The sequence below is a fragment of the Bradyrhizobium sp. 45 genome (genome assembly GCF_023073155.1).
GTDB lineage: Bacteria > Pseudomonadota > Alphaproteobacteria > Rhizobiales > Xanthobacteraceae > Bradyrhizobium > Bradyrhizobium canariense_D.
The window spans coordinates 1-45,158 of the sequence record NZ_JADPIX010000126.1 but is presented as its reverse complement, the minus strand read 5'-3'; the positions used below and the strand labels follow the sequence as shown (position 1 = coordinate 45,158).

The 45,158-nt window shown below is 58.6% G+C and carries 29 protein-coding genes and 2 pseudogenes; 12 read left to right on the top strand and 19 right to left on the bottom strand.

Translation table 11 applies throughout. The annotated features are described in order from the left end of the window. Positions 1–446: 446 nt before the first annotated feature. The 6 genes and pseudogenes from IVB42_RS28630 to IVB42_RS28605 form a co-directional block, all read right to left on the bottom strand. Positions 447–814: pseudogene (locus tag IVB42_RS28630) on the bottom strand (3-methyl-2-oxobutanoate hydroxymethyltransferase); the annotation flags it as partial. Positions 815–1,040: 226 nt separating this feature from the next. Beyond that, positions 1,041–2,042 carry an aminotransferase class III-fold pyridoxal phosphate-dependent enzyme gene (locus IVB42_RS28625; protein WP_247368784.1) on the bottom strand — a complete coding sequence of 334 codons (1,002 nt, stop codon included), beginning with the start codon at positions 2,040–2,042 and terminating at the stop codon, positions 1,041–1,043. 177 nt (positions 2,043–2,219) lie between these two features. Then, complete coding sequence (bioD, locus tag IVB42_RS28620) at positions 2,220–2,852, bottom strand: dethiobiotin synthase (RefSeq protein ID WP_039799456.1); 633 nt, start codon at positions 2,850–2,852, stop codon at positions 2,220–2,222. Then, a complete protein-coding gene (locus IVB42_RS28615) occupies positions 2,849–4,003 on the bottom strand; it encodes an 8-amino-7-oxononanoate synthase (protein ID WP_247363780.1) in 1,155 nt (384 codons plus the stop codon). Before IVB42_RS28615 ends, bioD begins: the two co-directional genes overlap by 4 nt. An 86-nt stretch (positions 4,004–4,089) precedes the next feature. Beyond that, positions 4,090–4,443 (bottom strand): aspartate 1-decarboxylase, encoded by a 354-nt coding sequence (panD, locus tag IVB42_RS28610; RefSeq protein ID WP_018455497.1) that lies wholly within the window; start codon positions 4,441–4,443, stop codon positions 4,090–4,092. A gap of 50 nt (positions 4,444–4,493) precedes the next feature. Beyond that, positions 4,494–5,208: pseudogene (locus IVB42_RS28605) on the bottom strand (radical SAM protein). A 2,974-nt stretch (positions 5,209–8,182) separates the two neighbouring features. On the opposite strand from IVB42_RS28605, the gene IVB42_RS28600 reads away from it, so the two are divergent. The 5 genes from IVB42_RS28600 (at position 8,183) to IVB42_RS28580 (ending at position 17,649) form a co-directional block, all read left to right on the top strand. After that, positions 8,183–8,404, top strand: a complete 222-nt coding sequence (locus IVB42_RS28600) for a hypothetical protein (RefSeq protein WP_157642944.1) — start codon at positions 8,183–8,185, stop codon at positions 8,402–8,404. A 2,832-nt stretch (positions 8,405–11,236) separates the two neighbouring features. Continuing rightward, on the top strand, positions 11,237–12,322 hold the full coding sequence (gmd, locus tag IVB42_RS28595; RefSeq protein WP_018455490.1) for a GDP-mannose 4,6-dehydratase: 1,086 nt from the start codon (positions 11,237–11,239) through the stop codon (positions 12,320–12,322). Continuing rightward, positions 12,303–13,280: a GDP-L-fucose synthase gene (locus tag IVB42_RS28590; RefSeq protein WP_276003505.1), complete on the top strand. Its 978-nt coding sequence runs from the start codon at positions 12,303–12,305 to the stop codon at positions 13,278–13,280. The genes gmd and IVB42_RS28590 overlap by 20 nt, the downstream gene beginning before the upstream one ends. A gap of 219 nt (positions 13,281–13,499) precedes the next feature. Then, positions 13,500–15,326, top strand: a complete 1,827-nt coding sequence (gene glmS, locus IVB42_RS28585; RefSeq protein WP_018455488.1) for a glutamine--fructose-6-phosphate transaminase (isomerizing) — start codon at positions 13,500–13,502, stop codon at positions 15,324–15,326. A 973-nt stretch (positions 15,327–16,299) separates the two neighbouring features. Then, on the top strand, positions 16,300–17,649 hold the full coding sequence (locus tag IVB42_RS28580) for an MFS transporter (RefSeq protein WP_018455486.1): 1,350 nt from the start codon (positions 16,300–16,302) through the stop codon (positions 17,647–17,649). A gap of 474 nt (positions 17,650–18,123) precedes the next feature. On the opposite strand, the gene IVB42_RS28575 is transcribed toward IVB42_RS28580, so the two are convergent. From IVB42_RS28575 to IVB42_RS28515, 13 genes are all read right to left on the bottom strand, one after another. Beyond that, positions 18,124–18,990: an electron transfer flavoprotein subunit beta/FixA family protein gene (locus IVB42_RS28575; RefSeq protein ID WP_018455485.1), complete on the bottom strand. Its 867-nt coding sequence runs from the start codon at positions 18,988–18,990 to the stop codon at positions 18,124–18,126. A gap of 412 nt (positions 18,991–19,402) precedes the next feature. Continuing rightward, positions 19,403–21,163, bottom strand: a complete 1,761-nt coding sequence (nifA, locus tag IVB42_RS28570) for a nif-specific transcriptional activator NifA (RefSeq protein ID WP_157642943.1) — start codon at positions 21,161–21,163, stop codon at positions 19,403–19,405. Positions 21,164–21,422: 259 nt separating this feature from the next. Continuing rightward, complete coding sequence (locus IVB42_RS28565) at positions 21,423–22,259, bottom strand: SDR family oxidoreductase (RefSeq protein WP_026232961.1); 837 nt, start codon at positions 22,257–22,259, stop codon at positions 21,423–21,425. A 917-nt stretch (positions 22,260–23,176) separates the two neighbouring features. Beyond that, a complete protein-coding gene (locus IVB42_RS28560; RefSeq protein WP_247471479.1) occupies positions 23,177–24,151 on the bottom strand; it encodes a nodulation protein NodZ in 975 nt (324 codons plus the stop codon). A 198-nt stretch (positions 24,152–24,349) separates the two neighbouring features. Beyond that, complete coding sequence (locus IVB42_RS28555) at positions 24,350–26,356, bottom strand: carbamoyltransferase (RefSeq protein WP_247363789.1); 2,007 nt, start codon at positions 26,354–26,356, stop codon at positions 24,350–24,352. Between the two features lie 189 nt (positions 26,357–26,545). Continuing rightward, positions 26,546–27,334: an ABC transporter permease gene (locus IVB42_RS28550; RefSeq protein ID WP_026232959.1), complete on the bottom strand. Its 789-nt coding sequence runs from the start codon at positions 27,332–27,334 to the stop codon at positions 26,546–26,548. A gap of 3 nt (positions 27,335–27,337) precedes the next feature. Next, positions 27,338–28,252, bottom strand: coding sequence for a nodulation factor ABC transporter ATP-binding protein NodI (gene nodI / locus IVB42_RS28545; RefSeq protein ID WP_018455479.1), 915 nt, complete (start codon positions 28,250–28,252; stop codon positions 27,338–27,340). A gap of 4 nt (positions 28,253–28,256) precedes the next feature. Further along, the gene (gene nodU, locus IVB42_RS28540; RefSeq protein ID WP_018455478.1) at positions 28,257–29,969 is read right to left on the bottom strand and encodes a nodulation protein NodU; all 1,713 of its coding nucleotides are present in this window, start codon (positions 29,967–29,969) and stop codon (positions 28,257–28,259) included. Positions 29,970–29,980: 11 nt separating this feature from the next. After that, a complete protein-coding gene (gene nodS / locus IVB42_RS28535; RefSeq protein ID WP_018455477.1) occupies positions 29,981–30,610 on the bottom strand; it encodes a nodulation methyltransferase NodS in 630 nt (209 codons plus the stop codon). Positions 30,611–30,632: 22 nt separating this feature from the next. Further along, positions 30,633–31,991 (bottom strand): chitooligosaccharide synthase NodC, encoded by a 1,359-nt coding sequence (gene nodC / locus IVB42_RS28530; protein WP_018455476.1) that lies wholly within the window; start codon positions 31,989–31,991, stop codon positions 30,633–30,635. 14 nt (positions 31,992–32,005) lie between these two features. Then, positions 32,006–32,665 carry a chitooligosaccharide deacetylase NodB gene (gene nodB, locus IVB42_RS28525; RefSeq protein WP_018455475.1) on the bottom strand — a complete coding sequence of 220 codons (660 nt, stop codon included), beginning with the start codon at positions 32,663–32,665 and terminating at the stop codon, positions 32,006–32,008. Next, positions 32,662–33,294, bottom strand: coding sequence for a NodA family N-acyltransferase (locus IVB42_RS28520; RefSeq protein ID WP_018455474.1), 633 nt, complete (start codon positions 33,292–33,294; stop codon positions 32,662–32,664). The genes nodB and IVB42_RS28520 overlap by 4 nt, the downstream gene beginning before the upstream one ends. Beyond that, the gene (locus tag IVB42_RS28515; RefSeq protein ID WP_247289263.1) at positions 33,291–33,707 is read right to left on the bottom strand and encodes a response regulator; all 417 of its coding nucleotides are present in this window, start codon (positions 33,705–33,707) and stop codon (positions 33,291–33,293) included. Before IVB42_RS28515 ends, IVB42_RS28520 begins: the two co-directional genes overlap by 4 nt. Positions 33,708–34,149: 442 nt before the next feature. On the opposite strand from IVB42_RS28515, the gene IVB42_RS28510 reads away from it, so the two are divergent. The 7 genes from IVB42_RS28510 (at position 34,150) to IVB42_RS28480 (ending at position 44,814) form a co-directional block, all read left to right on the top strand. After that, positions 34,150–35,094, top strand: coding sequence for a LysR family transcriptional regulator (locus IVB42_RS28510; protein WP_018455472.1), 945 nt, complete (start codon positions 34,150–34,152; stop codon positions 35,092–35,094). A 1,793-nt stretch (positions 35,095–36,887) separates the two neighbouring features. Further along, complete coding sequence (locus IVB42_RS28505) at positions 36,888–37,607, top strand: MerR family transcriptional regulator (protein WP_026232958.1); 720 nt, start codon at positions 36,888–36,890, stop codon at positions 37,605–37,607. A 1,340-nt stretch (positions 37,608–38,947) separates the two neighbouring features. Next, entirely contained in the window at positions 38,948–40,024 is a 1,077-nt protein-coding gene (hisC, locus tag IVB42_RS28500) for a histidinol-phosphate transaminase (protein ID WP_198293360.1), read from the top strand. A gap of 209 nt (positions 40,025–40,233) precedes the next feature. Next, positions 40,234–41,262 carry an LLM class flavin-dependent oxidoreductase gene (locus IVB42_RS28495; RefSeq protein WP_039799450.1) on the top strand — a complete coding sequence of 343 codons (1,029 nt, stop codon included), beginning with the start codon at positions 40,234–40,236 and terminating at the stop codon, positions 41,260–41,262. 330 nt (positions 41,263–41,592) lie between these two features. After that, positions 41,593–41,868, top strand: coding sequence for a hypothetical protein (locus IVB42_RS28490; RefSeq protein ID WP_026232955.1), 276 nt, complete (start codon positions 41,593–41,595; stop codon positions 41,866–41,868). Positions 41,869–42,423: 555 nt separating this feature from the next. Next, the gene (locus IVB42_RS28485; protein WP_247289248.1) at positions 42,424–42,768 is read left to right on the top strand and encodes a hypothetical protein; all 345 of its coding nucleotides are present in this window, start codon (positions 42,424–42,426) and stop codon (positions 42,766–42,768) included. 1,308 nt (positions 42,769–44,076) lie between these two features. Then, entirely contained in the window at positions 44,077–44,814 is a 738-nt protein-coding gene (locus IVB42_RS28480) for an outer membrane beta-barrel protein (protein ID WP_247471476.1), read from the top strand. Positions 44,815–45,158 lie beyond the last annotated feature (344 nt).

Below are 45,158 nucleotides of genomic sequence, written 5' to 3'. Positions count from 1 at the left end.
GATCATCGTCTGCCATCACAAGGTGTCCACCTATTTTGGTGGACACCTCATGCATCAGAGCACTCAAAAGCAAAAGGTGCAGGGAAATTCGCGCTTACGTTCAATCGAGAGTCGTGAGATGAGCTTCGCTGTACCAGTCCTCTAGCCGCCGGGTTTCGACCCAGATCTGGCGATCGAACGTAATCCAATCACACTCGGCGAAATGTTTCTTCGAGTGCCGTACTGAATCCGAGACGTCCCAGTCGTTCGAATCTCCGTCTCGGCCCGCAGTTGCCCATGCACTACCTTGACTTGGAAGGCGTCCAGTTTACGATCGAGTCGCGCAAACCGTCCGGAAGACGACATGACTCCTGCGACGCGGGGAATGCTGCGTTAAGGACATCAGCTGCCCAGCGCGAGAGGCCCTCCTGCAGCAGCTGACGGTCCTCTACATAGCCTGCGTCTGTGCCAAGCTGCAGGAAATCTCTAGCGTTGCGTATCGTGTCCTCGGGACTGATATGAAAGCTGAGAAACGGCATGTCAGCTACAAGCAGGGCGCGAGGCCTTGTTCGCGCGACCGCCTCCAAGTGGTGATTCATCATCCCATGCTGACGGGTAAAGTGTCATCACACCCAAGGCATACATTGCCGACGCTATCGCCGACAAGAATGACGTCGACGACAGGATCGGCGATACATGCCGTCACCGCATCATAACCCGTGGTCATGACGATGGTGTGCCTTTCCTCCTTGCATCATTGCAGAACTGGAATCGTGACGCGTTCAACTGACAGCTGCGAAATGTGGCTCTGTTCGATCTGATCCGGCCTCCGCATGTCTCTGGAAACGGCCTTCCTTGGAACCCACATTGCAGATGCGAGGTCACAATCGCCCATTTCGAAAGTCTATGGCAAGGCTCTCTCAAGTCGTTCGGGAAGCCGACGACAGCTCAGGATCCTTCATCTTGCGCTACCGCGCGTCTTCAGGCCAGCGCATCGGCAGCGTCACAGATGCGTGCATAAATTTCGTCCAGGTCACCTGCTGTTACATAATATGGCGGCATCACATAAATCGTATTACCGAGTGGACGCAGCAAGAGATTGCGGTCGTTAAGAAGGCGTGAAGCCTCGGGCCGACGCCTGCGAGATAGCCGGTATCTCTCGTCTTCAGGTCGAGTGCTGTGATGGTGCCGCTACGGCGAACGTTTGCAAAGCGCGGATCGGCGCGGAATCCTTCAATTGCCTGCTCTTGCATGGTTGCGACCGCAGCGATGCGCCGGTGACATTCCTGGCCTTTCCACAGATCCAGGTTAGCTTTGGCGGCGGCACAGGCCACCGGATTTGCCGTATACGAACTCGAATGAAAGAATGTGCGCGTACGGTCTTTTGAATAATGGGCATCGAAACTCTCTGCCCGGCAGAGTGTCACCGCGAGCGGCAGCGCCCCTCCCGTGAGACCCTTGGAATAGCACGCTATATCTGGCACAACATTGGCCTGCTCACAGGCGAAGATTGTTCCGGTGCGGCCCCAGCCCGTCATGACCTCATCGGCAATGAACAGAACGTCCGGCGCCTCGCAGATCCGCTTCATCTCTCTTAGCACCCAAGCTGGGTACATCAGAATTCCGCCTGCCCCTAACATCAGAGGCTCGACAATAAAGGCTGCGGGATTTTCGTTCCGACATGCTGACTCAAGCGCATCGAGCGTCGCCCGCTCACGCCGCTCGCAGGGAACGGGATTGAGGTCACGTCGAACAGGAGAGGTCCGTACGCCGCGTTGAAGACACCGCGGGCACCAACTGACATCGCGCCGAACGTGTCCCCGTGATAGGAGTGCTGCTACAATGATGCGTGTTCGCTCTTCGCCTATATTGTGCCAATAACCGAGTGCCATCTTCAAGGCGACTTCCACGCTGGCTGACCCGCTGTCCGAGTAGAACACGTGGTCCAAGCCTTGGGGTGTGAGTTTCAAAAGGAGCCGAGCGACCTCCTCAGCCGGATCATGCGTGTAGCCGGCGAAAATGACTTGGTTTAGCTTGCCGGCCTGTTCCTGAATCGCGCTCACGATCTACGGATGGCAATGGCCGTGAGTGACGACCCACCAGGGTGAGATTGCATCTATGATTCGATTATGCATCCGCAGTGTAGAGTTAAGCACCATCGCCACGCACAACCTTGGTCATCTCGTTGTGAAGAGCATGCTGCGTGAATGGATGCCAAATTGGCGACCTCTTGTTTGGCTTCATGGCGTGAAATCGCCGCGAATAAACGAGCCTTTGAAGACAGCCTGCAGGCTCTCTGCCGTCAAAGGAGAAATCCAGGGCAGCCGTCCTAACCAACGCACCCGCGCGATGTCACAAATTGCGCTCTCAGTCTCCGAATTTCTTTCTCCGATGAATGCGATCCCAAGAATGTCGATCTGGCGCTTTCGCAAGGCCTCTATCGAGAGCAGGGAGTGATTGATGGTTCCGAGTAGCGTGCGCGCGCAAAGCACGACGGGAAGTCGCCACCGCTCGAAGATGTCGATGTAGAGTGCACTAGAATTCAGCGGCACCATCAACCCGCCAGCGCCTTCGATGACGAGCGGTCGCTCCCCGGTTTGCGGCAGGACGAGCGAATCGGGGTCGATGCGAATTCCGTCTATTTCGGCGGCATGGTGCGGCAAGGCGGACGTTTTAAGGCGGTAACGCTCCGGAACGATCCGATCGGCCGGGAGACCGCTCAGTCGTGCGACCTGCTCGCTATCGGTCTCTCCTTCAACACCGGCCTGAATTGGTTTCCAATAATTCGCGCCGAGAAGATGGGCAAGGCCTGCCGAAAAGACAGATTTGCCGATCCCTGCATCTGTGCCGGTCACCACGATCCGCTGGCTCATCGAGATTCGCCCCCCGTCTCCTCAGCGAGGGCATCGAGCATCGCACGCACCTCATCCTCTCCGACGTTGACCGTCAGTGAAATTCGTAAACGGGCCGTGCCGGTCGGCACTGTTGGCGGTCTGATTCCTCGGATGTCAAATCCGCGAGCCTGTAGCGCGGACGCTAGCCTCATGGCGCGGGCATTCTCGCCAACGATATAGGGAAGGATCTGCGAGTTCGAAGGACTTCTCTCGCCTCGCGCAACCATCTCCTGATGCGTGAACGCGACAAGCTTCGCCAGCCGCTGTTGGCGCTCCGGCTCCTCCTGCAGGATCAACAGAGCCTCCCGTACGGCCACCGCCATTAACGGCGAAGGGGCGGTCGCGAAGATAAACGGGCGACAGCGATTGATCATGAAATCGCGCAGCACGCCAGAGGCGGTGACAAGCGCGCCGGCAGCTCCCAGCGCCTTGCCGCAGGTATGAACAACCAGGAGATTTTCGCGTCCTTCAAACGGCCCTGTGAGCCCTCGCCCCTGCTCGCCGTAAACGCCGGTGGCATGAGCTTCGTCCACAACCAAGAACGCATCGTGCCGGTCCGCGATCGCGAGCAGGTCTTCAAGTGGTGCGAAATCGCCATCCATGCTATAGAGGCTCTCGACTACGATCCAGACCTGCCCCGCTCCGCCCGCGGCACGCCAGTCGCAAATTGCGCTTTCGATAACCTGCGGGTCGTTATGGGCGGTGATTCGAAACGCGGCTCGGCCAGCTCGTGCTCCTTCGTGAATGCTGGCGTGAACCAGGGAATCAAGGACGAGCAGGTCATCCCGTTGCGGCAACGTTGTCAGCACCGCAACCTTTGCAACATAGCCACCGCCGAAGAAGAGCGCGGTCTGCGCGCCGAAGAACCGCGCCGCTGCTGCTTCGAGGCATTCGTGCTCCTCGCAGTTGCCGCCCAGAAGCCGTGATCCGCCGGCTCTGATCGAAGTACCGGCTTCAAGCGCGGTGACGATCGCTTTTTTCATCCGCGGCGCGCTCGCCAGGGCCAGATAATCGTTGGATGAAAAGTCAATCCCGGTGCGCGGCCTGAGACTCTGCAGGCGGTTCTCGTGTTTAAGCGCATCCAAGCCTGCCGCATAGCTGGTGACTTTACCCGCAATGATGGTATTCATTCTTCACTCGCTGAGCCAAGGATCGACGCCGCAAAACTCCTAACTGGCCACCAACGACAGGGCTCTACGCGATTAGCTTGTTGGATTCAAATCGGCACGATGCGATTTTGTCGATCAACCAGCACAATGCGCGGCCTGAAGATTCTTGCCTCCGCCTCGTCAACTGAGGCGTATGCAACGATGCTTATCCTATCGCCGGGCATCGCCAGTCGCGCCGCCGCACCGTTCACGTCTACCGTGCCGGACCCTCGCGGCGCTTCTGTCGCAAACGTTGCAAAGCGTGCCCCCGTCTCGAGGTTGTAGAGTTCGACGCGTTCGTTAATCAGGATACCGGCCGCGTCCAAAAGTGCGCGATCAATCGAGATCGAGCCTTCAAAGTGCAGGTCGGATTCAGTTACCGAGGCGCAATGAATCTTTCCCTTCATCAAGACAATCTGCATTTCTTACCTACGCTAGTGGCTTGCGCGCAGCACGCCGTTCTTCTGATGGCTTAAGCGAGTCCAGACGTAATGCCGAGCCGAGCTAACAAACTTGCATCACCGTCAAATTGCGGGTTTTTGGTAGTCAGCAACACATCGCCGACAAAGATGGAGTTCGCACCCGCCAAGAAGCATAGGGCTTGGAGTTCATCACTCATGTACTGGCGCCCGGCGGCCAACCGTACGACGCTCTTGGGCATCATGATCCGCGCGGTCGCCACCAGGCGCACCAGTGCAATCGGATCGGGACGCTCCGCCGTGACCTTCACCGGCACGCCATTCACCTCGTTCCACAGGTTGATCCTCGGGTGAAGTGTCCACGTTATGATTGTAGAAGTCGAGGCCGGCGTCGGCGAGGCGTGCGGCTTGCTTTGGCGTGAGCATGCCGAGCGTTACGCACGTCTCCATGCCAACACGTTTAACGGCGGCAATCATGTCGCAGACCTTATCGAGGTCGCGGTCCTTTGGACTGCGCCACGCCGCGGCCATGCAGAAGCGACTCGCCCCGGCCGCCTTGTCGCGCTGCGCGGCGGCGACCACATCAGCGCGATCCGTCAAGCGAGTCGCCTTCAGGCCAGTGTCGTAATGCACGCTCTGTGCGCAATAGGCGCAGTCTTCAGGACAGCCGCCGGTCTTGATCTGAGCAGGCTTGCGGTTTCGACGTGGGTCAAAATTACCGCGAGGAACGGTCTGGGCCTGAACTAGGAGCTCGGGAATTGGCTGCACGTAAACCCCCTCCGCCTCGGCACGTTCGCAGTCGCGGCGGACCGGCGCGCCGTTGCGGCCGCTATTGCCTTCGACTTCCACAGCACCCTCAAGATTTTCGCTCGATCGTACAGACGACAACGTCGTGCGTAGCTCCGCAAAGCAACACTCTTGCCCTGTATTGAACGAGAAATATCGCCGAGTTGCGCGGGCATGGCGCTGATATCAGGCTAATCGCCGCCCCCTCATGCAGGATTTCCCCGCGGGCGCGCCTCACTCAGGTAACTAAGCGGTGCGTCCGGTAGTTGCGCCCCCTAGGAGACTCTTCCGATGCAAATGTATTTGGCCGCGCGCCGTGTATAACGGAGCGACAGATCTGCTCACCTGGCTGAATCCTCAATGGTGTTGTTATGCGCGTCACATTCCGCACAACAAACGGCGGCCTCAACAAGCCGACTCTGCGAGCGTTACCTTCCGCCCCTTTCAGAAGTGCAGCGGGTTGGGCTCTGGGGCGCAGAGTAGTGGCTGACGGCCCCTTGGCGGGCCTTGGCCACCTAGGCTCGCTCGCCGCTGTGCTCGTCGTCCCTGGCTGTGGTGAGCAACTCCGCGGGACTCTCGATTATGTCGCCGCCGCCCGACTTGGCGTCGGCGGGGCGAGATCCGCTAAGGTGTCGCACTCATCTGCGCAAACAGAATTGCCGCTTCAGACGGCCCGAGCCCGACGATGCCCACGAAGGCTGCCGGAGGCATCGGAATGACCTGACGCGTCGGCCTCCAGAGATGCAGGCAATAGCGACTATTGTTCACATACTGCGAATGAGGAGGATGCAGCTGCATCACGCATTCCTCTTCATCCCAAAACATATCTTTAGCGAGGCACATCTCCTCCCAGTTTGGAGATCGCCGTGGCGTCGACACTGAGACATGCTCCCATCCCGGACGGATTAAGCCGATGATCTTGAGTTGGCAGCCACAAGGCCCCTGCACGAAGAAGAGACCAGAAGGGCCAGACCCTGGTGCAGTGGCGAATTGGCCCTCGCGAACGCGCCCCGCTTCCAGTCTTTCTACACTGTGCCTCCTCATGCGTCCTCCATTTGGCCGATAGAGTTGCATTCGGCACCACTCGTCTTGTCCGAGTCGCACATCGAACGGGCACCCGGGCATGGGCAGCCCCAGCTACCGCTGATCATCTGCACCGAACCTACTTGGATGAAGATCATCGGTTCTATCCGCACCGTTCACCGGGGAGTTCTCTTCGGTTTGTCTTTCGACATCTGATCGTCTCTTCAATTTTCTTGTCATTCGCGCCTTCGTTGCGAACCCGGCCTCATGCAGACAATCTGCGCAGAGATCTATGATGGCCCGTCTTGGCAAGCCGTGCCAGCAGGAGCTTCTGCTCGCCTCTTCGCCTGAACATGTCCGCAATGTATGGCGTTGAGTTCAGCAGTGCTTGGTGCAAGATGCCAGAATTCGACTGAAACGCCTCACGCCAAAATGGCGGCGGAAGCCAATTCGCGTGGCATGATCCGGCGAACCGGCTACTTTGTCACCCAAACAAACGTCCTGGCTTCAGCAACATGATGCAAAGCGCGACGCCAATGCCTCGCCAGTTCATCGAGCGAGAGGCTTTTGATTCGACGAGCTGACGGTGGGCTTTCATCTCATCCTTCTCATGTCTAGCGGTTAGCCGGCTTGCCGCCTGAGACACCGTCAATGCGTCATCTATGTGGCCGGCCCCGCGACTCAGAATGGATTCATGGTCAGAGGCTCGGACGCGCGGACCGCACTCGTTCAGCAGCCTAGCTCATTGGCCTTACCGCATGACGCAGTTTCGCAGTTCAGCTAACGGGCTGTGAGCTCCAACGGAGAGACACCCGCGCCGGGGTCACAAGGCGTTGACGATCGGTGCAACCGTCCGCCCGGTGGCGATCAGAACTGCCCGTCAAGCTCATTTCTTTGCCGCCCCTCCGCGAGGCGAGCCAGCTTATCATATTCTTCAGCGACCTTGAGGAGCCTGCATCTGGATGTGTCGTCCTCGAGCGACTCCGCTTTTCTTCGGGTCGCTTCAGCACGGCTTCTCCAATGTTTGGCGTCTGAGAACAGCTTTTTTTCCTTCATGCGGAAGACGATGCAATTTTTAGATCACGAAAATGCGACACATGCCCTACGTAAGATCCCGTAGGTTGGCTTTCGCAAAAGCACCTCATTTGCGGTTATCTGCCGACCACTCTGTTGATGTCTGCGATGCGACAAGCCGCTCGCAGCAAGCGCGGCAAAGGGCGCGAATGCGCGACTCTCGACATTAGGGCTTGAATCGTACGTAGCGTCAGATTGTAGGGTCTCTTACAGTTGGCAAGCGTGCTTGGCCGTACAACAGCTTCCGGGCGACACAATTTCGAGTGTATCATTTGGCGCCCAGATTGCAGAACGCCCGCCTTGTCCCGGGCGCCGCAGTGAAGTCGCCTCGGCGAATCATTGCACGTGTGGCGACTAAGCCAGGCTGCAGGGGAACCGGATTCTAAGATCGCAGCAGCATCCTCGCGTGGCGGTTGCCCGATTTGACAGATTGCTCACGCAGAAGGTCGCCGTCCGGAGATCGGGGCCTCGCAGCTCAGAGTGGAATGGAAGTTGGAGGCCATACTCATCTTACGTAGCCGTGATGCGGCCGCGGCGAACCTGCAATAGCTTGCTCACGCCAAAACAGGTAGCTCCAGGCATACACGGTTGCCAGCATTCTCGCCAGAGATGCGTCGACTGGTCGCTCATGCCGAAGCCGCCTTCGGGTGCCTGGATTGCCTCCGCCGCCGCCTCCATCACGTTTTTCGTATCCAAAGACGGGCAACACGGCCTTCGGAGTAGCAATGACTTCTACAGCTTTGGCTAGCAAGTGGCCGTTCAACTGATGGCCATGGCGAGCGCGCGAGGTCAGACCACAAGGAAATCTCGATCTATGCTCTGTCCGAAATGTCACACAGATAACTGGTGCGAGATCGCAATGCACGATCCCTGGAGCGGCCGACCAGTGATCAACTGCAATACTTGCGGTGAGTATGCCGAATACGATTGCCTCCAGCGCAAAACAGCGCACGCGATCATCGCAGCTACCTTGGCCTGTAACGTTAGCAAAGAGGACGAGCGAGATCCGCGGGCGGTTGCTGAAACGATTTTGGATGTGCTGGAGAATGCCGGCCTAACAATCGCTCGCGCCTCAAGATGAATGGGAGGACGCCGATCGGCGCCCGCTACAAGGCCCCGGCCATCCATCAGAGAGCATTGCCAACTGCGCCGCTCGTTCCAACAGCCATTTGATTGCCTGCAAAACCGCGGTCTTTCCCCCGGCCGACCTGGAGTAGTCGGCGTAGCAAGTCTTCAATACCAACACGATTGTAGCAAACGCGCCAATCTGGACTCGAGCCGCGATGCTCTCAATGGGACCAGGGCTGAGTACCGCTTAGGCCTTCCAACGTGACGCTCGGCAAATCTTCCCACAAATATCGAATCCGCGATGATCAACCCGGCGTGGCCTGCACCTGACGACGCCTTTCGAGCTCGTCCATAGTTCAAGGTTATCTAGAACGGCGAAGTCATTGTTGGGTTACCTGACGGGAGCTTGGCTCTTTGACCAGGTTAACGGGCTGCCGATTGATCTCGTTTCCAATCTTCTCAGCCGCCGCGGCACCGACAACTCCCGGGAAGCAGCCCCATTACGATGGTGACAGCGGCAGAGCTCGGCTGGATAGACAAAGCCAATTCGCACCGACTCGCCAGAGCATTCCAGCCATGGGCGATCGATTGCGTCGCCAAGGCACCTCCTATCCACACATTTAAGTAAGCTTGATTGATTCGCTTGATCACTCGTGGCCACCGACGAGCAGCCTCCCAACTGGGGGGTCGCTATGCGCGCACACTCGAGCGGACCTGAGCTGCGCCTTCCGCAGACGATTGATACCCAAAGCCAACTGCCTTGGTGAAGCGCCTCCCGCCCTGCTCGTCTTGCGGCTGGCTCCTGGCAAACGAATACGGGTTCGACATATTCACGCGATAAGCTCGGAGGGGGATTGAATCATACGTAGCGTCGGATTGTAGAGTGCACAGCTAGGGAGCACCAATGTTCGGCCGCTTCCAGCGGAGCAGGCCGACCGCTTGCGATGAGAGGTCTTCTGCCAAAGCGGCTGAGGATCGCGCTCAGCCGAAGAACGCACCTTCTGTCCTGTCCACGCAATCGCCGGCCCCATGAAGACAAGATCGCCCACATGTAAGAAGGACCAATCCAGCCTTGGAGGCTACGAAATACGTTTGCGGGCACTGAGTTCCAAACCAGCCGCCACGAGATCGATGCGGTATCCCGGAGCGGTCATGTGAGAGGACCCGATGGATCCAACAGGGTCTTGCTCGTCGATCACTGTGAGGGCCAATGCCGGGCCATTGTTGGTTTCAAGAATGGCGATCCGGGAGCCGCGTATATGTGCGGCGACCCCGTTGTGACGGGGCCTCGCCAAAAGCTGTCATCGTGGTGCGCTTATCACCATTCCCGAATGCACGTCATGCCATGGTCGGACGGACGCAGCCTCGTTGAACGAAAGTAGACTAGATGAACAACCGTAATCCGAGACGAGTCCGCGCAAGTGCTAGGCATGGGCAGGGGTCATCGCGGGAGCAAGAGAGCTGCCGATAGATCCGCGAGCTGGGTCTGCTCGAGGTGCAGGCCTGACGATTGCCCAAGAGCCGAACGCCGATCCGGCAATGAGGCCCATCAGGACCTGACGAGCGATTATGGAGAAGCTCATGTGAGCGCCTTGGAAGAGATGATGTGGAAGTTTATACCCGCGAGGGACTGAAGATTGATCTCGGCACCATGATTGAGGGAAACACCGCGTTCGAACCCGATAATCCGGCGATTCATTTCGAGACGCGCCTCTAAAGCTTACGCTGCTTTCGGCGCATTCGAGCGGGGGCACTTGGTTTAATGACCCGGCTCGACCTCTCCACTCTCGACGAGCAGCTCATCCGACTTCCTTCTGCCGAGGGGCTGCAAATCAAGTGTGATAGTTGAGGTAGAACGCAGTTGATCCGTCAGCTCAGGCTGCTATCCGCAGAATGCTTGCTCAAGAACCGGACTTTGCCGACAAGAGAAGGGGCGCTCGGGACCAGCAAACCGCCAGTTTCAATGGCAGCGGCACGTGCTCGAGGCGGCTTAATTCACCCACAAGCGGGCTTTGCCTGGTCATACTACGGCCGGCCCGAAGACATGCTTGCGAGCGCGGAAAACACCCCCCGGCGGAATGGTCGCCGAACCGAGCACTGACCTTGTGAGCCATATCGTCCGCCCGCTAAACGCACCATTGTTGTTGATTCCTTGGCCACTCGCGAGCAATGAACCGCCAGATGCCTTTCGCTACTGAATTCGCCCTTCGGGGGCGCAGGGCACACTAATCGTCGCGATAACCCCCTTGAGGTCCCATATAGCACTGGCCTCATTCATCCAGCGTTTTTCTGTGAACTCAAACAGCACGGAGGCAGTATGCGCGCCTTCACTTTTGCTTGCCAGATCACCAACTTGATTGTCCAGAAATGATCGACGATGATAAGTACTGCGCGACAGAGAACGAATTTCAATGCTTTGTTTGGCCGGCTTGCTCGCGGTTGCACTGGATGAACAGCAAGATTGGAAAACTCTTAGGCAAGGACACGAAATGAGGGAAACTCGCTGGCTCAACGTGCGAGTTGACCACGAACGGACTGTGGAACGCTTCTCGGCCAAACGGGTCTGCTTACCTCCCATCCGCGCCGCAATTTCATTGGTCGCGCCCACGCCGAGAAACGCCTGACGAAGGCGGAACGGAATCTTCCGGACTACAAACTTTCGTATAGTCCTTCAAAACCCTTTCGATGTGGAAGGTTACCTCCGTACAGTTGAGCGCTTGATGCAATGCCTATACAGAGTCCAGAACTCGGCCGTTCGAGAGCGTGACGCTTCCGCATTCGAAGAGGCCAGACGCGATTGACGTCGTCGATCGGGGACCGACATTAGCCTGCGCAGAGCAACGATTTGTCAAACCAAGAGAGCAAACGGCGGGTCGCTCTAATCACCGGCGTGACTGGACAGGACGGCGCCTATCTGGCCGAATATCTGCTGTCGCTCGGCTATGTCGTGCACGGCATCAAGCGGCGCTCGTCCTCGTTCAACACTGCGCGGGTCGACCATCTCTACCAGGACCCGCATCTCGGGGACGTGCCGTTCCTGATGCACTACGGCGACATGACGGACTCGACCAATCTGATCCAGCTGGTGCAGCAGATCCGGCCGACCGAGATCTACAATCTGGCCGCCCAAAGCCACGTCGCGGTCAGCTTCGAGAGTCCCGAATACACCGCCAATGCCGATGGGATCGGCGTGCTGCGGCTGCTGGAAGCGATTCGCATCCTCGGCATGGTGAAGGAGACGCGGTTCTACCAGGCCTCGACCTCCGAGCTCTACGGCCTCGTCCGGGAGATCCCGCAGAAGGAGACCACGCCGTTCTATCCGCGCTCGCCCTACGGCGTGGCAAAACTCTACGGCTACTGGATCACGGTGAACTACCGCGAAGCCTATGGCATGTTCGCCAGCAACGGCATCCTGTTCAACCACGAGAGCCCGATCCGCGGCGAGACATTTGTGACCCGCAAGATCACGCGCGCTGTCGCCCGTATCGAGGTCGCGCTGGAGGAGACGCTCTATCTCGGCAATCTCGAAGCCAAGCGCGACTGGGGCCACGCGCGCGATTACGTCGAGGGCATGCACAAGATCCTGCAAGCCGACAAGCCCGACGATTTCGTGCTCGCCACCGGCGAGATGCACTCGGTGCGCGAGATGGTCGAGCTATCGTTCGCCCAGCTCGGCCGCCGCATTGCATGGCGTGGAGCAGGGGTCGAGGAGACCGGCGTCGATGAGACGAGCGGCAAGACGGTGGTGAAGATCGATCCGACCTATTTCCGCCCCACCGAGGTCGATCTCCTCGTCGGCGACGCCAGCAAGGCGCATCAGGTGCTCGGCTGGAAGCCGAAGCACACGTTCGCCCAGCTCGTCGAGGAGATGATGGCAAGCGATCTGGCGGAAGCAAAACGGGAGGCGGCCCATGGCAAGCGCACCGTTTGAGCTGAAGGGCAAAAGCGTCTACGTCGCCGGCCATCGCGGTATGGTCGGCAGCGCGATTGCGCGCCGGCTCGCGCGGGAGGACGTGCAGCTCGTCACGGTCGACCGGCGCGAGGTCGATCTCTGCAACCAGACGGCCGTGTTCGAATGGTTCGCGAAAACGCGGCCGCAGGTGATCTTCCTCGCCGCCGCAAAAGTCGGCGGCATCGTCGCCAACGACACGCTGCGGGCCGAGTTCATCTACGACAACATCACGATTGCTGCGAACGTGATCCAGGCCGCGCATCAAAACGGCGCCGAAAAGCTGATGTTTTTGGGCTCGTCCTGCATCTATCCGAAGCTAGCCCCACAGCCGCTGCGCGAGGTCTCGGTGCTATCAGGCCCGCTGGAGCCGACCAACGAGCCCTATGCGATCGCCAAGATCGCCGGCATCAAGATGGCGGAAGCCTATCGCGGCCAGTATGGCAGCGACTTCATCAGCGTGATGCCCACCAATCTCTACGGCCCCGGCGACAATTATCATCCCGAATTGAGCCATGTCGTTGCCGCGCTGATCCGCCGCTTCCACGAGGCGAAGGTCGCGGGCGCAAAGAGTGTCGCCGTGTGGGGCACCGGCACGCCACGGCGCGAGTTCCTTTATGTTGACGACATGGCGGATGCCTGCGTGCACCTGATGAAGAGCTATTCGGGGCCGGAGCTGATCAATATCGGCACAGGCGAGGACATCACCATCGCCGAGTTCGCCCGTGTCGTCGCCGAGGTCGTTGGCTACAGCGGCGAGATTGCCTTCGACACGTCGCGCCCCGATGGCACTCCGCGCAAGCTGCTCGACGTCAGCCGTCTCGCAAGCCTCGGCTGGCGCGCGAGGACATGGCTTGTAGATGGAATGCGCCAGACCTACCGGGCCTTCTTGGCCGTATCGGGTACATCGGACAAAACGAGAGCCTCATGCAGCTGCTAACTGCTGACGGCGCTCATTGTGCGATTGCCAGACAGTTGCTTTAGGAATCTCCCGGCGAATTCGACAGGGCTCCACGTTTTCTTGGAGTTCGAGCACCTCCGGGTGCCGCGTGCCCGATGGAGGGCAGGCACGGCTAGACTGGCGGATAACTAAAGCGAGCGAATTGGTCAGGCGCGCCTTGCGGGACGCTCTGTTTTGAACTTGAGGTAAACTGACTAAATGTGCGGAATTGTCGGCATCTTGGGGCGCGGTCCGGTCGCGGATCGTCTGATCGATTCACTGAAGCGACTGGAATATCGTGGCTATGACTCAGCGGGCATCGGAACGCTCAAAGGAAACCATATCGAGCTTCGACGCGCCGAGGGCAAGCTGAGGAACCTTGAGACACGCGTTCGCTGCCATCCGCTCTCAGGCCATGTCGGGATTGGGCACACGCGCTGGGCTACTCACGGCAAGCCGACGGAGCACAATGCTCATCCCCATGCAACGGACAATGTTGCAGTCGTCCATAACGGCATAATTGAGAACTTCCGCGAGCTGCGAGCGGAGCTAAAACAGCATGGCGCCTGTTTCGCCTCTGAAACAGACACCGAGGTGGTGACGCATCTCATCGACTTTTATCTGAAAGATGGCTGCTCGCCGCAGGAGGCAGTAAAAGCGTCGCTGCCGCGGCTAATCGGCGCGTTTGCGCTTGCAATCCTGTTCAAGGGTCAACACGACCTCATGATCGGTGCGCGCAAGGGCTCACCACTCGCGATCGGACATGGAGAAGGCGAAATGTATCTCGGATCGGATGCTATCGCGCTCGCGCCCCTTACCGGCTTGATCACCTACCTTGAGGACGGCGATTGGGCTGTGCTCAACCGCAACTTCAGCGTGGTCTACGACGCACAAGGCACAGTTGTCCGCCGGGAGGTGATGAAATCTGGCGCGTCGTCGGTTCTCGTCGACAAAGCAAACTACCGCCACTTCATGGCGAAGGAAATCCACGAACAGCCAGAGGTGATCGGGCAGACGCTGGCGCGTTACGTCGATATCGCCACCGAGAGCGTGGCACTGCCGCAGGAGCTTCCGTTCGACTTCAACGAGATCGGACATATCTCGATCACGGCTTGCGGTACGGCAGGCTACGCCGGCCATGTCGGCAAGTACTGGTTCGAGCGGCTGGCTCGTATTCCGGTCGAGCTCGATGTCGCCTCCGAATTTCGGTATCGTGAGGCGCCGATGCGCAAGGGAGATCTTGCTATCTTCATCTCGCAGTCCGGCGAGACGGCCGATACGCTGGCCGCGCTCCGCTATGCCAAATCGCAAGGCCTGCATACCCTCTCTGTCGTGAACGTACTGAGTTCGACCATTGCGCGCGAAAGCGGGACAGTGTTGCAGACGCTCGCCGGACCTGAGATCGGCGTTGCCTCGACCAAGGCGTTCACATGCCAGCTGGTCGTCCTTGCGGCGCTTGCGGTCGCTGCTGGCAAGGCGCGCGGTGAATTGCCGGATAGCGACGAGGTCGATCTCGTGCGAGCGCTGATCGAAATCCCACGGCTTGTTACCGCGGCGCTTGCCAGCGAGCCGCAGATCGAGAAGCTCGCACGCGACATCGCCAAATCGCGTGACGTGCTATATCTTGGTCGCGGCACGTCGTTTCCATTGGCCCTGGAGGGGGCACTGAAGCTGAAGGAGATCTCCTATATTCACGCGGAGGGCTATGCGGCCGGAGAGCTCAAGCACGGCCCGATCGCCTTGATCGACGAGAGCGTTCCCGTAATCGTCATTGCTCCCTGCGACCGGGTGTTCGAAAAGACCATCTCGAACATGCAGGAGGTCGCCGCACGCGGCGGCAAGATTACCTTGATAACGGACGCTCGGGGAGCCGCAGAGGTATCCATGGATTCACTCGCGACGATTGTGATGCCGGAGATGGATACGACGTTCACGTCCATTGTTTATGCGATTCCGGTGCAGCTTCTGGCCTACCACACGGCCATCCTGATGGGCACGGACGTCGACCAACCCCGAAATCTCGCGAAATCGGTAACTGTCGAGTAAGGCAAGGTGATGCGACCTGGACATCGTGGTCAGATTCCGAATGCGCACAAGCCTCGGTCACATCGAATTACGATGTGCCGCCCAGCTCCTGGCCCGATGCCACCGCATGGTTTCGCGGCGGTTCATAGCCCTCGCTTACGGAGGCGAGCCTCATGTGCAAAATTTACGGCCAATCAGGTTGCGAGGCTGGCGTGGCCTTGCCTCCGGCAAGCAAGCAGTCGCGCAGGGCTTATCACGACATTCCGATTGCTTGGACCTGGTCATAATTCGTGACAAACATCCAGGTTTCTAATACGACGTGGAAGCCAGATGAAGCTGTTCGATTAAGCCCATTATCGCTGAGGAGGCCCGCTGTGATCCTCCCCCTCAGCGCGGGTTTTGGACCGCATTAGGACCGCAGCGCCCCTCGAAGTACGAGGCGCGCCTCGCTTCGAAGGACAACGTGGCACTTGCCCGAGCATGGCGATCGGCGCTATCGGACGGGCTCGATCACCAGCACGCTCACCAAATCTTTTCCGTAAACCTCAGGTTAACTTGAGCAACTCGAGGCCAAATCGCTGGACATCGGGTGAGATGCTAACGCACCTCGGCTCCAATCGCAGGCTCGCGAGCTGTTCTAGCAGACATCTCACGGCAGCTCTTCCCTGCCGCTCTATCCCATGCATCTCGTCCTTGCTTTTCATTGCATGTCGGTGCGCTCAATGAGGAATTCGGCCACGCCACAGACAACAACCTTTCCACCGAGAATTGCCCGAGGTTTCAATAGGTTGAGAGTCACTCCTGCGACGCGAGCGGAATAACGCCCGAAAAACTGTGCGAGTTTGCGGCAATTGCCGAAAATATGCCGGAAACGTCAGGCGCTTACGGGTTGGTCGATAGTGCCCTTATGGCAGATTCGCGGCCATGAAACTGCACTCGGCTGGCGTGAGATTTTCTCCAGAACCGGCCATTTCAAACCGAGAGGAAACTCGCCATGTCACCAGCGTCCATCGCGCAAGCGTCAAAGGCCAAACAGCGCATTGGCGCCATCTTACGTGCGACGAGCGGCAACTTCCTCGAGCAGTTCGACTTCTTCTTGTTCGGGTTCTACGCCAGTGCCATCGGAAACGCGTTCTTTCCATCAGGAAGCGAAACCGCTTCACTGCTTAACACCTTCGGTGTGTTCTGGCTGGGGGCGTTGATGCGACCTGTTGGCGCGATTGTGCTTGGAGCCTATATTGACCAGATTGGCCGTCGGCAAGGCCTGATCATCACGCTTTCGATTATGGCTATTGGCACCGTCATCATCGCCTTTTGTCCCGGCTATGCAACGATCGGCATTGCCGCACCCGCGATCGTGCTGTTCGGACGGCTGTTGCAGGGCTTTTCTGCGGGCGTTGAGGTTGGCGGCGTTTCCGTCTACCTCTCCGAGATTGCCACCCCGGGTAACCGCGGCTTTTACACATCGTTTCAGTCTTCGAGCCAGCAGGTTGCGATCTTTGTCGCGGCTCTTATCGGATATTTTTTGAGCGAAGCACTTCCGGCCGAAATGGTTGCCGCCTGGGGCTGGCGGATCCCATTCTTCCTTGGCTGCTTGATCGTTCCGCTTATCTTCTTCCTGCGCCGGACGCTGGAGGAAACTCCGGAGTTTCTGGTCATGAAGACCCACCCAACGGCCCGCGAGGTCTTTGCCTCCACAGTTGCGAACTGGCGCATTGTCATTCTTGGCATGATGATCGCAATGCTGACGACCACGACCTTCTATTTCGTCACAGTGTACACGCCTACGTTCGGCAAGCACGTATTGCAGCTGTCCTCGCAGAACACGCTCTTGGTGACGCTTTTGGTCGCCGTGACGAACTTCATCTGGAACCCAATTGGCGGCGCGATCTCTGATAGAATCGGTCGGAAGCCGGTCTTGCTGACCATTGCCGGCCTTGCCTTGGTGACTGTATATCCGGCGTTGTCCTGGCTTGTGACCGACCCAAGCTTTGGCAAGATGGTGGCAGTGGAGATGATGTTCTCGTTCTATTTTGGCACCTACAGCGGCGCCATGTTGGGCGCTTTGGTCGAAATCGTGCCGAAGCACGTTCGCACAACCTGCTTTTCTTTAGCCTTCGCACTCGCCGCAGCTCTCTTTGGTACCTTTACGCCGCTGGCATCGACTTGGCTGATCGATCGGACCGACGACAAGGCTTCGCCGGGTTTCTGGTTGATGTTTGCAGCTTTGCTCGGCATTATCGCCGCGCTCAGGATTTATCCAGGAAACACCAACAGAGTTGCGAAGCTGTCGCGACCCGAGGGGTCTAACGGGGCCGTAAGCGCGCAATTTACCACACGTTAGCAGCGCGCCCACGGGGGACCTTCACGTCCAAGACTGAACTGAGCGGGGTGCGTGGCGGTCCTTGCGGTGATCTCGGTAGTCCGCGTGCCACTCGGCGGGCCGCGGGCCACTGCGGAATTCATGCAGCCTCAAGACGTGCCCGTTAAGTTTGCATGGCAGCGCACGTGGAGCTCGCGCGAGGGATGTATCTCCCTCGCGCGAGCTCTGCTCGTTTTTCACCTAACCGAAAAGTGCGAGTCGCGCCGCTCGACCACACAACGCATCGAGCGTTGCGTTAGTGCTCAGCCATTCCGACTCAGCATCAGCGACGGCTCGTCCCGATACGGCTCGTCATTGCATAGGAAGAAGGTGTATCGCAGCTCGCCAATTCTCAGCTAGCGGTCGAAAAGCTTGAATCGTGCCTGGTGCGCCGAGCGTCGGGCCAGCATGACCACGACCCGGGCCGTCGCTGGCTCCGCTAGATCAGCGGCGACTTCACGCACCGCTAGTTTGGGCGGATGAGGTACCGCGCGCAAGCTGTGCGAGCTCCGTCTCGAGCGTAGGGTTGCGCTTGAACATGGCGTCGATCAACGCTTGCGCCGGCTGCTCGGCCGCTTCCACCCACGTCGCCTTCTCCGCTCGTGCGGAGGGCGCGAAGACACGCTTGACGACCGTCGGCGACCCCCTCAGACCGCATTTGGCCATGTCATCCACGCCGGCAGTTTGAGCGCTCCATTTTACGACGGAGGCACGGGCCGCACGCAAGGCGTCGATCATTGCACCGCGGCGAATTTGATTGCTTGCCTCTAACATGCTGATGAGACAAGGAAGCTTGGAACGCAGCACCTGGACTCCTCCTTCGCAGCGCCGTTCCGCATCGATCGTGCGTGCTTTGAAGTCCAACGCTTTGATTGTTGAAACATACGTAAGCTGCTGGACCCCGAGCCTCTTTGCAATGCCAGGTCCCACCTGCGCCGTATCGCCGTCGATAGTCTGCTTGCCAGTGAATATGACGTCTGGTGGGCCATATTCCTTGCCGATATTGCGAATCGCGCACGCCAGAGCGTAACTCGTCGCCAGCGTATCAGAGCCTGCGAAACTACGATCGGTGAGCAGGACAGCACGATCGGCACCAAATGTCAGCGCCTTTCGGAGAGATTCTTCGGCCGACGGCGGCCCCATTGTCAGAACAGTGATTTCACCGCCGAACTTGTCTCGTAGCTCGAGCGCAGCTTCCAGTGCGAACAGATCATATGGGTTGATGATCGTCGGCACGCCCTGCCGCATGATCGTATTCGTGACAGGATGCACGCGGATTTGTGCGGAGTCGGGGACCTGTTTGATGCAGACGATGCTGTGCATATGCTTCTCCTAAGATGTTGAGCAGGCTCCCCACGAATAGCAACTGTCATACCACCCCAGGCACTTCGCCGATGTGCGACGAATGCAACGGCTGGCGATTGACGGCGAGACCGTTGGGACTGCGACGAGCTGCGTAAAGCGGGACGTGATCTCTCTCATCTGAGTCGCGCCATAAACGGCCCGGCCGCGATCTTGCGCTGGTTCGACACCTAATCATTTCTCATAGGGCGAATACATTGCAAGCAGACGATGACCAGCACGCGGCTGACGCGAAGATGGCTTACGCTCCCGGCATGGCCTCCCAAGCAGAGCACATCGGTTTCGTATCCGCTTCATGGACCAGAGTACCGCCTCTTGCGCACGCTCTCCTACCGCGCCCGGCGATCGAGAGAGACGCGAGCCGACTTTTTATTCAGAAGCGCTTGATCTCGATACCGTGCCTTCTCAAGGCATAGCCAATCTGGCGCGGCGTCAGTCCAAGCAAGCGCGCCGCCTTGGCCTGTACCCACCCGGACGTTTCCATCGCGGCGACTACGCGCTCGCGATCTGTGACCTTGGCGGCACCTATGTTGGGTCGGCCGGGTGGCTCTAGCGGCGTCAGTTCGCTACCGACCGGCTGAACGTGTGCCACAGCTTGTGTCGGCGGCATGCTCAGCCTCGCGGGAAGTGAGATTATCGGGCTCGGCTGTCGTGCCACTTGCTCCAGCCCGCACTTCCATAGCGTGGCCGACAGGCATTGCCCGTGGCAGCAGGCAAAATCGTCTCTTACGATCGACGATCCGTGCGCCAGGGTCGCGGTCCGCTGCACACAGTTCTCCAGCTCACGGACATTACCGGGAAATCCGCAATTCATAAGAACGTCTATCGCACTTGACTCGAAGACCAGAGCACGGCCGTTCTCATTGTTGAAGTTCTTCAAGAATCGAGCGGCGAGAAGCGGAATATCAGTGCGTCTTTCGCGCAGCGGCGGCAGTAGCAGAGGAACCACGCTAATGCGATAATAGAGATCGGCACGAAACTCCTTCCTTGCCACCGCCTCTTCAAGATTCTTGTTCGTGGCAGCAATCACGCGGACGTCGACTTTGATCGTCTGATTGCCGCCCACCCGCTCGAACTCCTGCTCCTGAAGCACGCGCAGGAGTTTCGCCTGGAACGACGCCGAGATCTCGCCAATCTCATCCAGAAACAACGTTCCCTTGTCCGCGAGTTCGAAGCGACCCTTGCGCGCGTTGAATGCGCCCGTAAACGCCCCCTTCTCGTGACCGAACAATTCGGATTCCAGCACCGTCTCGGTGAGGGCTGCGCAATTCAGCTTGATAAAGGGGCGTTTGGCGCGCGCTGAACGCTCGTGAATAGCCTTCGCGACCAGCTCTTTGCCGGTGCCCGATTCGCCACGCAACAGAACGGTGCTATTCGATTTTGCGATCAGCTCGATCTTCTCAAGCATCGCGCGCAGCGCCGGACTGTCGCCGATAATTCCCTCGACTTGGACCTTCTTACGCTCCCGGCCATGAGGCTTGAGCTCGGACGAAGGCTGCGTCTGCAGCCGGAACTCCTCGTCCATAAGCCGCCCGCGGTCGCGCACAAAGGTGCAATGCAGCTTTGCCGTCTGGCCCAGAAGGCTTGCGACCATCGTCAGCAGGCGGAGGTCGTCCTCGAGCTGCGCATGCGTCCCGTTGTCTGCGATGCGGTCGATGCTCAGCGTACCCACAACTTTCTCGTCGATCTCTATGGGAACCCCGATGAAGGCAACACACGTATTACGGGCGGCGTCTAGCATCATCTCGACTTCCGAAAAACTGAAGATCGAATGCAGCGCTACGTTCTCGACGATGAGCGGCCGCCCCGTCGCCACAATTTGATCAATTGCTCCTTGCGGCAAGCGCCCCCCGCAACGCGCGTCGCGCCCTTCGCTCCGGCCGTCGTCTACGATGATCTCGGGCAGCCCGTCATGTTCGAACAGACATACGATGCCGCGCCGCATCTGCACGAGCGATGGCAGCCGCTCGATGACGCTCGCCAGCTTGGCTTCGAGCCGGGATAGGCCAGTGAGCGTGTGCGCTATTTCAAAGATCGTGCTTAGCGATTTCTCTTGCGACGGCAGAATAGAAGCGGAAGGGTCCGCGCCGGAGGTTGAGTTTGGTGTTTCGCTCAGGGAAACGCTGTCCAGCATAGTGACTTCTCCGTTCCTTTCTTGATCCTCCCCATCACCTCGATCGGACTTGTTAGACTCGTGTTGCATGCCTGCCTCGATCTGACATCCAATTCTCAGGCCGGGGGCGAGAGATGACGGCTCTTCATGGCACGCCGGCAGCACTTACAGTGACTAGATTTTGCGCTTATTCTTTCCAACTCGCTGCGCGGATTCGCCCGGCCAACATGGCTTCGATCGATGAAGCTGAGTTAGTCGGGTTCGCCAGGAACGGATTCACTCACAAGTGTTGCCCGCCATTGATCGGCACTTCGGCACCCGTGACATAACTTGCCGCATCTGAACATAGGAAGAAAATGACCTTGGCGACCTCTTCGGGTGTACCCACCCGGCGTAGTGGGATCTTTGGCACAAGATGCGCTTCCGTATCAGGCGACAAAATGTCCGTCTTGATTTCGCCGGGCGCGATCGCATTGACGCGAATGCCATGTGAGGCGTAGTCGTGCGCCATTTCGCGCGTGAGACAAGCGAGCGCAGCTTTCGACGTGGCATATGCCGTGCCTGCAAATGGATGCACCCGCGCTCCGGCGATCGAAGTCACATTGACGATCGAGCCTGACGCCGCTTTTAGCTCATCGAACAGACCTTGAGCGAGCAGGATCGGCGCCACCAGATTGAGGTGGAACACGCTCATCCAGGTATCGACTGAGGTCGCCAGCGACGTGAGCCGGGCACCGTTTGGCGTTTTTGGTGAGTTTCCGGCATTGTTTATCAGTCCCTGCAGCGGTGCGCCGGCAAGGCGCTCCTTTATCTGGGCAAGCACGCGCGGTAGCGTCCGATGATCGCTCAGGTCGACTTCGATATAGCTATCCCCCTCTGAGTCCCATGGGCAGCGCACCGCGTCGAATGGTTGGCGCGCGCAAGAAATGATGCGCCAACCGGCTTCCGAAAACAATCTTCCCGTGGCGCGACCGATACCGCGCGATGCCCCGGTCAATACCAGCGTCTTCCGCTCACGCAGCGGACGGCCCGCTCCATCGGCGTGAATTGGACCACGAGGGTCCGTTTCCGACGATTTAGCTGCGACCGCGTTGTCATCTGGTAGACCTAGATTCACACGCGACTCCCTTCCGCTCCCCTCGCCCGTGCACCTGGTGCAGGATCCAGGCCAGAGCGAAGCAGGGCACAGGTGGCGCGCTTTTACGACGCAAATGGCAGGTTCCGAACATCTGGCCTGTTTGCTTTGCGACACCGGCAGCGCCGCAGCAATGGCTGTCGTCGAGCTCCCGGGTGCTGCCCACTGCGTGCGCTACGCTTCGAGCCAGAGGCTGGGGTTTCCATGGCGAGCTGACTGCGTCACCACTCCACGAGTGGTCTGTGGGTCATGCGCGCTAGACGAGATAGATTAGCTGCGGGCGGAGATCAGGATTTAATGGCCGGTTCGTCCAAGTTGCTCTCGGCCTGGTTACGCGCGGCCGCACATACGGCTCTTGAGCAATACCGATGGGCCGCCGGCCGCGCGGTTCATCACACCTCCGTCCGAAAGGACTCCGCGAGCGGAGCATGAACAAAGGCCGTCGTCCAGAAAACGAAAGCCCTGCCCAGCAAAGGCGATCCATCTACCGGACGCGCCTCCTTGCTGCTGGGACATTCTGTCGTGACTGTCTGTTACGTCAGATTTCCTCGGCGACCCGGACCGCCATTGCCGTGCTTTTCACCGTCTGGCCAGCCACGGCGGACTTGGCTGGAGGATGACAGAACTGTAAGCTTTCCGCGCGACTCGACTTGCACCGGAGGGCCCGAAGTGTTGCCGGGCAAGACCGCCGGCCCTCGCTGGCATCCGCCTTACGCTTCTCAGGCGTTCGCCCTCCCACCGCACCGCATCCATGGTAGTGCGCCGGTCAGCCGTCGCTTGCGGGACGGAAGTCGCCATCCAACGTTCCTGCGACACGTTACGAAACTCGACCGTGTCGAAGCCAGCAGTATCAGACCGATGATCTAGCCCGTCATTGTTCAGGCCCACATTCTGGCGCTTCAGGAAGCCGCGAAATGCTCGTATGGATTATCGATCAGGGTCAAGCGCTCCGGATTGCTCTGGTCGAATTCAATAATCCGTGGCACGAGCAGACGGGCATAGCGCGTGAAGGCGCTGGTGGGGGGAAAGCGGATCACGGTAGCGCACCGCGCAAGAAGATACATGTCGATGAGAGCCGAAGCTCCACCTTCAATTCCCATTTCCGCACTATGCAACGGCCCTGCCCGATCGGCCTGGAAACGTTTTGGTACGGCGAAGACATCGGGAAACAGACCCGATAGGCGATCGAGCACCTGTGCACTGTCAGTGCACAGGAAGACCTTTACAGGCTTTGGATATGGCAAAGCATTGGCTTTACGGATTGCCATGCAAACCTGACGAAGGGCGAGCTCCGAATCGGCCCAGTACGGCGCATGCCCCATGATATCTTCGCCATTGCCGTGCCGAACATGAACGCCAATGATGCTATGGCCGCTAAAATGTTCCTCATACAAGGCGTCGATCCGCGCTTGAATCTCAGACCTGAGCTTGATGTTCCGAAAGATCAGTCGTTCGGCTGCCTCGCCACAACGCCACATCAGGCAGGCGTCACAGACAATGGTGTTGGCTTCGTTATCTTCTCTCGCCTGGAACAGCTCGGTCAGTTCGTCACGTTCTCGGAAGATCTGCTCATCCGGACGATTGATGCAGTCGATCGACGGCCTATTCCACCACCGCGGGAAGAACGGTCCGGGAAACGAGAGCTGGTTGATCCGGTCATCGCAAATCACCGGTACCCCAGCGATGTCCTCAACCGGCTCGAAGAACACCGGAAAGGCGTTGCTGAACGGTCGGTCGATGTAGCAGGAACCGCGCCAGTCAACGACGAGCGTCCGCCCGGTCCGCTGCGCGTACGACCAGGCCGACGCCAATGACCAGAGGCAGTCACCGAAGCCGGTACGCCTCCGAGAAATAACAAAGCGTTCCTTGGTCAAGTTATCAAACCCTTCTCGTTGTGCAAGATCAGCTTTGTGTGGCGCACCTAGCATCTGCGATTCCGATCCACGCCAGTGGACGGCTGGTCACCGGGACGCAAGGCGATCAACCCGCAACCCTCCTCCACGGCACCGCGCTTGGGAGGTCATACGAGAGGCCTCCAAAGAGCCCTCTTCCGCATTGCTCACCTTTTGCAATCACGCAGTCGGTGACGGATGCAGCCGTATACGGCGGAGATCCCAGAGCCCACGCAGTTCGTTCACGAGAGCTTCTCGCCTAGTCCTGTCAGTGGTGACCCTGGCGAGAAGATCGGCAAGAACAGCTTCCTTCTCAATTTGCATCAGCATGTCGAACAGGTCATGCGAGACGCGCACGCTCTCCTGGCTGGAGTGACCCATGCGGATCTCGCAGACTGTCTCCTGGCGTTCTCGGCCCGCATGAGCGCGAACCCGGTAAAGAGATACATGGGGCGGCAGTGATACAGCGAGTGCAGTCCAGCTTTCGAGCGTTGTCGCCCGCTTTTTGACGAGGAATGAACCGATTACAAGGCCATCCAGCTCGGTTGACAAAAACGCCGTAATCGCATCGGCAACGGAATCTACGATCGGTTCGGCATTGTTGTTGAACGACGTGTTAAGCAAAATCGGGACGCCTGTCCGGCTCTTGAACGCATTGATGAGTTCCCAATAGGCGGCATTGTTCGTGCGGGAAACCGTCTGCAGCCGAGCCGTACCATCGATATGCGTGATCGCGCCCAGCAAAGCACGCTTGGATTCCCGCACGCGAACGACGAAATTCATGAAGGGGTATTCTGCGCGACCATCCGGCAACTCAAAGAACGCGCCCGCATCCTCCTCCAGAACTGATGGTGCAAATGGTCGATAACTCTCGCGCTTCTTGACCATCGCATTGATCCGGTCCTTGTTCGCCGCGGGCCTCGGGTCCGCAAGAATACTACGGTTGCCGAGCGCACGAGGGCCGAACTCCGATCGGCCCTGCACCCACCCGATCACGGCGCCATCAACCATCCACTCGGCTGCTCTGGTTGCGACGTCAGCGGTCCGTTCAAACTCGAGGTGTCCGGCCCATCCCTTCAGTTCCTTTTCGATGCTATCGTCGCTGCCGACATCTGGCCCCCAATAAACCGCCTGAAGCCGCTCGCGGGGCGCAGGCTGCCCGGCCTCGTTCGACACCATCAGCGCCGCGCCCAATGCGCATCCGGCGTCATGCGCAGCCGGCTGCACGAAGATGTCTTCGAACAGGCCTGAATACAGGAGTTTTCCGTTCAGCGTGCAGTTATGGGCCACCCCGCCAGCCAGGCACAACCGTTTCATTCCGGTCGACTCACGGTAATGCCGCAGAATGTGAAACACGATCCGCTCCAGCGCCTCCTGCAACGATGCGCTCACATCTCGATGCTGTTGGGTGAACGGCATTCCCTTTCGCCGGACCTCGATATTTTGCAGCAATGCTGGGCCGATACGTTCGAGGTGAACGCGGTAGCCACCGTTTGCGCAGAGCTCATAGAATTGGGAAAAGAGCTCGCGATAGCGTGCGGGATCTCCGTAAGGAGCCAGTCCCATAACCTTATACTCGTCGAACAGGCCGTAGCCGAGATATCGGATCGTCTCCAGATAGAACAGTCCGAGAGAGTTATTCTCTGGAAATGTCATAAGCTCGGTCATTTCGCTGCCTGACCCGACAGCCAAGAGACCCGACAGGAAGTCGCCACAACCGTCGATCGCGAGGACCAGGCTATCTTCAAAACCCGACATCGCCAGAGCGCTCACGGCGTGGGCCTGATGGTGGCCTACGAATGACACCCGGGAAGGATCAACTTGGGTACCGAACTCCGTGGCTAGAAGGTGCCGTAGCAGCAGATTCGCATCTAGGGGAATTGAGATTTCCGGTTGTGAGATGAACAACCGTTCGAGCATTGCATTGCAATAGGCTTCAGTAGCGTAGAACGCAATACGATCGACGTCGCGAAGCTCCACACCCGCGGCTGCAAGACAGTATTCGATCGCACTGCTCGGGAGCTTGTTTGAATGTTTGATCCGGTTAAGGCGCTCCTCTTCCACGGCAGCGATCACGCGCCCGTCCTTGACAAGTACCGCCGCGCCGTCGTGCAGAAACGTGCCCGGCAGCCCAAGGGGGTTTTCATAGACCCTGTCGAGGCCGCCACTCAATCCTAGACACAGCATCTTGTTCTCCGTTAATCCTGAGAGGCCTGTTGGCCTATTTCGTATCGCTTGCTTTGGGAGTAGGCCGCGCGAGGCCGATCAGGCATCGCTAGCTGACGAGACGCATATAAGCGTCGCACGCGATTGGAAATTCGCTAAGCCAGATATCTCATCTCGCACACGCGATGCTTCGCTTAGATCTTATTCCTCTCACCGCATCAGGCGCTGCCGAAGGAGCACGGCCGAGACGAGGAAGGGAACTGCTGCGTAGATGCAAAGTGCGCCCACATGCAATCCGACGCTGTCAACCGGTCGACCAAGCATTGTTGGACGAATGAGATCGACCGAATGACTCAGCGGCAATAAGGCTGCGATGCGTTGAAATGAACCGGGCAACTGGCTCATTGGGAAGATCGTCCCGCTTAAATACATCATGGGCGTAAGAATAAGCGACTGGTAGAAGATGAAATAGTCGTGGCTCGGTGCAAGTGCTGAAACGACCATTGCGAGGCTCGCGAAAGTAACGCCAGTGAGGGCGATGGCTGGTAACGCATAGGGAATGGATGACCACTCTGCGTAACCCAGCGCGACGGCCACAATCGTGATCGCGGTCCCGGCGAGCAAGGCCTTGCTCGCTGCCCAGGCCACTTCACCGAGGACAATGTCGCCGAGCGTAAGGGGCGTACAGAGCACTGCCTCCCAGGTGCAATTTGTCTGCATGCGAGCGTAAGCCGCATAGATCGTTTCGAAGGTTGCGGAGACCATCGCGCTTGTGGCAACCATTCCAGCCGCCAGAAACGAGATGTATGAGGTGCCCTCAACCCCACCTATGATCATTCCAAGGCCAAAACCGAGACCGAACAGAGAGCTCATCGGCTCGGCCAGATTCCCAAGAACCGATGCCAGAGCAACTTTCCGCCAAACCAGAAAATTGCGGCGCCATACCGCCATCCAGTTCCATGGATTAGCAGGGAGCGCCGGCGCAAAACGTTGCCACATCGTTCAGTCCTTTATCTCTCGCCCGGTTAGCCGCAAGAACACATCCTCCAGATTTGGAGGACGCTGCAGAAAGCGCAGATCCGTGCGGTTGACAAGCCGGAGGCGCACCTGCTCTGGATCCGTGACATAGCAGAACAGCGTCTCCCCGCTCACCTCAGCGCGCTGCACTTGGGGTCTGACCAGCGGCAGCAGTTCGTGCGGGTTACCGCCGTAAATCTCGATCACTTGGCAGCCGATCTGCTGCTCGATCAGCGCGCGAGGCTGACCTTCGGCGATCTTACGGCCGTGCTCGAGCACGCACAGGCGGTCGCACAATCGCTCCGCCTCTTCCATGAAGTGGGTGGTGAGAAGGATCGTTTTGCCGCGCCCTAATAACGAGCGCAAGCGTTCCCAAATCAGGTGACGGCCGTGCGGATCGAGGCCGGTCGTCGGCTCATCAAGGACCAAGAGCTGCGGATCGTTAATGAGGGCCCGTGCCAACGTCAGGCGTCGCTTCATGCCGCCGGACAGTTCGGCGACTCGCGCGTCCGCCTTGTTCTCCAGGCGTGCGAATTCGAGCAGTGACGGCGTGACCGCTTCCACCTCAGCCGCGCTCATGGCGAAGTAGCGCCCGAAAACGAGCAAGTTTTCGCGCACCGTGAGCTGAAGATCAAGGTTATCGAACTGTGGGACAACCCCGATCCCCCGGCGCGCCAAGCGCGCCCGCGCCGGCACTGGCTCGCCGAGCACGCATATCTTACCTGCGTCGGGCGATGCAACACCCAGGATCAAACGCGCAAGCGTGCTTTTACCCGCGCCGTTTGGTCCCAGCAGACCGAAGCACTCTCCCGGCGAGACCGTAAACGAAAGAGCGTCCACGACGACCCTGTCGTCGTAGAACTTGCTCACCTGGAAAAGGTCGACTGCCGCGGTTGACATCTGCTTACGCCATCGCGACGGACGTTGTTCCCGCCGCTTCCCCGCTTGCGCGCTTTTTTGTCCAAAGCAGGCCGTCACACCATACGTGATCGACGCGTCCCCACTGGCACGCGGCGGCAGCATCCGGGAAAAAGCCGCGTCCATGCAGATTGGCGCTGGTATTGCAAAGCAGCGGAATGGCTGTGAGCTTCTCGTATTCGACGAGAAGCTCGGCCACTTTATGCTGGGAGGTTCTAGAAACGGTTTGTAGACGAGCAGATCCATCGAGATGCACGACGGCGGGAATTTTGTCCCGCCATTCTGGTCGCGTCTGGTGATCGAACAGCATGTACGGATCGGGTATTCCAGGGCTAAAAATCTCCGCGGCACGATCCTCCAGGCATATCGGCGCTACCGGCCTGAAATGCTCACGAAGTTTGACATCGTTGAGATGATCTTTCATTCCTTCCCAGCTCGCAGCCGCGAGAATGCTTCTGCCACCCAAGGCTCGCGGCCCGAGCTCGGCACGCCCGGCAAGGAAGACCACGGGCTTGTCGCAAGCGAGGATTGCCGCAAGTTGGCCCATAGTGCAGGGCGCGCCCTCCCATTCGGGCGGGACTTCGCTGGGACGCACGGCCGGTCCGCTGTAGACCGACCATTCCAGAGCTCTAAAGCCTTGCTGTGCCGCCAATGCAGAGCAAGCAGCACCAATGGCTGAGCCGCTGTCGTTCGGAAAGGGCGGCACCCACACGAAATCGAACAGGCCTGTCGCACGAAATGCACTATTCCACTTAATATTCAGGCCACAGCCGCCGGCTATGCAGAGGTTACGCGCCCCCGCAAGATTCGAATGCCGCTCCACCACATCAGCAATGGTGCGAACCAGCAGACGCTCTAGAAACACGTGAAATGACGCAAGGACGTCTTGGGCCTGTTTTTCCTTCAATCGCATTGCGCACGCATCGAAGAAGTCGTGCAGAGCTTCAAGTGGCGATTGTGAGCTGTTGATCTCTTCAAGCTCGGGACAAGCACCCTCAGCATCCGTGGCAAAGTGCGCCTCATAAAGTTCATGAAACGTCTTAATACAATCCTCGTCGGGCGATCCCAGTGCGATATAGGCCATCAGCTTGCCGGCAATACCGAGATCCCAGCTGGTCCGGTCTGCCCGCCTGTAAGGTCCAAAGTGGTGTCCTGCCGTCGCATAGGCGTGACCTATTATCGGAAACAGGCACTCGATGAACCGGATGCCGTGGGGCTCTACATAGTAGAGGCGCGGAAACATGCAGCCGTCCCACACCAAGCAGAAAGCAGATTGTCCGGATTTGGCAAACGAGCTGGCGCAGTATGCGGATGCTACGTGCCCGGTAACATGGGGATAGCTTTGATAGGGATATAGCTTCCCATCAAGCATGAGGCCGATCCGATCGCGGGACGTCAGGGGGCTATCGCCTTGCCGTTCGACATACGGCGCGCCCTTGAGCTTGATGGTCGTCGTCCCACTAAGGACTTCAAACTGTGACTCGAACTCTCCATCCCAGCCATCAATGACGAACTGATCAACATCGCTCGGATCCAGCCCGTGCTCCGCCAAGGCGTCAACAACGGCATCCAGGTTGTCGATGGTTTGATAACGCGGATTGTTGTTCAGCTTCTCCTGTTCGACACAAAACACCACCCGGCCGTCCTCGATCAGAGCGACTGCCCCGTCGTGCGTCAACTTGATACCGCAGATGCGCATAGTAGGTCCTTTCAAGCTCGGCCGTTAGAACAAATCGAAGATCGCTCCGGATTGCGAAAGCGGACCAACAAGCAGTCTTCGTCAGCCGACTGCCCCTGGCACTGCACGCGTTCGACCTCAATGAGCGCTTCAGCCAACATCGTGATGACTGTCTCGGCGCCAGCGACATGCCCCCATCGCCTGCAGGTGGCATCACGTGCAGATCCGAAGACCAGGTGCCCACCTGGAGCAAGCATCTTCACCAGCTTGTCGATTGCGGTACGCATCCGTGTCATGTCTTCGAGATAGTAGAGAACTTCGGCGACCACGATCAGATCGAACAGCTCTTCGGTCGAGAACTGCAGAATATCGGTCGCCGCCCAGCTGATATGCGACCACCTCTTGGTCCGCTGGACCGCTCGACCGATCGCTCGCGGCATAACATCGATGACCGTGAGCCGTTTGCAGTGAGGAGCAAGCTTCTCTGTGAATGCACCGGCCGCGCACCCGATCTCGAGGCCGGTTGAGACGGCGCCGTTCGACAGCGATAGTCGTAGCAATTGGGTGTGACGCTCACGTTCGAACGGATTGTCGTCAAGCCGCCACGGGTCATCGTTGGTCAGCTCCCGTTGCAACGATTGATATGTCTTGTCCACGCTCACCACTAAATCCCCTACAAAGCTGTCAGTCAGTCGCGGCGGCAATGCCATCAGACGCGATCAGCTGCGAGGAAGCGCGCGAAAGACCTGCCCCGCGAATTGAGCCTGGCGCTTCCGATCCCGGGTTAAGGCTTGGTCCATTTGTCGCGTCTTCGATCGAGGCCTTCGACTCATCGACGTCTGATGATTTCGCTACTTTGCGCGAGAGCCAGTCGCTGTTGCTCAAGGTACAGAGCGCATAGGCTTTCATCGGGAGCAGGAGGAAGATGTTGATAGGCGTGTGCAGCGAGAAGCCGATAAATCGAAGCTCGCCGGCACGAAGGGCCGCCACGCTGCATCGAACCATGGTCATCGCGACGATGGTCAGACCGGTCCACCAGGGCACGGTGCCGGTGAGCGCGAGCTGAGCGAGCGCGGCAATCGATGAGATGGCGAGCAGCAGCGGCCCGAGGTTCTGTCCGAGCACGTCGAGCGTAAGGTACCGGTCCAGGCCGGGCAACAGGTGCAAACCCAGCAGCGTATCGCGGTAAGTGCTCCGCGCCCAGCGGAGCTGTTGCCGCAGATAGGGCAAGAGCCTGTCCGGGACCACCGTGGCGGCGATGGCGTCCGGAACGTACTCGGTTCGAAACCCTGCCTTGAGCATGAGGATCGTCAGATGGCGGTCCTCACCGAAGTCGCTCGGCTTTCCTCGGAAGAACTGCGTCTCGTACTGGTCCAGCAGCAACAGCAGCGCGGAGCGGCGGTACATGGCACACGGCCCGCAGCAGCACATGACGGCACCAAAGCGCGTCTGAGCCGCGCGCTCCTCGTTGCAAGCCAACCAGTACTCCATGTCGATCAATCGGGTCAGCCAGCTGTCGTTCCGGTTGCTGGCCATCAATTGCCCCATGGCCGCGCCGACGGCTGGATCCTGCATCTTGCGTACGAGTTTGCTGACCACGTCGCTGGCGATTTCCGTATCGGAATCGACGTTGAGCACGAGATCGCCGAACGACCGGCGTATCGCTGCGATCTGCGCCTTACGCTTTCCAACGTTACTTGGCAGCAGAATGACGGTGAACCTCGGGTCATACGCGTAGCTCCCATGGACCGGGGCCACTGCAGCGACATTTGCAGAGCCGTCATCGACCACATACACCTGCAATCGCCCTGGGTAATCCTGGCTTGCGAGAGATTTCAGGCAGGCCGCCAGCGTGCGCGGATCCTCGTTGAAGCAGGGCACGATGATATCCACGCTGGGCAGAGCTGCGCTCTCGACGAGGTCGTACGGCGGCAGTGAGGCGTCGGTTCGCAGCGCATAAAGCGCCTGCGCGGTCTTATGGACGCTGGAGAGCAACGCGTAGGAGGCAACAGCAGCGGTGCTGATGGTGGCAAGCAGGCTCATGTGATTTGATCTATTCAGTGAGTTTGAGGAAGCGACCGGATTGCAAATCCAAGGTCATGCAGTGCTGGAATGAGCTGGGCGAGCGCCGTCACGGTCTGGTCGCGCCGACTAGAGTGAGGGCAGCGTTTCAACTCGTCGGGAGGGCACCCGTCGTGCAGGAGCACGATTGCTCCCGGCCGGACCGAGGCCAGCACCGCGGCAACAATCGCCTCGCCGCCAGGACGAGACCAGTCTTGCGGGTCCACTGACCAGTGCAGGGCTGCCAGTTCGGCCTTCGCCGACACGGCGAGGGCCTCCTTGGTCCAAGTCCCATACGGCGCACGCATGTGCCGCACAGAGGCTCGCGGGCAGGCCATTCCGATGACCTTGTTCGTCGTTAGGATCTCGTATTCCACCTCATCCGGCATGCATTTGGATAAATCCGGGTGCGTCATTGTGTGGTTTGCGAGTTCGTGGCCTTCTGCAATGATGCGCTGGATCAGCTCCGGCTGGCCCGCTGCATATGCACCAATCACGCAGAAAGTGGCGGGGGCCCGATGCTGCGCCAGCACATCCAGGATAGCCGGCGTGCAATGCGGGTTGGGACCATCATCAAACGTCAGATAGACACAGCGCTCTCCGCCCGAGTCGGCGCAGTCGCTCCGCGCTTCAGTCTCGTTGTCTGCGGACGTCACAGTTCTGGCCCGTTCCGTTCAATCATCTCACCGGCCGGCCATTCGCTCATTGGCCTCGCAATCGGCAGAACGAGGCCGACCACGTCCTCCACGCGCGTCGGAGGCACAGTGAGATAGATATCCGGACGAGCGGACCGGACACGGAGCCCTGGCAGAACAGTCGCTAATCCCTGTCGCCCGAGCAGCCTGGTAATATGTTTCTGCAGGGCAGATCGGACCGTGCCAAAACCGAACGGCACCCCAAGATCTCGCAATACGGGATACATCACGCGGATGGAGTGGCTGATGCCGAGCCCCTCGAGATCCGGGCGCACCCCGTACAATCCGAGTTCAGCCACAAGCAGATCGACCTCACCCACTTTTATGAAGCGGCGCAGTGCGCCGATGTGAATCGCAACACCACGATCATCGTAGCCGATTGCGCGAATCTCAGGCCTTGCGCCGGCCCAGCTTCGATGACCTTCAAAGGGCTTTGCATTGAATGCCCCGGTCGGACCATAGGTCTTCCGGAAGAAGTCGGACAACTCAATATGGTCAGCAAGTTGAAGCTCATTCTCCCAGCACAGCCTCCAACGAACTGGAGGGCGCGCCGAAGCACCTCGTGTGGATCCGGGCGCGATCATTTTCATAGAGAGTAATTCCTATTCATTATCTGGCTCCTGACGCACGCCAGCAGTTCGCTACGCTCGAAAGGCTTGCTCAAAAACTGGAGTCCAGTTTGCAGGACTCGCCTCATATCGTTTTCGAAGCTGTCTGTGAGCAGAACGGTGGGAATCGCGCGTCCGGATGCAGCCAGATGATGGAAAAGCTCAAAGCCACTCATCACGCTCGACTGCATGTCCGCGATCAAGCACGACGTGATCAAACGGCGGCCCGATTTCAAGAACTCGTCTGCGCTCTCGAAGGGTTCGGGTACGTAACCCGCCGAAAAAACCATATCTGTCAGATCTTCACGCACTGACCGATCTGCATTCACAATGGATACGACGTCGAGCGTGTGCGCAACTCGCATCAGATTCACGAAGGACGGCTTCGCTTGCATGTTCGGCACGATTTCTCCGCAGCAAGGACGCAATCGGATGCGACCAAAACACATTTGGCACCCGCAACCGAAGGGGTCCAACTGGAGGGAAATCTACGGTCAGGTTAAGCGTTCGCTCAATTCTACAGCGGTACACGGCCGGTATAGAATGGGTTGGCGAAGCCATACGATGGTTTGCTCGTCCTATACGCCCACGCACATTTGCGGATCCCCACCGTGCTAGCTCGCCGAGATAGGACTTGCGCAACACGCGCGAAACTGCGACCGCACGGTCCAGATGTCTTGATCGATCCCTGGCGCTGGGCTGAGACGCGCTACGATTTGTAACCATTCTGATAGATCTGGCATCTCGCTAAACTATCCTTTGCTATCCTCAGTCGGTACAAATGGTAAAATCGATTGTATCGATAGAACACATTCACACGGTGGATCACTCAAGATTATGCGTTTCAAGGGCCTCGATCTGAATCTCCTCGTCGCGTTCGACGCCCTGGTGACGCAAGGCAATCTCACGGCGGCGGCAAGAAGCATCAACCTCAGTCAACCTGCCATGAGTGCTGCCGTCGCGCGGCTTCGCACTTACTTTCGCGATGAGCTATTCACGATGAGGGGTCGGAAGCTTGTCCCAACGCCGCGGGCTCAAGCGCTCGCAGCCCCAATTCGCGAGGCTCTCGCTCACATTCAGCTCTCCATCATTTCTCCGGAGGGCTTCACTCCGTCTCAATCGAATCGGCGATTCAGGATCATCCTGTCCGACTTCATGACTGTCGTGTTTCTTCGAAGAATCGTGGACCGCGTCGCGCGGGAAGCTCCGACGATCAATTTCGAGTTGCTGCCGCCCTTAGAAGAACCCGATGAACTTCTCCGGCGCGGTGAAGTCGATTTTCTCATGTATCCGGAGATGTTCATGTCGAGTGCGCATCCCAAGGCGGCACTGTTCGAGGACACGTTCGTTTGCGTGGGCTGCCCCATGAACAAGCAGCTGGCGCCGCGACTTACGTTCGAGAAGTACATGTCGATCGGGCACGTGGAAGCCCGGTTCGGGGGCTCCCTGAGGCCCTCCTTTCACGAATGGCTCTTGCTCGAGCATGGTTTCAAGATACGCACCGAGGTCGCAGTGCAGGGTTTTGGTATGATTCCGCCTATGTTATTGGGCACCAACCGTATAGCGAGTATGCCCTCAAGACTGGTCAGCCATTTCGCAGACACGATGCCCCTGCGGGTCATCGAACCTCCGCTGCGACTTCTCACATTCACCGAGGCCGTCCAGTGGCCGGCCATTCATAATACTGATCCTGCAAGCATTTGGATGCGCAACATGTTCTTGCAAGAGGCATCCATGATGGTCTCTCCGTCCGAGACCAACCAATGTCACGGCCCGTTCTAGCATTGTTCGGCCGTTTGCGATCTAATCTCGGTTAACCAGATCTACGCCAGGCTCGAGGCTCCGGTCCTCGCTGGTGTTCGGATTGGCGCGTTTGAGCGTAGTTTGATCGGGTCGGCCGCGCTCTTGATCTCGCGCTGGCGTGACGATCTTGCGCTTCATACAGCTCGTTCGGCGGCGCTCCGCCTGACTTGCCTGACACGACGGCTGCATCGCACTGTTCTACATGAGCTGAGGCTCAGAGCTCGCGAAATGATCCGGCCAGTCAGATGAACGAAATCAGGCCTTGGCACTAAAATCCCTCGAATCGTACACCGCGTCAGGTTGTAGACTAAGACCTGCGATCGAGGCTGCAAACGTGGACACTGGCAGGCACCCACACCGCTCTTAACCTGCCGGTGGGCATTCTCCTTGCCGTCTACTCTCCCGGTGAACGCAGCAGCAATGCCAAAGCACCACATCGGATCGGTGGGTGCAGGTCATCCTTTCGGATCGCGACAGTGGTGTTATTCGAGAGTGTCGTGGCGCGTCGCGCGCGGGATGCCGCCGCCGTTGGTCCCGAGTTGCGGCCACTCACCGCTGACCTCGAAGAGCTACTTCGGTGCGGTAACATGATTTGCCAATCTTACCCAAAGCATCTATGTCCAGCGCTCGCACACCAAAGCGATACTGTTCGAGAATGAAAGTGAGTGAGCTTCTGGACGAGCAAGGGACTGTGCTGCGCAACACTGATCCGGCTCACGTCTGGATATGCGAGTTATTGCTGTAGGAGCTATGGCACGTCGTTGTTTCCCGGCGCGCCCGCGCGGCGCCGGGGGCGTGTTGCCCGTTTTGAGTGTGCCTCCACGTCCGACGGATATCGGAGCGATCCTTCGAGGCTCCGTCCTCAATCGCGAGTAACGCTTCGCCAACCGCGCGAGGTGCGCTCGCGTTGAGATACATGCCGGAAATGGTTTTGCGGCCCGCCTTCTCTCATTATACTGGCGCTTTGCGTCGCAGACTTTCGCCGTTGAAGAGCAGCCATCATCTTGTGGCATTCCAAAACCCGATGTTGCCATGCGCGAACAACGCCTTCGCGGCCACAAAGCCATCAACAGACTAGCAGCGCGTCGAAAACGCTGCTAGGTGCCGAGCGGGCGGCCGCGCCACCCATCTGATCAGATCAGTACTTTGTCTGGGCAGCCGTTCGTGAAGCTGTGTCTCAAGAGCAAGCGGGGTGGCATGTACCTGCTTTCGCTTCGCGTGGCGATCAGACAGCAAATGGCCGCTGCTGCGCCAGCATCCAGCGGAAATTGCACAGTTTCGGTCAGGCAGTGTTGGACAAAAGGGAAGTAAACGCCGTGTTGCACAACGGCACCACACGAACGCACCTGTCACATTCTTTCGCGCACGTCGCCGCTCCGTCTTCTTTTTGCCCTACCACAGCCAAACGGCTTCCCCACGTGCAGCGAAGGTGCCGCAATGAAAGGAGCATACTGTTGGAGAAGCCGAGCGGAGTCTACGACCCGGAGGATCTCGCGAGCTTGGGAAACCTTTTTGATCGAGCAATCGGGTCTTTACCGACATGCATGCGAACCGGCGAGAATCGCGTAGCGATCGCCAGACTTGTGATGCAACGCGCAGCGAGGGACGAATTGGCGTCGCTGGCGAACTTGATGCTTGCACTTGTCTCGGCTGATTGATTAACAGCATGCGCTCAGTGCTCCTGGGGTTCGCAGCGAGAGACCATCATCTAGATCATTGAAATCACTTGATTCTCACGTGACGTCAGGTTGTAGGCTTGCAAATTGAGGACCATGACAAAAGCCACACCACGACGGCGCCGATGGCGCATTGGAGAACTTGCAGAGGCGACCGGCGTAACGGTACGCACTCTGCATCATTACGAACATACGGGGTTGTTGACGGTCGCGGAACGTACCGGTGGCGGTCACCGCATGTACGATCGTGAAAGCCTACAACGCGTCTGTCAGATACGGGCGCTACGTGAGCTGGGCTTCTCGCTTCCTGAGATCCGCAAAGCCATCGAGGGACGGTCGTCTCTCACGGACCTATTGCGCAACCATCTCGAGCGAATTGAAATTCAAGTCGCGCGGGCGACATTATTACGGGATCGATTGCGCAATATGACGACGCAAGGTGAGACAGAAGTTAGTGTCGACGAGCTACCGGCCACGTTAGATGCAATGTCGCGGATTCAGGAACGTACCCCCTCGGCCATCTGCACATGCGCCTCTAACGCTAGCCGCGAAGATCGGTGGCGCAAGATTCGGGACGAGCTACGAAGCTGCATGGATCGGGGCGAGCCGCCATGCGGTGAGCGACCAAATGCGGTCGCGCGTCAGGCCCGTTCGCTGCTGACTGAGATCGCAGGAGTTGATTCGACTGTCTCGATGATACTGAAGGTGCTGACGCGATTGACTGAACCACACAATCTCGCCGGCTGGGATGCGAGCCTCATGCGATACCTGGATCTCGCCCTCGCCGCGCTGGAGAGCCAGCTCGGAACGAGTTGACGCACCCGGCTGCCGGACTCGGTTGCTCAAATGTCTCTAACTGAATGAGCTGATGCTGATCCTTGTCTGACTGAGGATCGTTGGCCCGTAGCAATTCGCCTGCGAATGTGCGTTGTCGACACCCTGGGAACTTTCGCTCTGCCAACCTCGACGAGCACGCTTCGAAGTACTTGATCCGTACGTAGCGTCAAATTGTACCTTCTAAAAGTATCGACGCAGCGGCGGGGCGACCTACAGAGCGCCGGCTACGCCGATGGAGACTCCAATGATCTGCACCACTTTTGGAAGTTCCCGGTGAGAGCGCTGGGCGAGAACAATTCGGTGGATGACCGTCTTTGGCCATTGCCGGCGACTCCGGCACGCTCCTTTACCTCCATGCCGCACTCGACGAAGAATGCTGCAGGGGCAGCCGATGTCGCCAAGCTCAAGGCTTCAAGCCAATCTGCTGCAGGTTGCAGGCTACGCTTATGCCCCAGTTCAAGCATGGGCAGGCTCGGTCAGACGGGCGGGCACCGTCGATGCCACGCGGGTCGCTGCGGCCGAACCTCGGGCTCAATCGAAAGGGCCATTGCCACGGTTCGATTCGACTCCAAGGGAGACAATGCCGCCCCTGGGTCCATCGATTACCGCTGGCCCGATAATCCGTCGAAGGGGTCGCGCAGACCTGGCCGCCCGCACCAACACCGCACGGAGCGTTGAATGATGAACCATCCTAGGCCTCGCGATTGCGCGCTGGTCACGTGCGTCGCAGTCGCCGCAGTCGCGGCATTTCTCGCCCTCGCGGCAATGCTATCACAGCTGTCGTACGCGCCCGAACGGCCGCCCGAAGAGTACGTTCCCATTCGTCTGGTACCACTGGAGTGAGCATCACTTCCACAATCGTAAGGCCGACGAACATCAGTGGCTTCTTCCACCTAGTGACACTGATGCGCACCTCGCTCTCGGGAGTGAGCTGCCATGACCTCTTTAGAAGGAACGTAGCTTGTGGCAACATGTCAGGCGTGCGCAGTCTGTCTGCGGATTACGAGTTCAAGCCACGTTAGCCGCGCTGTTCGGCCGAGTGGACGTGGCGTTTCCTCCCCTCTTAAAACAGGTATTCGCCGGGATAACGCCGTGCGCCCGCCTGATCCGCACTGATCGCTGCCGGACTTTGAGCCGGACTCTGATCCGGTGCGGCGCTTAGATCTGAGCCCGCCTGTGGCACCCACCCTCACATTCATGCACGCCTTGCGCTTCCCGGCTCCGAATACGGGGCGCGCATCAGGTAGGCTCGATGAAGGCCGTCAACTGCTCTCGTCGACGAAAGGGAGAACATCAAATTGGATACAAAACTGCAAAATATGCTTTCCTCGCTCTCGCCGGTGGCTCGCGAATTGGATGCTCTGCCGTCCGGGCGGCCTACGCGCGACAATACTTCCGTGAAACTGAATACGAATGAGAACCCATTTCCTTTGCCAGCCATCGTGATGCGAAGCGCAATTGCAGCTCTTGAGGTGCAATACCGCTATCCAGAAGATGACAATATCAGCTTGAGGCAAGCGGCCGCAGCGGCGTACGGGATTGCCACTGATCGCGTGATGGCTGGCAATGGATCGTCTGAACTCCTCAGTCTCATTTACAGAGCCTTTCTTGCCCCGGGCGACAGCATCGCAATGATGTCGCCCGGCTTCTCATTCAATCGCAAGCTTGCCATGTTGCAAGGGGCTCGGTTCATTGAAATTCCCTGGTCTGAACCCGACTGCTTGCCGATGGACGAGCTGCTTTTCGGTCCGGCTAAACATGCCAAGTTCATTCTGCTGGCCAATCCGAACAATCCGACCGGAACCTTCGTTCCGGTCGCTGAGATCGAGCGCCTCGTTACACGGTCTGACCGATTGATCGTATTGGACGAAGCTTATGTCGATTTCGCACCTGAGGACGGCCTACGCCTCATTGAGCGCCATTCGAATCTTCTGGTCCTGCGCACGCTTTCCAAGAGTCATTCCGCCGCTGGCATTCGCGTCGGCTTCGGTTTCGGCCATCCCGAGCTGATTGGGCGGCTTCGCAACATCCAGAATGTTTTTAACATGAATGTGGTCGCTCATGCCGTAGGCATGAGCGTCCTTGCGCATCGCGACGCCTACGAGGAGAACCATCGCCACGTCAGGTCTGAGCGTCAGCGCGTAGCGGCCGCCCTCTCGGAATTTGGGTTCTCCGTAACGCCTTCCCACGCGAACTTCCTCCTCGCCCGTGTGCCGGTAGGCCAGGGTGGCAGATGGTGGCAGGCGGCGTTGCAAGACCAGAGCGTCCTCGTCGCCTTCTTTCCGGATCCCGGCCTGGAAGAGTGCATTCGGGTTAGCATCGGTACAAAGCGCCAGATGGATGCGTTTCTTGCGGCTGTCGGCAGCATTCTTAAGAAAGTGGGATGCCGTGGCTAGTGAACCCTTCCACTCAGGTCACAGATCCCCGTTCGTCATCGAACAGGACCCGCACATGATGCAGCTTCGCGACCGGCCTCAGTCAGTTGTTGTCCGGTCGGCGCATTGCGAGCTGCTGAGAACGGCTTCGCAGCATATGCACGCCAGCGAGCGCTTCTTGAACCCCAAAAACCTAGCGGACTCCGGTCCTCTCTATAGGAGATAACTGAGTGAGAAACGTTCTTCCCTCAAACCTGACCTGCGGCATTTTTGATCATCTTGACGAGGATGGTCCCGATATCGCCAGGCAATACGCGGACCGCCTCGCGCTGGCGGAGGCCTACGACCGGCTCGGTTTCTATGCCTATCATCTGGCAGAGCATCATTGCACCCCCCACGGACGCGGTCCATCGCCGAACTTGTTTCTGTCAAGCGTCATACAACGCACACGGCGACTTCGCGTTGGTCCGTTGGTCATGCTGCTCAACCTCTACCACCCGTTGCGGGCATTCGAGGAGATCTGCATGTTGGATCACCTGAGCAGCGGCAGAGTCGAGGTCGGCCTTGGTCGCGGCTCCCTCCCGATCGAACTGAGCTATTTTGGGGTTGGAGCCGATGTTGCCTCTAGCCGTTACGAGGAAGCTTCCCAAATCTTCGTTAACGCGATGAATGGCGGCCCGCTCTCGTACAAAGGGCAACATTTTGCGCTGAGCGACGTTCCTTTGACGCTTTCACCTCACCAGCGTCCTTGTCCCCCGACATGGATTGCTACAAATCGGCCAGAGTCCGCGCATTGGGCGGCGGCGAATGGCGCTAATCTGGCGTGCATGGGACCCTCTTCTGCCGTTCGCAAAGTAACAGATCGCTATCGCGCTCATGGAAACGCGAAGTATGACACCAACGGTTCAGCACCATTTCTCGCATTACTCCGCATGGTCGTAATTGCCAGCTCTGAAGCAGCCGCCCGCTCCCTCGCCGCGCCAGCCTACGAAACCTGGCTCAAGAGCTTTAAGTTCTTGTACGACCTCAATGACATCCCGCCTCCATCCAACCTGCCCCTAACCTTGGATGCCGCAATTGAGAGTGAACTGTGCGTTGTCGGATCCCGCGCTTCGGTGCGCCAAACTCTTCTCGATCACGTGGAAGAGGCAGGCGCCAACTATCTCCTTTGTCAGCTCGCCTTTGGATCTCTGTCACTGGATGCCTGCCTCAACACAGCAACTGCGATTCACTCCGAGCTCATGGCGGCGGAGCACTGATGGTGAGCCGATTCCAAGCAGTTCGCCCTTGACCATGCAATAAATGGCAACACCGAGGCCCATGAGCACCGCAGCCGGATGCATTTGTCAGGCCGCTCTTATGGCTCAAGTGGCTCTTACGCGCATGAGACCCTTTCGACTACATCACCAAGGTGTAGTCTCGACGGCAATAAATGCCGCGTCTCCCATTTTGCATGTGTTGATATTGCCCGCGCAGTGGTTTGCTTGGCCAGGTGAGTTGGCTCACGCTCATCCCGCTTTGGCGCACCAGTTCGTCGATCGCATTTCACACGAATCCAAGATGTGGCTTATCGCACGGGCGGGCCTGTCGTGACGCGGTCCCCGCAGCGCTTCGACCAGATGGACGAGATCGCGCGTAAGCTCGAGATCGTGCTGGCGGAGTTGGCTTCGCTGCGCATTCTGCTGGCTGCGCACGGAATTAGCACCCCTCCGCCTCTGCATGAGGACTACCTCACTGTTCAGCGATACGCAGCGATGAACCACATAAGCCCCGAAGGGGTGCTCTCTCGGATCCGCCGCGGCAAGCTGCGCGCGGAGAAGCGCGGTGGCCGCTGGTGGGTGAAATGCACGGTTTGCACAGCATAGCCGTGCAGTGGCGAGGACAGTTATGGTAGCCGAAACGAACCAATCCGAGATACGGAATCCAGCACGTGAAAATGATCTGCGCGTTTAAGTTGCCGCCCTTTCTGCGCTCGACCCGATGACCAATGGAGAATCAAGAGATGATCGAGGTCAACGTGGCGCACGACCAACACACCGTCGCGGGATCGGTAGGCTCGATGTCGATGCACCCAGGCAATCACAAAACGCGCGCGTGGCAGAAGTCCAACTCCGATGCCGCTGCATGTATTGTGGCAAATGGGAAGCGGCGCATACCCTCCGTTTTGCACGTGAGCCACCGCACGCTACCGAGTTACGGCTTGGAGCGCAGGAAAGAGAAGTGCCTTGCTCGCAAATCGCACCTTGCGAGTTCCGCTGAGCATATCTTGAACGTCCGTCTCACGCGGGCTGGGGTGTAGCAGCCGACATGTATCCCAGTCATTCGCCTGTTCAGGGTCGCCTCGCGCGCCGGTGCGAGACGCGGACAGGTCTAATTTCGCTGGGATAGTCCGAGATTCAGGCTGGAGAAGGAGATGGCCAATGATGTCACCAAGGCTAATGTCAGTTCTCGGGTCGACGGTAGCAGTCGAGCGTATATTTTGGAAATTTCGAGAATTGATTGATGGCGATAGCGCGATCTCACCTGAAGTTCGAGAGACGCTTCATGTAATCCTAGATGCAAAGCTTCTTTCCGCAAAAGATAAGATTATGAGCGACGCGCGCGCTGCGATTGACGCAACTCCTGATTTGCCGCAGGCGGCCCGCGATCGAGCATACCGGTCGCTCGACTTTGCAATGAAGATGTTCATGACCAGTGAACCGCGCCGCGCTGAGGATCCCTTTAACGAAGTTGGTATCTGCAGCGCTCATCCCAAGACGCGTTGATGCAGGACCCGCTCCAGCGATCGGCGCCTCACTGCCGCCGTACGACCCGGTCAAGACCGGTGCTTTGCCCAGCGTGGATGTCGTCGTGCCCTGCTTCAACGAGGGACCGGCGTGCGCTTGCCGCCTGCCTGAGGTCTCTCGCAAGCCAGGGCTTCCGGCAGTTCTGCTCCGCCGCCGCTCCGAGTTCCCGCACGCCGTGGTTCCTAATGCGGCATTCGGCCTTGCTCAAGCAAGGAACTGCCGATCTGCCACAAGAGGGCGAACGCCGGGCGCCGTCAGTTCGTCGAGCACAAAATCGGGAGGCGGCGTGGAGGGCACGCGCGTGCAGTCAGTCCCAACAGCGCGGTGCAAGGTACGACTGCTGGCCGATTTGACCCGAGACACTGACGGTGACGACGGCGAGCCGGCCGTTCACGGATGATCGGATCGGCAGCCGTGTATTCGCGACCGGCCCTGGACCTTGCAACGTACGTTTGTGTGATCTTAGCATGCGCGGAAGCCATTGCCGGACCGAATTCTAACAAGCGCTAGTGCACACCATCGACAAGGAGCACCTTTCACTCTCCTGCGGCATCTACGCCGGTTCAATGCCCGTGTCCATCTGCACTGGGCCAGAAGGCTGATCCAGAGCCACCGCACGACTTCGAATTTCATCTCGCGCAGGATCAGCGCCGCATTGACCGCCGAATTGAAATCTCTCAACTCGCCTACCTAAACCGAGAGGTTTCCAAGGTTAGGCTCTCCTCCTAGAACTCGATCCGCGATAGTCACTACAGCGGATGCATCATGAAACCTGACGAGCGCCTCGCCGAGGTCCTGGAGAATAGCGCGTGTTTTGATCATGAGGCATCGGAGGTGTGGGCGCAGTGCCTCTCACCCACTGAGCGGCTGGCGTATATTCGAAAGCATCGCTCTCACTTCCGGTTCGCAGATTACGATGACGTGATATCTGTTATACGGGGTCGGCGCTTCACCGGTTGCTCATCGCAGCTCCTTCGGTGGCGTCACAGGATAAGAGCAAGGGCGTTGCAAGGCGCTTTGCTCTTTTCGGTTGCGGTGTGGCTGGGCCTCGTGTGGGTTGCGGTGCGCTTCATCCGCTGAGATCAGCAGCTCGCTTTTCGCCGAGGCCACGCAATCTGGTTCGCACGCGAAAGAGCATTGCGAAGCGTGATCCGCAACGCCGCAACCTGACGCAGGGTTCGGTTCAAGCATTCCTTTCCGACGAAATGTTGCGGTGCAGCTACAGCTATCCGTGCGGATGTTGTTAAGACGCGCGAGGCTCGGGGCACTCAAGACATGAGAGTAGAAATGAAGAACTTGTTGCTCGCGACTGCAAGCATTGTGGCGCTCGGCGCGATTGCGCCCGCATTCGGCGCGGATCTGGCTGCGCAGCCCGTCCAGCCTCTCTATGGCAAAGCTCCGCAGCTTGTTGCGGCTATGATCTATGACTGGAGCGGCTACTACGTCGGCTTGAACGGCGGCTTGGGCTCAAGCGCGAATTGCTGGGACTTCAATGGCGGCACACCTGAGGGCTGCCATGATGCGACCGGCGGTACTGTGGGTGGCCAGATCGGGTATCGAAGGCAGACGGGCCAGATCGTGCTTGGTGTTGAAGGCCAGGGGAACTGGGCTGGTTTGACCGGCTCGAATGACAGCGTCGCGTTTGCGGATATCAACCAGACCAAGATTGATGCGTTCGGCCTGATAACAGGGCAGATCGGTTATGCCGTAGACAACGTAGTATTTTACGCCAAAGGTGGTGCCGCAGTGACGAGCAATACCTATCAGATTAGCTCGACCCTCACGGGCGCGCAGCTTGGGAAGAGCGACCACATTCTTTGGGGTGGTGCGCTGGGAGCTGGGATTGAGTACGGTTTCGCGCCGAGCTGGTCGGTCAGCCTCGAGTACGACCACCTATTCATGCAGCCCGGAGCGGTGCACTTCGCCGCGCCCGCAGGCGGAACCGATCGCGTCCGCCAGGATTTCGATCTTCTGACTGCCCGGCTCAATTATAAGTTCGGCGGCCCGTTTCTTCTGAAATATTGATCAGCAGTACGAACGAAGAATCGGAAGCCCCGGCCCATGGCCGGGGCTTGTTTTTGCAAGGGCAGGCTTGCTGCATCAAGCAATACCGTTATCCCAGGCGACTAGCTTGCCGCAATCCAGGCCCAAAAACCGCTCCCATATTGATGGGTATCGGCATCCACAACCAAGCACGCTTGCGAAGATCACTGTGATCGCACGCGCGTCATCGATGCGCCGAATGGTCTACCGTCATGGCCAGTCCATGTGTAAGCGCTTAGCCGCAACCCTATTGAGGCTGGCTTGACGTTTTGCGGAATCGCCACGGCATGAGGTCTTCGATGCGGCTATGGGGATGGCCGTCGATG

Bases quoted from the DNA above. Each gene is read 5' to 3' on its own strand.
- bioD (WP_039799456.1), bottom strand. From the start codon at position 2,852: ATGAGCCAGCGGATCGTGGTGACCGGCACAGATGCAGGGATCGGCAAA.
- IVB42_RS28615 (WP_247363780.1), bottom strand. From the start codon at position 4,003: ATGAATACCATCATTGCGGGTAAAGTCACCAGCTATGCGGCAGGCTTG.
- panD (WP_018455497.1), bottom strand. From the start codon at position 4,443: ATGCAGATTGTCTTGATGAAGGGAAAGATTCATTGCGCCTCGGTAACT.
- IVB42_RS28600 (WP_157642944.1), top strand. From the start codon at position 8,183: ATGCACGATCCCTGGAGCGGCCGACCAGTGATCAACTGCAATACTTGC.
- IVB42_RS28590 (WP_276003505.1), top strand. From the start codon at position 12,303: ATGGCAAGCGCACCGTTTGAGCTGAAGGGCAAAAGCGTCTACGTCGCC.
- glmS (WP_018455488.1), top strand. From the start codon at position 13,500: ATGTGCGGAATTGTCGGCATCTTGGGGCGCGGTCCGGTCGCGGATCGT.
- IVB42_RS28580 (WP_018455486.1), top strand. From the start codon at position 16,300: ATGTCACCAGCGTCCATCGCGCAAGCGTCAAAGGCCAAACAGCGCATT.
- IVB42_RS28575 (WP_018455485.1), bottom strand. From the start codon at position 18,990: ATGCACAGCATCGTCTGCATCAAACAGGTCCCCGACTCCGCACAAATC.
- nifA (WP_157642943.1), bottom strand. From the start codon at position 21,163: ATGCTGGACAGCGTTTCCCTGAGCGAAACACCAAACTCAACCTCCGGC.
- IVB42_RS28555 (WP_247363789.1), bottom strand. From the start codon at position 26,356: ATGCTGTGTCTAGGATTGAGTGGCGGCCTCGACAGGGTCTATGAAAAC.
- IVB42_RS28550 (WP_026232959.1), bottom strand. From the start codon at position 27,334: ATGTGGCAACGTTTTGCGCCGGCGCTCCCTGCTAATCCATGGAACTGG.
- nodI (WP_018455479.1), bottom strand. From the start codon at position 28,252: ATGTCAACCGCGGCAGTCGACCTTTTCCAGGTGAGCAAGTTCTACGAC.
- nodU (WP_018455478.1), bottom strand. From the start codon at position 29,969: ATGCGCATCTGCGGTATCAAGTTGACGCACGACGGGGCAGTCGCTCTG.
- nodC (WP_018455476.1), bottom strand. From the start codon at position 31,991: ATGAGCCTGCTTGCCACCATCAGCACCGCTGCTGTTGCCTCCTACGCG.
- IVB42_RS28520 (WP_018455474.1), bottom strand. From the start codon at position 33,294: ATGAAAATGATCGCGCCCGGATCCACACGAGGTGCTTCGGCGCGCCCT.
- IVB42_RS28515 (WP_247289263.1), bottom strand. From the start codon at position 33,707: ATGCAAGCGAAGCCGTCCTTCGTGAATCTGATGCGAGTTGCGCACACG.
- IVB42_RS28510 (WP_018455472.1), top strand. From the start codon at position 34,150: ATGCGTTTCAAGGGCCTCGATCTGAATCTCCTCGTCGCGTTCGACGCC.
- IVB42_RS28505 (WP_026232958.1), top strand. From the start codon at position 36,888: ATGACAAAAGCCACACCACGACGGCGCCGATGGCGCATTGGAGAACTT.
- hisC (WP_198293360.1), top strand. From the start codon at position 38,948: ATGCTTTCCTCGCTCTCGCCGGTGGCTCGCGAATTGGATGCTCTGCCG.
- IVB42_RS28485 (WP_247289248.1), top strand. From the start codon at position 42,424: ATGATGTCACCAAGGCTAATGTCAGTTCTCGGGTCGACGGTAGCAGTC.
- IVB42_RS28480 (WP_247471476.1), top strand. From the start codon at position 44,077: ATGAAGAACTTGTTGCTCGCGACTGCAAGCATTGTGGCGCTCGGCGCG.